The organism is Caballeronia sordidicola (genome assembly GCF_000729995.1).
In the GTDB taxonomy this organism is placed as follows: domain Bacteria; phylum Pseudomonadota; class Gammaproteobacteria; order Burkholderiales; family Burkholderiaceae; genus Caballeronia; species Caballeronia sordidicola_A.
In genome coordinates, this window is record NZ_JNFG01000020.1 from 401027 (window position 1) to 445609 (window position 44583).

At 59.0% G+C, this 44583-nt stretch carries 37 protein-coding genes and 2 pseudogenes (1 of these 39 running past the window's edge); 15 read left to right on the forward strand and 24 right to left on the reverse strand.

Translation table 11 applies throughout. From position 1 onward, the window contains the following. On the reverse strand, positions 1–604 hold the 5' portion of the coding sequence (gene maiA, locus FH08_RS0121100) for a maleylacetoacetate isomerase (protein WP_031360258.1). Its footprint begins 59 nt before the window's first position; 604 of the gene's 663 nt are visible here — the first part of the coding sequence; the start codon lies at positions 602–604; its stop codon lies beyond the left edge, outside the window. A 179-nt stretch (positions 605–783) separates the two neighbouring features. Then, positions 784–1059 carry a hypothetical protein gene (locus tag FH08_RS0121105; RefSeq protein ID WP_031360259.1) on the reverse strand — a complete coding sequence of 92 codons (276 nt, stop codon included), beginning with the start codon at positions 1057–1059 and terminating at the stop codon, positions 784–786. Positions 1060–1392: 333 nt separating this feature from the next. On the opposite strand from FH08_RS0121105, the pseudogene FH08_RS0121110 reads away from it, so the two are divergent. From FH08_RS0121110 to FH08_RS0121130, 5 genes and pseudogenes are all read left to right on the forward strand, one after another. Continuing rightward, a pseudogene (locus FH08_RS0121110) lies at positions 1393–1620 on the forward strand (phage integrase N-terminal SAM-like domain-containing protein); the annotation flags it as partial. 283 nt (positions 1621–1903) lie between these two features. After that, positions 1904–2284, forward strand: coding sequence for a PAAR domain-containing protein (locus FH08_RS50085; RefSeq protein WP_063771217.1), 381 nt, complete (start codon positions 1904–1906; stop codon positions 2282–2284). Then, on the forward strand, positions 2277–2834 hold the full coding sequence (locus FH08_RS51955; protein ID WP_051888400.1) for a PAAR domain-containing protein: 558 nt from the start codon (positions 2277–2279) through the stop codon (positions 2832–2834). Before FH08_RS50085 ends, FH08_RS51955 begins: the two co-directional genes overlap by 8 nt. A 2-nt stretch (positions 2835–2836) precedes the next feature. Continuing rightward, positions 2837–3562 carry a peptidoglycan recognition family protein gene (locus FH08_RS0121125; protein ID WP_035566730.1) on the forward strand — a complete coding sequence of 242 codons (726 nt, stop codon included), beginning with the start codon at positions 2837–2839 and terminating at the stop codon, positions 3560–3562. Beyond that, entirely contained in the window at positions 3559–3876 is a 318-nt protein-coding gene (locus tag FH08_RS0121130; RefSeq protein ID WP_031360264.1) for a hypothetical protein, read from the forward strand. Before FH08_RS0121125 ends, FH08_RS0121130 begins: the two co-directional genes overlap by 4 nt. 207 nt (positions 3877–4083) lie before the next feature. Here the strand turns inward: FH08_RS0121130 and FH08_RS0121135 are convergent, their stop codons facing one another. Continuing rightward, positions 4084–5553, reverse strand: a complete 1470-nt coding sequence (locus FH08_RS0121135) for an MATE family efflux transporter (RefSeq protein WP_031360265.1) — start codon at positions 5551–5553, stop codon at positions 4084–4086. Between the two features lie 350 nt (positions 5554–5903). Here FH08_RS0121135 and FH08_RS0121140 point away from each other — a divergent pair, with 350 nt between their 5' ends. Next, positions 5904–6314 carry a DUF3597 domain-containing protein gene (locus FH08_RS0121140; RefSeq protein ID WP_031360266.1) on the forward strand — a complete coding sequence of 137 codons (411 nt, stop codon included), beginning with the start codon at positions 5904–5906 and terminating at the stop codon, positions 6312–6314. A gap of 162 nt (positions 6315–6476) precedes the next feature. On the opposite strand, the gene FH08_RS0121145 is transcribed toward FH08_RS0121140, so the two are convergent. The 7 genes from FH08_RS0121145 to FH08_RS0121180 form a co-directional block, all read right to left on the reverse strand. Beyond that, positions 6477–7610 carry a carotenoid 1,2-hydratase gene (locus FH08_RS0121145; protein ID WP_035566733.1) on the reverse strand — a complete coding sequence of 378 codons (1134 nt, stop codon included), beginning with the start codon at positions 7608–7610 and terminating at the stop codon, positions 6477–6479. Continuing rightward, positions 7610–10168 carry an FtsX-like permease family protein gene (locus FH08_RS0121150; protein ID WP_035566794.1) on the reverse strand — a complete coding sequence of 853 codons (2559 nt, stop codon included), beginning with the start codon at positions 10166–10168 and terminating at the stop codon, positions 7610–7612. Before FH08_RS0121150 ends, FH08_RS0121145 begins: the two co-directional genes overlap by 1 nt. 8 nt (positions 10169–10176) lie before the next feature. After that, positions 10177–10884: an ABC transporter ATP-binding protein gene (locus FH08_RS0121155; RefSeq protein ID WP_031360269.1), complete on the reverse strand. Its 708-nt coding sequence runs from the start codon at positions 10882–10884 to the stop codon at positions 10177–10179. A 107-nt stretch (positions 10885–10991) separates the two neighbouring features. Then, the gene (locus FH08_RS0121160; protein ID WP_031360270.1) at positions 10992–11783 is read right to left on the reverse strand and encodes a class I SAM-dependent methyltransferase; all 792 of its coding nucleotides are present in this window, start codon (positions 11781–11783) and stop codon (positions 10992–10994) included. 171 nt (positions 11784–11954) lie between these two features. Next, a complete protein-coding gene (locus tag FH08_RS0121170) occupies positions 11955–14228 on the reverse strand; it encodes an LPS-assembly protein LptD (protein ID WP_031360271.1) in 2274 nt (757 codons plus the stop codon). 75 nt (positions 14229–14303) lie between these two features. Next, entirely contained in the window at positions 14304–16646 is a 2343-nt protein-coding gene (gene bamA / locus FH08_RS0121175; RefSeq protein ID WP_081889524.1) for an outer membrane protein assembly factor BamA, read from the reverse strand. A gap of 132 nt (positions 16647–16778) precedes the next feature. Next, positions 16779–17237 (reverse strand): hypothetical protein, encoded by a 459-nt coding sequence (locus tag FH08_RS0121180; RefSeq protein WP_051888403.1) that lies wholly within the window; start codon positions 17235–17237, stop codon positions 16779–16781. 1230 nt (positions 17238–18467) lie between these two features. Here FH08_RS0121180 and FH08_RS0121185 point away from each other — a divergent pair. Further along, on the forward strand, positions 18468–19604 hold the full coding sequence (locus FH08_RS0121185; protein WP_031360274.1) for a porin: 1137 nt from the start codon (positions 18468–18470) through the stop codon (positions 19602–19604). Positions 19605–19737: 133 nt separating this feature from the next. Here the strand turns inward: FH08_RS0121185 and FH08_RS0121190 are convergent, their stop codons facing one another. The 5 genes from FH08_RS0121190 to FH08_RS0121210 form a co-directional block, all read right to left on the reverse strand. Next, positions 19738–20043 carry an NIPSNAP family protein gene (locus FH08_RS0121190; RefSeq protein ID WP_031360275.1) on the reverse strand — a complete coding sequence of 102 codons (306 nt, stop codon included), beginning with the start codon at positions 20041–20043 and terminating at the stop codon, positions 19738–19740. Positions 20044–20109: 66 nt separating this feature from the next. After that, positions 20110–20937, reverse strand: coding sequence for an IclR family transcriptional regulator (locus FH08_RS0121195; protein WP_031360276.1), 828 nt, complete (start codon positions 20935–20937; stop codon positions 20110–20112). Positions 20938–21016: 79 nt separating this feature from the next. Then, entirely contained in the window at positions 21017–21745 is a 729-nt protein-coding gene (locus FH08_RS0121200; RefSeq protein ID WP_031360277.1) for an SDR family NAD(P)-dependent oxidoreductase, read from the reverse strand. A gap of 6 nt (positions 21746–21751) precedes the next feature. Continuing rightward, positions 21752–23062, reverse strand: a complete 1311-nt coding sequence (locus tag FH08_RS0121205) for an MFS transporter (protein WP_051888404.1) — start codon at positions 23060–23062, stop codon at positions 21752–21754. A 68-nt stretch (positions 23063–23130) separates the two neighbouring features. Then, positions 23131–23658 (reverse strand): 2,4'-dihydroxyacetophenone dioxygenase family protein, encoded by a 528-nt coding sequence (locus tag FH08_RS0121210; protein ID WP_031360279.1) that lies wholly within the window; start codon positions 23656–23658, stop codon positions 23131–23133. Between the two features lie 411 nt (positions 23659–24069). On the opposite strand from FH08_RS0121210, the gene FH08_RS0121215 reads away from it, so the two are divergent. Then, entirely contained in the window at positions 24070–25524 is a 1455-nt protein-coding gene (locus FH08_RS0121215; RefSeq protein ID WP_031360280.1) for an MFS transporter, read from the forward strand. A 34-nt stretch (positions 25525–25558) separates the two neighbouring features. Continuing rightward, complete coding sequence (locus FH08_RS0121220) at positions 25559–25999, forward strand: TIGR02594 family protein (RefSeq protein ID WP_031360281.1); 441 nt, start codon at positions 25559–25561, stop codon at positions 25997–25999. 50 nt (positions 26000–26049) lie between these two features. Here FH08_RS0121220 and FH08_RS0121225 read toward each other — a convergent pair whose 3' ends face one another. The 3 genes from FH08_RS0121225 to FH08_RS0121235 all read right to left on the reverse strand — a co-directional run bounded on the left by FH08_RS0121225 (position 26050) and on the right by FH08_RS0121235 (position 28527). After that, a complete protein-coding gene (locus FH08_RS0121225) occupies positions 26050–26442 on the reverse strand; it encodes a VOC family protein (protein WP_031360282.1) in 393 nt (130 codons plus the stop codon). 124 nt (positions 26443–26566) lie between these two features. Next, positions 26567–27211, reverse strand: a complete 645-nt coding sequence (locus FH08_RS0121230) for an MAPEG family protein (RefSeq protein WP_031360283.1) — start codon at positions 27209–27211, stop codon at positions 26567–26569. A gap of 146 nt (positions 27212–27357) precedes the next feature. Beyond that, positions 27358–28527, reverse strand: a complete 1170-nt coding sequence (locus FH08_RS0121235) for an alpha/beta hydrolase (protein WP_152602877.1) — start codon at positions 28525–28527, stop codon at positions 27358–27360. Between the two features lie 495 nt (positions 28528–29022). Between FH08_RS0121235 and FH08_RS0121245 the strand changes: the two genes are divergently transcribed. The 3 genes from FH08_RS0121245 (at position 29023) to FH08_RS0121255 (ending at position 34555) form a co-directional block, all read left to right on the forward strand. Further along, positions 29023–30903, forward strand: a complete 1881-nt coding sequence (locus FH08_RS0121245; protein WP_031360285.1) for a DUF3857 domain-containing transglutaminase family protein — start codon at positions 29023–29025, stop codon at positions 30901–30903. A gap of 493 nt (positions 30904–31396) precedes the next feature. Next, positions 31397–33631 (forward strand): DUF6600 domain-containing protein, encoded by a 2235-nt coding sequence (locus tag FH08_RS0121250; RefSeq protein ID WP_051888406.1) that lies wholly within the window; start codon positions 31397–31399, stop codon positions 33629–33631. A 363-nt stretch (positions 33632–33994) separates the two neighbouring features. Continuing rightward, a complete protein-coding gene (locus FH08_RS0121255; RefSeq protein ID WP_031360287.1) occupies positions 33995–34555 on the forward strand; it encodes a DUF4337 domain-containing protein in 561 nt (186 codons plus the stop codon). A gap of 25 nt (positions 34556–34580) precedes the next feature. Here the strand turns inward: FH08_RS0121255 and FH08_RS0121260 are convergent, their stop codons facing one another. From FH08_RS0121260 to FH08_RS0121270, 3 genes are all read right to left on the reverse strand, one after another. Further along, positions 34581–35213 (reverse strand): histidine phosphatase family protein, encoded by a 633-nt coding sequence (locus tag FH08_RS0121260; RefSeq protein ID WP_031360288.1) that lies wholly within the window; start codon positions 35211–35213, stop codon positions 34581–34583. Between the two features lie 156 nt (positions 35214–35369). After that, a complete protein-coding gene (locus FH08_RS0121265) occupies positions 35370–36167 on the reverse strand; it encodes a polysaccharide deacetylase family protein (protein ID WP_031360289.1) in 798 nt (265 codons plus the stop codon). Positions 36168–36208: 41 nt separating this feature from the next. Beyond that, a complete protein-coding gene (locus FH08_RS0121270; protein WP_031360290.1) occupies positions 36209–37303 on the reverse strand; it encodes a glycosyltransferase family 4 protein in 1095 nt (364 codons plus the stop codon). A gap of 556 nt (positions 37304–37859) precedes the next feature. Here FH08_RS0121270 and FH08_RS0121275 point away from each other — a divergent pair. Together FH08_RS0121275 and FH08_RS0121280 are read left to right on the forward strand one after the other, a co-directional pair. Beyond that, the gene (locus tag FH08_RS0121275) at positions 37860–38729 is read left to right on the forward strand and encodes an alpha/beta hydrolase (protein WP_200878772.1); all 870 of its coding nucleotides are present in this window, start codon (positions 37860–37862) and stop codon (positions 38727–38729) included. 87 nt (positions 38730–38816) lie between these two features. After that, the gene (locus tag FH08_RS0121280; RefSeq protein WP_031360292.1) at positions 38817–39419 is read left to right on the forward strand and encodes a GNAT family N-acetyltransferase; all 603 of its coding nucleotides are present in this window, start codon (positions 38817–38819) and stop codon (positions 39417–39419) included. 256 nt (positions 39420–39675) lie between these two features. On the opposite strand, the gene ald is transcribed toward FH08_RS0121280, so the two are convergent. After that, entirely contained in the window at positions 39676–40791 is a 1116-nt protein-coding gene (gene ald, locus FH08_RS0121285; RefSeq protein WP_031360293.1) for an alanine dehydrogenase, read from the reverse strand. 546 nt (positions 40792–41337) lie between these two features. Then, the gene (locus FH08_RS0121290) at positions 41338–42138 is read right to left on the reverse strand and encodes a hypothetical protein (protein WP_051888407.1); all 801 of its coding nucleotides are present in this window, start codon (positions 42136–42138) and stop codon (positions 41338–41340) included. 440 nt (positions 42139–42578) lie between these two features. Here FH08_RS0121290 and FH08_RS0121295 point away from each other — a divergent pair, with 440 nt between their 5' ends. Next, a complete protein-coding gene (locus tag FH08_RS0121295) occupies positions 42579–43352 on the forward strand; it encodes a YkgJ family cysteine cluster protein (protein ID WP_031360295.1) in 774 nt (257 codons plus the stop codon). 67 nt (positions 43353–43419) lie between these two features. On the opposite strand, the pseudogene FH08_RS0121300 reads toward FH08_RS0121295, so the two are convergent. Then, positions 43420–43647: pseudogene (locus FH08_RS0121300) on the reverse strand (ectoine/hydroxyectoine ABC transporter ATP-binding protein EhuA); the annotation flags it as partial. Positions 43648–44583 lie beyond the last annotated feature (936 nt).

The window sequence follows — 44583 nt, forward strand, 5'->3', positions numbered from 1 at the left end:
CACACGCGGCCATGATCCGGTCGATAGTCGGCACATCAGGGATCGCGATCTTGAACACGCGCGCCACTGCAACAATACTTGCGAGGCAGATATCCGCCATGGTGGGTTCATCGCCGTGACAGAATTTGCCCGTTTCCGGCGCGCCCGCAAGACGCTCTTCGATTGCGGCAAGACCCGCGACGAGCCAGCGGATTTGCCAAGCGCGCCACGCGGCATCGTCGAATCCGCCCGTTGTCTGAAGATACTTTTTCACGCGCGGCACGACCAGCGGATGAGTATCGGCAGCGCACATGGATGCAATCGAGCGTACTCGTGCGCGACTGTATAAATCGCTTGGCAACAAGGGCGGCGAGGGCTGCAGTTCGTCGAGGAATTCGAGGATGGCCAGCGATTGTGTCAGCGGTTCGTGCCCTTCTTCTACCAGCGCCGGAATGGACCCTAGCGGGCTAATTTTTAGGAATTCGGCGCTGCGTTGCTCACCCGCGTCAAGATCGATGTTTTGTTCGTGCGCGCTCAGGCCCTTCAAATTAAGGGCGACACGCACGCGAAACGCGGCGGACGAACGCCAGAACGCGAAGAGTTCGAATTGCGCTTGCTCTGACATGCGGATCTTCCTTCGTAGTGGACGGTAGCGGCGACGTTGGCTAAGTCGTCGGCTCTCAACTATGCATGAAAGTGCTTTAGCTTGTGTTGAAAGCTAGGAAGATCCACAAACGCCGATGCCCGGCGAACCTGAGTTCGCCGGGCATCGGTTTCCTGCCAAATCTTAATCTTCAGCTTTTATCAGTTATGTGAGGAAAGCGAACTTGCGTCGTTACCTTGGGCGCGATCACCGGATTGCGTGGTCGTGCTGCGCACGCCGCCGTAAGCGCTTGCGCCCGCGTTGCTCGTCGCGCTTTCCGCTGCGATGGTTTGCGCGCTTTGGCCGCGTTGCGAAGAGGGTGCGCCAACCAGCGGGTTGTACGACGGTGCCGGGCCATAACCGCTGCTGGCGAACGCGGGTGCTGCAAAGGCGGCGGACACAGCGACTAACAACGATGCAATAGGGGTCTTGTTCATGATGGGCTCCGATGCGTATCAATGACTTCATTTCATGGGCTACGCAGCGGTCTTGCTGATTGGTGCGCTGCGTCGATGGGATGCAGTATATGCGCGCACTATCGAAATATTGTACCGATAGAGGGGAATAGTGAATCCGCACGAAATGAACAATTGGAGGTGGTGGGTAATTGCTGAATTCGCTAAGAAAATAGGGCGTGATATTGGTTTCAAACTAAATCGCACGCGCGGTATGCACTCCGTTTAATCGTGGTGGTTCTTCAAGGAAACCGGCTCGGTTTCCTATGTTGAGCAATGAGGCAATCCGCCTCGTAACTCGACAAGCGACGAGCCATGACCAATCCCAGCCGCAGTATCAGTCCGCTACGCCAGCGCATGATGGACGAGATGCGCATGGGCCGCCTCGAGCCCAGAACGCGAGCCAACTATCTCCGCGTGGTGCGACAGTTCACCGTGTTTCTCGGACGCTTGCCTGACACTGCCACCGTCGAGGACTTACGACGCTATCAATTGCATCTGGTTGACCGGGGCGTTTCGCCGATTTCCGTCAACGCGGCAATCGTGCAGGCTTCCAAACTTGGCCCTCGTGTCTCGACGGCGCTCGAAGCTACGCGCAACTGAACACTTTTAAAATTTCAACCGGTGACAACTCGCGAGTCTGCGCGTCCGCATTGCGAATGTATCGGGGAGTGCCGTGAGGTTGCGATGGGTAACCTTCTGTTTGACCGATCGCTTGACGTTTGTCAACACACGTCAATTTTTGACAGAAAGCTTGAGGGAAGACGGTTACGCTAGGGAGGCCAACATCGCAAACGTGACGTCCATTCACATAGGAGACTTAAGCATGCTGAAACAGCAGAACAACGAGACCACATACCTGTTCGTCACTATCGGCTCTTGCACCAAGCTTGGGGGCCGAGTTACACGGGTAACAACCACGGCAGAGTATGAAGGGAAGGCCCTGGCTCGCGTTGGCGATATCGTTACCTATGATGATGGCAGCGAAGCTACCATCATTGACGGCGCTGGGTTTGCCGCCACATGGGATGACAAGCCGTTCGCGCTGGTTGGTTCCCGCCTAAGTAATGGCGACACGATCACAGAAACTTTGCTGGACGGCTGGGGTATCACGGTTCGCGACGGCGAAACGATTCCTGGTCTGTTTGATCCTGCCTACACGCTGCCCCCAATCGCTAAGACGGACGGAGGCAGCAATCATGCGTAAGGCGGCGGTACGGCACGGCGATCCGACGACAACGCGCGGGTTTGTTCTTGCTTACTCGTCAACAATCCACGACGACGGGAAACAGGTTGCGCTGAGCGGCGACGAAGCAACTTGCGGCAATTGCAAGGGCTTATTCAAGATATTCGGCACCGGAGCGGGCATGTCCGAAAAGGGGCGCGTCGTGGTTATTGACGGCGATCAAGTGCTGTGCCCTTGCAAGAAGAACAGGGTAATTGTTGGCAGCAATCCGGGGATTTTTCTTAAGACCACCGACGGCTCGGCGCGCGCGAGCAGTGTTGCCGCCACAACATCGCCATCGCAACCCGTGGATGAGGCGAAGTATTCCCGTTGGTGCTTAGTGCGGGACGGTGTTACTGGCGAGCCAGTCGCTAATCGGAGTTTTGTTGCCGATGTTGGAGGCCGAAGCCAACACGGAAAGACGGACGGGCAAGGCTACGCGAAGATCGAGACCAACGGTGAGCAGTCGTTCAACATCCATGTCATCTTTTCGTCGCCGAAGCGCGTCCTGAAACCTCGTCAAGGAAATTAGTCGTGACAGCAGACTACAACATAGAGCATTGGACTTCGGCTTGTACGATGGTTGGCAGCAGCAAAGACGATGCTGTCCCAATCAAGGTTCACGATCGGGCCGCAACGCGACAAGCAATCATCAACCACGTAAGACAAAACGGCATGAACTTCGTGGAGCGCTCGGACTGGGCTGCGCACAAGAACCGCTCCGAGCGGATGCACGACGACTGGAACTACACCAAGATCGCCATCCATCACGCCGGACGTAGCTTCACGTGCGGCCCTGCTGCGCTTCAGATGCAGGAAATCCAAGACATGCAGATGGGAAAGAGCACAGCGGCGAGCGACGATATCGGCTATCACTATGCGCTTGACTGTTTCGGCAATGTCTTCGAAGGCCGGGATATCCGGTTCAAGGGCGAGAACGTGCACAACTACAACACGGGGGTCATCGGTGTTGTGTTGCTAGAGAACCTCGCCGCCCCCGACGAGGGCCGCGATGGCGTCGCGATGGTCCGTAAGCTTTTCGATGCAATAGGTTTCAGCGAGCGACCGCTCCTACCGGAGCAGCAAAAGCAATCGCTCGAAGCATTCATCGCGATTTTGCGAGAGTTCTTTTTTATTAATACGCTTGGGGGTCACCGCGAGTTTCCTGGCCAACTGGGGGAGGGCAAGATTTGCCCGGGCAATGTTGGCTCGGCGGTCGTAAAAGAACTGCGGAAATTGACTGGTCTAAGTGCGCCATGAATGTGCCTTGGAAATGGCTCGGGGCGATAGCTGGTGCAGCCGTCGTTTTCTTGATGATTGCCTACACGGGCTATGTCAATTCATATTTAGATCACGAGACGCAGACCACGTTCTTCCTGAAACGATATCCGACGTTGCAGGCGAAGTTCTACGACCCGTTCGCAAATGAGGGGGATGACGAGCCGATCGACCAGTTGTCGCCGACCGATCGTGCGCACTTTTCCGACTACTGCAAATATCGGTTTGGGATTGTGGATCGCGACACGAGGGCGCTGCAGCAGTGCAAAGCGAAGATTCCGGGATATTTGCGGTAGGTGTGTACTGTGGGCCTGTAGTCGACGTGGTCGGTTTCCTCCGTTGGGCCTTGTAGGACGCCTGCCCGCTGGCGCTTGGGCGAGTTGACGCGTCGACGGATCAGGGCATCCGTCCGCAACCCTAAACAACGGGAAAAGCTGAATCAGGCTTGAACGCAAAGAGAAGGTGCTAAGCAGCGGCTTAGTTGGCTAGCGCACCTTAAGGCCCTAACCGCCCTCCACCGGCATCTCCTTCAACTCCACATCCGGCGCCATCGTATTCCCTGCGGCAGCACCCGGAACATTGACGGATGATTGCTCAAGCTGGTTGCTGCCCCTGCTTGCCAGCGCGGCGCAATCGCCCATTGGCAAACGCTTAACCACGGCGTACGCCACCAACATGGCCGCCGTGCCGAAGATCGCGTTCCCGGCCGCCTGTCCAATCATCACACCCACAGGTCCATGCCGCATTCCGGCCGCGACGAACGGCACCGTGCCGATAGTCGCGCGCCCCCAGTTGAACAGGGTCGACAACAATGGCCGATCAAGATTGTTGAAGGTCGCGTTCGCGACGAACTGGCAGCCGACGAACGCATAACTCGCCACCAGCCACGAACAGAACGCCGTGATGATGACGGCGGTGTCGCCGCGCGCCGAGAACGCGCGGATCAAGCCACCCTGAGCTAGCGCCAGCACGACCCACGCAACCGCGACCGTCAACAACACGAACACCAGGCTGTTGCGAACAGTTTCCCGAATCCGGTCCGCGCGTCCCGCGCCAAGATTCTGCGCGATGATCGGACCGACCGCGCCGGTCAGCGCATAGATCACCGCGAAGGCCACGGGCGTGATGCGGTCGATGGTGGCTTGCCCCGCCACGGCGGCAGCACCGAAACGCGCCATTGCATGGGTGACGTATGCGCTGGCAACGGGTGTGGCGAGGTTGGTCAGCACGGCGGGCAGCGCCACTTTCATGACCGGCTGGCTGTTGGACCACAAGCGTTCAACGCGGACGCGGGCAATGAGATCGTTGACCCGGGTTGCACCATAGAGGCCGACAAGCGCGAGCGCAACGCGCGCAATATCGTTTGATATGGCCGCACCCGTCAGCCCGAGATGAAAACCGAAGATCAGGACCGGATCGAGGACCGCGGTTACGACCGCTGCCGTCAGCGTGACGGTCATCGCTCGGCGGGCATCGCCGACAGAACGCATCAGTGCCGCCGTGCACATGCCGATAGCGAGGAACACGTAGGTGGGCGCGGTGATCAGCAGGAAGCTGTGGGTCAGAACGCGCGTTTCGCCGGCCGCGCCGAGGGCGTTGAGAATTGGGTCGAGGAACAGGAGCGTGGCGGCGCTCAAGATGAGTGTGATGAGGATCATCAGCACGAGACTCGCCGATGCTACCTGCCTCGCTTTGGCCCGTTGGCCCGCACCAAGAAGCCGCGCAACCGTTGCGCTGACGCCTATGGTCATGCCGATGGAAATGGCGGTGTGGAAGAAGTTAACGGTCCCGGCGAATCCGACTGCCGCGGCAACCGACGTGTCGCCAAGCAGCGACACGTAGAAGAGATTCGCCAGATCGACCGCGAAAATGGCCATCAATCCAATCGCCCCGGTTCCTGCCATGACCACGACGTGGCGCAGGGTCGAGCCGTGTACGAAGCGAGCGGAGTCATGGTGGCGTTTTGTTGTCATGGTCGAGCATGGGTAGTGGAAGGTGGACCGGTGGACTGATGGACAAATCATCGCATGAATGATCTTTGTTTCCGCGGCTGCAAGGATGATTGTCCGACAGCACTCATTTAGGAGAAACGAATGCAGTGTTATACGCGTGTTGTGGGAACAGTATCCTGCGCACGTTGCGGCTTCTCCATGTCAGGGCATTTTCAAGATGATCGATCGCCTACAATGTTTCTGGCCGCCGTGGCCGGACTCGCGACATGGCATTGAATGTGTCGGGAACGTGTCTTGCACGGCGGCTCCATGAAGCAGCGAACGCGCTGCTTCACAACGTTGTTGACTACGTCGACCAAGGGACAAACATCATGAGCATTTTTGGCACGATCCTGAGCAAGATCTTCCCTTCAAGCCATCCTGCTATTACAGCGCCCGCACCGGTTGCCGATCCGGCCGCGCCCCCCGCGGCAGACGCAAGCGCAGCACCCGACGCCGCTGCAGCGCCGGCTGCGGCCGCTGAACCGGTGGATGTCGAAGCGGTCCTCACCGACATGCAGGCTAATACGTCGGAGCAATTGAACTGGAGGACATCGATCGTCGATCTGATGAAATTGCTCGGTCTCGACAGCAGCCTCGGCGCTCGCAAGGAACTGGCCGGCGAGCTGCACTACTCGGGCGACACCGACGATTCCGCATCGATGAACATCTGGCTGCACAAAGCCGTGATGGAACAGCTCGCGGCCAATGGCGGCAAGGTGCCGGACAGCTTGAAGGGCTAAGCTTCGCGTCGCCCTTGTGGCGACGGCTGGCACGCGTTGGCGCTTGCGCGGGTATGGCAAGACGGCAGGCGTGCCAGCATGATTTCGCAACTGTTAAATCTGGGTGGCGTCATGCCCTTGTCACATTGTTTTGAATGACACTGCGCCATGAAATAGGCGTGGTTATCGCTCAAGCTTCAACGCCTTCCCATATCCCGTTAGTTCCAGAAAAGCGTGGCCTAGCGTTTTACCGTCACGACTCACCAATACCGCTCCCTCCCAATACACTGCACCAGTCGACTGGCTGGAGTCGAGCTCCTGATCGTCCATCAATGGATCGAGCTGCCACGTAAGCGCGCCGGTCCTGACCGTCTCCGATACCGGATAAGACGTGCCGGTGCGCGGCGAGCGCCAGGTCCTGCGCGGCGTGAAGTCGACCTGGTCCCCATCGAATGCGCTCACATGCCCGTTTGCATCGCGAAGCGCTGCGTGTGACCAGACGGTCCCGCCGTTTTGTCCTCGCACCTTGAAAGCCATCAGCGCCGATCCGTCCGACAAATTGGCGCCTAGCCAGTCCCATCCCGTGGCATCGCTGCTAAGCACCGTGCTTGACCATTCGTGATCCAGCCACGCCGAGCCGGTGACTGCCGCGCTCAGGCCGCCCTTGCCGTTCGCGTTAGAAGCGTTGGACGCGCGCGTGACCTTGCCGCTCACACGCAGTTGCGGTTCGCTGTAGTAGTAGCTCGCTTGCGTGGCGAGCGGACCTTTTCTCGAGTAACCGTTGTCGCCTTGCAGCAGCGGTGCCTGAGTCGGCGTAAGCGACAGGTTCAGCGTGAAATCCGCGGCATTTACTGTGACGATGTAATGACCATCGGCGGCACGCACGAGATGCCAGGCGTCGAGCTTGACGTCGGTGTTATCGGTCTTCGCATAAGCTAGATCGAAGCCCTGACGCGCGATCTTCTGATCGTGCACAAGTCGTCCCAATGAAGGATCGCCAAGCGCCGCATGAGCAATGATTAACTGCGACGGCGCGAACGCACCCGGGTCCGCGGGATCGTGCCCGGTCGCCGAGCGAAAGAACGTGATCTGGAAACCGAGCGGCTTGCCATCCGGTTGATTGAGCCAACCCGTTGCATACCACCACTCGGTGCGAAAGGCCGGATGTGCGCCTGTGTCTTGCGGGAAAATCAGCGGATGATCCGGCCTGACCGTGGCGAACTCCACGGCTATGGAGGGTGTGCTTGCTATGCAGCAAGCGCAGGCCATTACGACCCATCGCCACGCCTGATTTAAAGAGCTTGGAAGGCGACGCATCACCAGTCCTCCTTGACCGCTCGCACGGCATCGAGAGAAACCGCCTTGCGTCCTGCAACCACGGCTGTTGCACATGACGAGATCAGCATGACAAGGGCCACCGTGCTCAATACATGCCATGGAATATGCATCGACATGCTCCAGTGGAACGACTGTGGATTAACCACAAACACCAGGATCAGGCTGATCGCCCACCCAAGGATTGATCCCACCGCAATACCAAGCGCAGTCAGCATGCCCGCCTCCGCCGCGAGGATCGCGAGCACCTGACGACGCGTCACGCCGACGTGCCGCAACATGCCGAACTCGCGCGCCCGAGCGAGTGTCTGCGCCGAGAACGTTGCGGCCACACCGAACAGCCCGATCACAATGGCCACCGCTTCCAGCAGGTAGGTCACCGCGAAGCTACGGTCGAAAATGGTCAGCGTGCGCGCGCGGATGTCGCCGGGTTCGGCGAACTCCATCGCGGCGCCGAAGGGCAGTTTGCGCAGGCGAGCTATGACGCCTTCCACGCTTGCGCTTCGGTCCACAGTGATGGCGGCGTCGGTGGCGCCTGCGTCGCCCGTGAGGCGACGATAGTCTGCCAGCCGCAACTGAATCGCCCCCGTTTGCCGCGCGTAATCGCGCCACACGCCGGCTACGACAAACGTCCCGCCCTGTGTGCCAATAGACAACTTGAGCCTTTGCCCCAGCCTGTATCGATACAGGTCGACCATCGCTTCCGAGACCCATATCGGCGTCTCGCCGTCCCGTAGGGCGGACGCTGGAAGTACAGGGCCGGTCATCTGCATGGCTGCGCCCGGATCGGTTGCATCGATGTCACGCGCGAGCAGCGTCACCGCGGGACGGGCAGGGTCAAGCGTGAGATGCGACGTGCGATTGAACGCGGCATGCCTGATGCCGGGCGTTGCGGCAATTGCCATTTGTTGGCCGGGGCTCAGGCTCGCGGTGTTGCCATTGGCCGCGACTCGAACATACAAGTCCGCCGACAGGAGGTGGCTCAGCCATTCATCGACGGATACACGGAAACTCGCAACCATGATCGCCATCGCGACAATCAGCGCAAAACTCGACAGAACGCCGCCCATGGCGATCGATGCCTGCCCGGGTGCATTGGCGAGGCGGGCGAGCGCCAGCGTCGTGACGGCGCGCATACGGCGTTTGGCATGCCATCGGCTCAGGCCGGTGAACACAATCGCCGTGCATCGCGGCATCAACGCGATACCGCCGACTAGAAGCAATGCAACGGCTAGATAACCGAGGATAGGGACATCGAATAACGGCGGCAGGAGCGCCAGTATTCCTGCGAGCGCGAGGCAAATCACTGCTGGCCAGGGCGACGACAGCCGCGCCAGCGCGCCTTCTTCGCTGCCCGCTTTGAGCGCCGCCGCCGGCCGTGCGCGCGCCGCTTCGAGCGCAGGGACGAGACTGCCGAGCACGGACACGCCGATACCCAACGCGAGAAATATGGCGCTTGCAAGAGGCTCGAAACTGACATGAGGCTGCACGCCCGGGAAGTAGCCGCCGCCGAGGTCGCTGCCGAAGAAACGCAGCGCGATGCTCGACAGCGCGTAACCCAGTGCGAGGCCGAGCATGGAACCGGCTACACCGAGGAGCGCCCCTTCCATCAAAATCTGCCGTAGAAGCTGGTCGCGCGTATAGCCCAATACGCGAAGCATCGCGAACTGCGCGCGACGTCGGACGACTGCCAGCGCTTGCGTCGAAAACACCAGGAAAGCGCCGGTGAAAAGCGCTACCAGCGCGAGCACGTTCATGTTGATGCGATAAGCGCGCGAGAGACGGTCGGTACGGCTTTCATCGTCGCGTGTTTCGGCGACGACCAGTTGATTGCCAAGCCGCTCTTGCAACTCGCGTTTGAAGTGTTCCCGATCGACGCCGCGCTGCAGTTGCAAATCGACGCGCGAGAGTTTTCCTTCAAATCCGAAACGCCACTGCGCGGCGGCGATATCCATCACCGCGACGCGTTGTCCAGGCCGCGTCCTGACCAACCCGCCGGCCACTCGAAAACGGACAATGGACGTACCGCTAAGCAGCGCAACGTGGTCGCCGGGCGCCGCGTGAAGCCACTGTTGCGCAGCGGGTGAGAGGAAGATGGCGTCATCGGAGAGGCTATCGAGCGGACGCTGAGCAGACGGCACGCCGATCAGTTCCGGCGTGATGCGGCTCGCCCTGAAGACGTCTATGCCAAGCACTTTCAACGCAGCGGTCTGGCCGGGCACGGTCACGTCCAGATCCAGCACGGGACTGGCTAGTGCTACGCCGGGTGTTGTAGCGAGACGCGGATACCAGTGTTCATCGAAGGTGGGCTGTGCGCCGCGGACCTGCAAGTCGGCCTCGCCGGAAAGACTCTTGGCGGCGGCGGAAAATTCGTTGAATGCCGCACTGTTGATGAGCTGCACGGCATATCCGAGCGCGACGCCCAGCGCAATGGTTGCGATGGCCACAATCGCCCGAGCCGGATGACTACGCCATTCCGCGCCGAGCAGCCAGCGCGCGAGTAGCCGGCCGCCTGCAATACGCTGCGAGGGTTGTGTCACGCGCTCGCTCACAGACTTTCACCAGCTGACCGCGTCGGGTTCCCGGCATGCAACCCATGCTCGCTCAGGATGAGTATCCGGTCCGCGCTGGCCGCTGCCGCCATGGAGTGCGTGACCATGATTGCTGCGGCGCCGTTCGCCTTGATCTCCGCACGGAACAACGAGAGCACCTCGTGCGCGGTCTCGGGATCCAGGTTGCCGGTTGGTTCGTCAGCCAGGATCAATGTGGGCCGATGCACAAGCGCGCGAGCGATCGCTACACGCTGCAACTCCCCGCCCGATAGCTGCCGTGGGAAATCGTCGCCACGGCCACCCAGCCCAACGGCTTCCAGCAAGTCGAGCGCGCGGGCCGGTGGCGTGTCGTTGAGCAATAGCGGCAGCGCGACATTTTGAACCAGCGTGAGATGCGGCAGCACGTGAAATGCCTGGAAGACGAAGCCGAGCTTTTGCCGCCGAAGGCGAGTGGCGGCGTTATCGTCGAGACTCGAAATTACTGTACCGTCGATCAGCACTTCGCCGCTGTCGGCCTGATCGAGGCCCGCGATCAGGTTCAAGAGCGTCGACTTGCCCACACCCGAATCGCCCATGATCGCGACGAACTCCCCGGGATCAAGCGAAAAGTCGAGGTTTGCCAGTAACACGCGGCCTGCGCCGTACGCCTTGCTCAAACCGCGACATTCGAGTGCGGGCGGAACGCCATTGTTGCGAAGAGTCATGAAGATCGGGTCGTCAGTGAGGTGTGGACTGGCTTGCAGTCCTCCACTGTGACAGAGAAGCGCCGTACGCGTGCGGGGCACCGCCACGACGGACCACTGACCGTCTTCTAGCGTGCGAGCTTCTCGACGTAAAACGCCGCCGTCTCGTAAGGAACCGTGACGACGTCCTTACCCGCGAGCAGCGGTTCACTCGCGATCAGCGCCTTGACCTCGCTATCGATCTTCTCGCGCTCGTCGACGCCCAGCGCCGCAACAAAGCTGGTGGAGCGCACCCGGTTCAGGATCACGTCTTCCGGCGACCCGGTGTGCCCGACGCTGAAATGGTGTTCATTGAGCGGGCCGAAACCGTCGAACGGGAACGCGGCTCGCCACGCGCCTGTGTAATAACGCGGCGTATCGCTTTCCACCCGATTTACGATCGCGTCGAGCCGGGCGACCCACGGTACATTGGCATCCCGCAGATTCCAGATCAGGCCGAGCTTACCGCCCGGTTTCAAGACCCGGAGTATGTCCGCAAGCGCGGCGCGGGTTGAGAACCAGTGGAATGATTGCGCGCACACCACGGCATCAACCGATGCGTCAGGAAGCGGGATCGAATCGGCCGTGCCAGCGTAAGTCTCCACTTGCGGAAGCGCCGCGGACAGCTTGCCAAGCATGGCGGCGACGGGTTCGACTGCGATCACCTTTGCGCCCGTGCTGATCAGGCGCGGTGTGAATTTTCCGGTGCCCGCGCCGAGATCCACGACGCTCGTTCCGGCGCGAAGCCCGAGCTGATCACGCAACCAGGCCGCGATCTCGGGCGGATAGTCGGGCCGGCCGCGCACGTACGTGTCTGCTGTTTCTGTTGTCGCGTAGCCGTCTGCTGCGGCGTGGTGCACGCCATGTAATGCCTTGTTCATCAAGTGCTCCTGCTTGCTGGATTCATCTCGTTCGAAGCGTTTTTAAGGCGATGTCGCGAAAGGATAAGCAATCGCGCCGAGCTTTGCCACGCACGCCGGCAGCAATTTTAAACCCTTCACAGCATTGGAATCATCGCCGACGCGCATTGACAAGCGGACCACGGCCCGTTGTCATTCGTAATTCGAGAACCGCGACTCAGGTTCAGGCGGCGAAGGCAACGGCGTATAGCCCGGAATGCTCGCTTTAAATTGCTCGGACAGCCCGTTGTCGATCTTCGTGAGCCCCTTAAGCTGAAGCTGCAACAGGACACGAGTGGCGCTGCTGGCCGCGGTCGTGGTGGTGGACACGTTCGTATATTTTTGCACCGCGAGGCTGAGCGACCAGCAATCAGCGTCGTACTGAACGCCAAGCAATCCTGCCACCAGACGATGAGCGACCATGTCGTAATTGGCCTGTCCGACAGCATAGAGCTTGCGGCTCAGCGGCCATTGACCGGACGCCACGATCTGGTTTTCCGCCTCGTTGTCCAGGTCTTCATCGGCGCGGGTATAGCGGTAAGCAAGACTAAGCACTTCGCGATCTCCCGGTTTCCAGGTGAAGCCGGAGGTACCCTGGTCCAACTGGTCGTGCTGCTCGTCGTACTGGACCGCTTGCTCGGTCGTAAGACCCGGGCCTATCTTGAGCGATGCCCCAACGATGACGTCGCTGCCGCGAATATCCGTCACAGACGCGCCCGAATCCAGCGTCACTTGCGGATTGGTGAAATAGTATTGTTGGGCCACCACGAAGCGAGCCCGCTCATCTCCTGTCGCCTGATTGATGAACCGGGTCGTCAAGGCGGCCGTGACACGGTTCAGGTCTGCTACCCTGTCGCCGCCAACGAAGGTGTTGTCGGTGAAGATCTGGGCGAGTCCAAAGTCCTCCTCGCCTGTGTCGAAGACAGGTGCGAACGTCTGGTTGCGGTAAGGCGTGTAAACGTAATAAAGCCGCGGTTCCAGCGTCTGGATATAGTCCGTTCCGAACAGGCGAATGCTGCGTTCGAATACAAGCCCCGAGTCCAGGCTGAGTGTGGGCACATTGAATGAAAAGCTCTTCGGCTGTCCCGTTGGCGCGGTGCTTCCGATCGTAGACAGGTCGTAGGCCACGTAGTGCCACTGAACCTTTGGCGTGATGAACCATCCCGGACCGGACAGCGGATAGCTGACGTACGGATTGAACGTGAAGCGGCTGCCCTCCGTGGAGTCGGCCGTGGAAATGGTGAAGCGCGTGGCGTCGGCTTCGGCGCCGAAATCAAATCCGCCCATGTTGTACTGATTGTATTTAACGTCCACTTCCGGCGCACGATTGTAGGGCGGCGCGGTGCTGAATGATTGCCAGCGCTGCACCCGCGCCAGCACTGACCACGGCCCGTTGTTGTAAGTCACGCCCGCTTCCTGCTGGAAGATGTCCTGCCCATTGACTAACGATGCGGTATTCGAATTCAGGTCCGTCGTGACGTTGACGTCCGACACTTGCGAATAGTTAACGTACGCAGCCAGGCCGCCGCCAAAGTTCTGGTTGTGCTGGATGTTGATCGAATACCGGTTGGTCTTGGTGAGCGCGTCGTCGGGCAGATAGGCAATAGTCACCGAGCCCGAATACGTCGGCGACAAATAGCGGTAATTCGTTGTCAGCATCGCGCCGCGTTTGGACATGTAGCGCGGCGTCACCGTCAAGTCGTAGTTCGGCGCGATGTTGAAATAGTACGGGACGGTGAGGTCGAATCCATTCGTCGAACTCAGCGAGAACGTTGGCGGCAGAAAGCCGCTCTGGCGAGCGCTGGACAAGGGGAACGACAACCACGGACTCGCGAAGATGGGCACGCCCTGAAAGAACAGCACGCCATTGTGGGCAATGCCTTCGTTCGACCCCTGGTCCATGTCGAAACTTGCCGCCTTGAGGTACCAGGCAGGGTCGGTTTCGCACTGGCACGCGGTATAGGTGCCGTGATGCACGACTGAACGCTCGTTATCGATCAGGTCGATACTGTCGGCGCTCCCCGAGCCGCCCGGCAGATTGAAGTGATAGGTCGGCGTGGTCATGGTGCCCTCGTTGGCCTCGACCTGCAAATGCGCTTCGGGGCCGACAAAGACGTCGTAGTTGTCGACTACGCGAACATGGCCGTACGCATCGACCACATTACGGTCGATGTCGTAGTGAACGGCGTCGCCTCTGACAATGGTAGCGTCGCGCCGAAGCTCTCCATGGCCCTTGAGCGACATGTCGCGGTCCTCGTCGCCGTCTGCTGAATCGCCGATGCCGAATACGGCCGGGGACGTGTTTGCCGGCACTGGATGCTCCGTCACCTCAGGTGCGAATCGAAGACCCCAGGGTGGGTCGATCGATTCCACCTGTGCTGCGGCGCCGCTTAGTTGCGCGCGCGCCGGCGAAGGTGCGAGGGACATGACGATCGCCGCCGCGACGGCGACGTGACGCATGCGTGGCGTGACCCCGATGGGTGTTTCTGCTGACCGCACGGGTTAGAACGACGTGCCAATCTGGAACTGGAACTTCTGGTATTGGTCTCCGGCGTGCCGCACGATCGGCAAACCGAAGTCCAGCTTGAGCGGCCCGATCGGGGAGATCCATTCAAGTCCCGCACCATAGCTGTAGCGCAGGCCATTGGCCCCCACACTGTTGCCCTCGTCACCCCAGACGTTGCCGCCATCGACAAAGGTAAACACGCGCAGAGTCCGGTCGTACCCCGTGCCGGGCAGCGGGAAGGTCATTTCTATATTGCCGACGATCATCTTCGAGCCGCCGATCGGGTCGTTGGTCGTGGCGTCGCGTGGTCCGAGCGAACCGGACTCGTACCCCCGCACCGAGCCAATACCGCCGCCATAGTAGTTCTTGAAGATCGGATAAGCATCGCCGCTTATGCCGTGGCCATAGCCAGCCTGGAAATTCATGCCGAAAATGAAACCTCGGGCGGGCGTGTAATAGTATTGAGCCTGAACATCTGATTTGTAGTACTGGGTATTTCCCGCTGGTGTTCCCAACTCTCCGTTGGCCTGGAGAAAATAGCCTTTGCTTGGTATGAGCGCGCTATCGCGTGCGTCGTGCGACCAGCCCACCGTCACCGGAACGTTGTTCACCACGCGACCGAACTCGGCTACGTAGTCCAGGTAGCTTTGCGGCGTCGACGAGTCCGTGTTGAACCGGTCCTGCTCGAAACCGGCGCCAAAATAAACTACGTCCGATTCGGAAAACGGTATGCCAAACTTCATATCAGCACCGATCGATGTAATTCGAAAGCTCGTGTCGCTGAAATTGTAAAGCGGGTACGTGGTCCTGTAATACATGTCGGTAATGCGCTTGATTCCGTCGATCGTAAAGTAGGGATCGGTTTGCGTTAACGACAAGGTCCGGTAGGTCTGCGCTGTATTGACGTTGAGAGCCAGTGTGGTCCCTGAGCCGAACACGTTGTCCTGCGACACTCCGGCAGACAGCACGACCTTGTCGCTTGAGTCATAGCCGGCGCCTAGTGTGATCGCGCCCGTTGGTTTCTCTTCCACTTTCACGTTTACGTCGACCTCGTCGGTAGTGCCCGGAACCGGCACCGTGGTGACGTCGGTGTTCGTAAAGTAGCCCAGCCGATCAATCCGCTCCTTCGAGAGCTTCAGGCGGCTGCTGTCGAACCATGAGCTTTCAATCTGACGCATTTCACGACGTATCACTTCGTCGCGCGTCCGGGTGTTGCCTTCAATGTTCACGCGGCGTACGTACACGCGGCGCCCTGGATCGACCTGCAACGTCAATGCGACCGTATGATGGACCTGGTCAATCTCCGGCTGGGCATTGACCTGCGCGAACGCGTAGCCATACTCCCCGAGCTTGTCGACCAGTCCCTGGGTGGTGGCTTGTAATTTCGCGGCCGAGAAACGCTCGCCCGCGCGGATCGACATCAGCTTTTGCAGTTCGGCGTTGCGATCGAGCAGGTTGCCGCCAAGCCGGATACTCGAAATGGTGTACGGCTCGCCCTCGTGAATAGTGATGGTCAGGTACATGTCCTTCTTGTCGGGCGAGATTGATACTTGCGTGGAGTCGATGTTGAACTCCAGATATCCGCGGTCCAGGTAATACGAGCGCACCTTTTCCAGATCCCCCGTTAGCTTGTCCTTCCCGTAGAGGTCGTTCTTCGTGTACCAGGAGAACCAGTTAGGGGTCGACAACTGCATTTCGTCGAGCAGCGTCGACGAGCTGGCAATCTGATTGCCCATGAAGTTGATCTGGCGAATTTTCGCGCTGGGACCTTCCGCCACCGAGAACAGAATGGATACCCGGTTGCGGTCGATCGGCGTGACCGTAGTGGTCACCTCGGCGGCGTAATAACCGCGCGTCAGGTATTGGCGTTTCAGTTCCTGTTCGGCTTTACTGACCAGGGCTTTGTCGTAAGTGCTGCCTTGCGACAGGCCGACTGAATGCAGCGCTTTGGTGAGATTGTCTTTGTCGAACTCGTGAATACCGGCAAAGTCGATTGACGAGACGGCCGCACGTTCCTGTACTTTCACCACGACCACGTTACCTTGCGTCTCGACCTGAACGTCGTCGAAGAAGCCGGTTGCATAGAGGGCACGAATGGTTTCCGACGCTTTGTCGTCCGAGAAGACGTCGCCTCGCTTGAGCGGGACATAGGCGAAGACCGAGCTGGGCTCAATACGCTTCAGGCCGTCGATCTGTATGTCCTTGATGACAAAGCTGCTGGTCGCCGCATAAACGGAAGGAGCCAGGAACACGTTCAATGCGATGGCAACGGCTGAGTGAGCGGTGCGTAACGTGCGTAACGTGCTTAGGGTTCGGAAGGTTCGGAAGTTGAATTTCATTTGATGTGATTGACGAGCATATCGGCCCGAATGTGTTGCCCTGGTATCCGCGTCGTATCGGACGTGATCGGTGCCGTGCCTGGCCTGGACTTGCGTATTCCGGCCGCTCAGGAACTGCGCTGCGCTAGCCGGTTATTGCAAGGGACCGCTTGCGTGGGCCGGGATCTGAACCAGTCGTGCTGCCGATATAAGTGCGTCGACCATGGGAGGGATCTGCTCCCGGGGAAGACAAAAGGAAACGTCGGCACCGCCTTGCAGCCGGAATGTAAGGACCAGGCTTTTGCCGTTGTCGATCGCGCCAAGCTCCCATCCTTCGCAGCCCATCGCAAAGTTGACGTGCGGCGTTCGCTGAAGCATTCGCTCGGACTGCATGATCGCGGCTGGCAGTACAGCGAGCAGTTCGCGAAATACCGAGTAATGGAACGTCAGGGTTGACCGGTCGCTATGCACCACCATATGTTGGCCGTCGGGTTCCAGCTCAATGCGCTCGATGGAAGCAACCCGCAGCGACTCTGGCAGGTCGTTCCTTTCGATCCCTTCCGACCGGACCGGGCTGCGCTGGAGATCGATCTTTTCTTTCACCAATGGCATATTTTGTAATCCTTATTTATTGTGTAAGGTTTGAATGGGCGGGCAGCGGCCTTGTGACAGGCTGGCTACCTTGCGGTTCCGTTACGGGAGGATTCGAAAACAAGTAGGAACCCGGTTCCTTATCTTCAAGCAAACGTTGGAGATTCTCCGGCGTTAGCGGGCGGTGCTTCGCCGCAAGGAGGCAGCGCTGGTGGCGCCATCACTGAAGAAAGCGGCGCGTTTCCGGTCCGCTGACATGGCAACGAGAATTTCCGAAAACAACGGCGTTGAACTAGCTCGCAGAACCGCTGCAAGAACTTGTGCGGAAAGAATGTGTTTCATCATGGTTACTACCCTCGCGTGCAAAGTCGCTAGACGAGTCATTAAAGTAGCTCGCTATATGACGAGGTGCGTTACGGCTTCATTACCGCGTTTCTCACCGGAAATAGGGGGTACATCGGCTGATCGGCGGGAATGCATGGAAGGGCGCGATACGTTGGCTGGCCGTTCAGGCTTGTGGCGAAAGCCTCCGATCAAGTTTGCCGCATTCTCAAGCGGCTCTTTCTCACAAGAGAAAGGAGCTTAAGAGAGGTGCTCATGACGGATACAGAGTGCGTGCCTGGATATACAGTGAAATGCTTGGTGAGGAATTAGAGCAGCTCGGCTCAATTTAACTCAGCTACTCAAGCGATGGGCCCAACGTCTTCAGGACGATCCGTTGCTTATGTTTCATGTCGGTTTAACTTTAGAACGACTATGCTGTTGCACGCTACGAACGTCAGCGCAGATCAACGCAGCGATGACGTTTTCTTCCCTTGCATATAGCGCCGCCTGGCCGCGTTTTATGCGTCACCAAATTGTTCCAGAATGTTCCACTTCATGACCGTAGAGTACGCGTCGGCCTATTGATCATGCCCTGCGTCTCGCGGGCCATTGCACAGTGGCACCCGCACACGCCTTTCCAGAGAACGCTTGGCCGGTTTACAGCATCCACTCCGGCGCCCCTGTTGGACGCAAACCATTGCGTTACGGTTTCGGCCTCATGCAACGCTTGGTAACGATGCTTGTTGTCCGCTTCCAACAGCCCGCACAAAGCGCTGCTGTTTAATGGTGCCGGTCTGATCGACGCACGGCGACGTCGATCAGTACGCGCAGCGATGCACGTTTATCTGACGAGATCGCGGTGTTTGCAAGCCCTGGCAGTGGGCCAAGCAGACAGCGTTGCTCAATCGTATTTTCGGAGAATTTGAAATGAAGAAATCCCTTCTTGCTCTCGGTGTCTTCGGCACCTTCGCCGGAGCGGCACACGCTCAGAACAGCGTGACCCTCTATGGCCTGATCGACGCGGGCATCACCTACACAAACAACCAGGGCGGCAGCAAAAACGTCCAGGCAACCAGCGGCCAGGTCAACGGCAGCCGTTGGGGCCTGCGTGGCTCCGAAGACCTGGGCGGTGGTCTCAAGGCCATCTTCACGTTGGAAAATGGTTTTAATATCGACAGCGGCAAGCTAGGCCAGAACGGCCTGGAGTTCGGACGTCAGGCGTTCGTCGGTTTGTCGAGTGACCAGGCAGGCGCCATCACTCTTGGCCGCCAGTACGACTCGATGGTCGACTATGTCGGACCGCTCGCGTTGACGGGCACGCAGTTTGGCGGCACACAGGCTGCTCACCCGTTCGACAACGACAACCTCGACAACTCGTTTCGCGTCAACAACTCGGTCAAGTACCAGAGCGTCAACTACGGCGGCTTCAAGTTCGGCGGCCTGTATGGCTTCTCCAACGACGCAGGCGGGTTCTCTGACAACCGTGCATACAGCATTGGCGCGTCATATAACTATGGTCCTTTGACCGCAGCGGCCAGCTACATGCAGCTCAACAGCGCGGGCTCAACTTTGAACTCGTCGGGCGCGGTAACTGCCGATGCGACATTCGCAGCGGGGCGTCAACGCACCTACGGCGGAGGCGTCAACTACGCGTTCGGCGCAGCAAATGTCGGCTTCGTGTTCTCGCAGACCCAGTTGAACAATTTGACGGGTATTGGTGCGTCGGCCTCCGGTACGACAAGCGGCATCACCCTGGCGGGCGGCAGCGCACGCTTCACCAACTATGAAGTGAATGGCCGCTACAACTTCACGCCTGCATGGACGCTGTCGGGTGCCTACACCTTCACCAACGCAAGCCTGGACGGGGTAAGCCCGAAATACAACCAGGTCACCCTGCAGACGGCGTACGCGCTGTCCAAGCGCACGGACGTCTATCTGCAAGGCGTGTATCAGCACGTGAACGGTACGGGTGATTCGGGCTTGACCGCCGATATCAACGGGTTGACTGCCTCGTCGACGAATAGCCAGGTCGCTGCAACCATTGGCTTGCGTACCCGCTTCTAAGTGAACTGCTAAGCGAATGAACGCGGCCCTTGACGCGACGCGTATGAGGGTCGCTACCTTGCGCGGTACGCTTAGCGGGAAACTCTGATAAGCCGGGGAAGTCTTCCCGGCTCTTTTTATTTTCAGTCCGCGGTTAACTGAAGACGGGACGAAAGAAGCTGCGCTCGTAGCTGACAATACACCGCGTTTCTTCCGCATATTTGAATGCTGCCTGGCATTCCGGGTCAAGCTGCGATTGCTGACGGTAGCCCTCATACGTTGACAGGTTCGGAAACGAGAACAGCGCCAGTGCAACATTGTTCGCGCCTTCCGACGGCAGGAAATAGCCGTGATGTTGGCCACCGAATTTCTCGACCAAGGGAATCCACAGCTTTCCGTAGGCTTCAAATTCCTTAAGTTTCGACGGGTCGATAATATAGCGAAGGTAGCAGGTGATCATGATGTGTCCGTTTAGGGAGAGAGGTTCGATCGAATAATATCGTGTCAGTCGACACGAATCTTTTCCCTAGCGCGATCCAGGGCCGACCCCTCCGGCGATCGCGCGGCAAGCGTCCTTCAACGGCGCAATGTAGGTTTCCAGCGGCGTCGCGCTTTTCCTATAGAGGGGAATGCTGACACTGATGCATGCGATCGGCTCGCCATTTGCTCCCAGGATCGCGCTGCCGTAGCAAAAAATCTGCTCCTCGTTTTCTTCTCGATCTTCCGCATAACCGCGGGCCTGGGTCGCATCGAGCTCGACATTGAGTGCGGTGCGTTCAATGATCGTATTCGGCGTAAAGCGCTCGAAGTGCAGGGCGGCGAGCAGCGCGTCGCGATCCGGGCGCTTGAGCAAAGACAGATAGGCTTTGCCGACGGAACTTGAATACAGCGTGACACGTGTGCCTATTCGCGATGCCATGCGCACGGCGTGCGGACTTTCGAGCTTCTCGATGTACACCATTTCTGAGCCGCTGCGCACTGCCAGGTGAACGGTTTCCTGGGTCAGGTCGCGCAAGGTCTGGAGTGCTTCGCTGGCGGCCACGCGCAGGTCGGAGCGTTCCCAGCTCCGGCTTGCTAGCGATAACAAACGGGGCCCAAGCGAATAACTGCCGCCGCGTGGTGTTTCGACCACCAGGCCTTCAGCGATCAAAGCACCGACGATGCGGTAAACCGTTGGTCTTGGATAGTTGGACGCGGCCGTAAGCTGGGCGATGCCGGGGGGCGCCGGTGCGTCGGCGATGCACTGAAGTACCACCAGGAACTTCGAGAACGCGGCGGTGCCGGTCGGCTTGGCATCGTTTGTCAGAGGCGGCGCTTTGGAGCGGCCGACCGCGGGCTTAAGTGGTTTTGGCATGGCGTCCCCAAGGAACTTGGCGGTGTGCCGGTGGTTTTGAAAAGTAGTGATTGAGGCGCGAAGATTAAAATAGAGCGCTCTACGCAACCAAATATCCCCCATCGACGGGGACTACTGCCCCCGTCATGAAAGCCGCTGCCGGCGAGCAAAGGAACGCCACCACTTGCGCGACGTCGTTGGGCTGGCCCCATCGTTTCATTGGCGTGCGATCGAGGATTGCCTGCGAACGATCGTCGCTATCCTGTAGCGCCTGTGTAAGCGGCGTAGCAATCCAGCCGGGCGCGACCGCATTGACGCGAATGTTGTCGGCGGCATAAGCAATGGCCAGCGACTTGGTCAATTGCACTACGCCGCCCTTGCTGGCGCTGTAAGCGGGTACAAGGCCCCCGCCGAAAAAGCTCAGCATCGACGCCGTGTTGACAATCGATCCCTTGCTAGCCTTCAATCGCTCGCGAGCCGCAGCACAGACACGCATTGTCCCGCTGAGATTGACTGCGATCACGCGCTCGAATACGTCGATAGCCAGTTCGTCGCCGCGCCGGATCATGCCCGCGCAATTGACGAGCATATCAATGGAGTCGGCCCGCGCTATGAGCGACGCTACGCTCGCGGCATTGCTGACGTCGAGTTCGACGACTTCGATGGCGAAGCCTAGCGCCTCGCGTTGGGCATCGGTCGGCGCGATGCCCGCAGCGAGGACACGCGCGCCGAGCGCGGCGAAGCATTGAGCGATGCCGGCGCCAATGCCCTGTGTGCCGCCGGTCACAACGGCGGTTTTACCTGCGAAAAGATCAGTCTGGAAAGTCATGGCCGGTCAGCGAAGGTCGGACAGGGGAACGGTTGAAACAACGGTCTCGCTATCCTCTATTTTCGTCCGCACTACGAATATATAAACCAGCGCTGCGGCGAATGCGATGGCTGCGCTTATCAGGAACGCGTTGACGAAGGAGTGCGTTTTATCCACGACGATGCCCGTGATGAATGGAGCAAACGAACCGCCGAAATATCCGCCGAAGTTTTGAATGCTGCCGAGCGAGGCCACCATATGACGAGGCGCTGCGACGGTCGCCAGCGCCCAGCACGCGCCGCTTGCCATGTTCACGAAATACATGGCGGCAGAAAGATAGATCATCGCAAGCGTCAGGTTCGGGGTGAACGCCGCCGGTACCGTGAAAAGCGCAGCGCCCAGCAAGCCGACGCAGATTGGCCACTTACGGCTTCTGATGGGCGCCATGCCGCGCGCCATGAGGCCATCGGCGATGAATCCGCTGGACAGCATTCCAAGCGTGCCGAAGAGGTAGGGAATCGACACGAGCCAGCCGGTATGCGCGATTGTCAGGTGGCGTTCATGCTCGAGGTACGCCGGTAGCCAGGTGAGATAAAGCCATACCATGTAGATCACGCCCATGTTGCCGAAGATCATGCCCCATGTGGTCGATTTGCGGAATAACCCGCGCCATTCATGCATGGTCATGCGGCGTTCGGCGCGTTGCTCCGGTTCGCCTTCGGTCAGGTACGCAACTTCTTGAGAGTCCAGGGAGATGTTGCGGCGATCACGATAAACGAGGTACCAGCCAATCGACACCGCGATGCCGAGCACGCCCATGACGATGAACATCGTGCGCCAGCCGAAGGCCAGCAAGAGTACGGTAAGCACGGGCGGTGCAAGAGCGGGTCCAATAGTGGATGAAGTGATGAAGATACCTGTCGGCCGGCCGCGTTCGTGCACGCCGAACCATTCGCTGACCACCTTTGCACCGGCGGGGAAATTCGGGGCTTCGCCGAGACCCAGCGCGACCCGCGCGACCAGGAACTGCGACAGGCTCGTCACAAGGCCACCGCACAATTGCGCGGCTGACCACAAGAACATGCCTAGGCCGAGCATCACGCGCGCGCCGAAACGATCAAGCAAAATGCCGATGGGTAACTGCGAAAACGCATAGGCGAATGAGAAGGCGGACAGCAGCAAGCCCATCTGCGATGCGGACAGCCCAAGCTCCTGGCTAACCGAATGATTCGCTATGGAAAGCGTGCTCCGGTCGAGATAATTCACGATTCCGGCGAGTGTCAGGAACGTGATCGCAACCACCTGAATGCGCTTGAGGCGCGGTGATTTCTGCAACATGGTGTCTCCTCCGGTGCTCGTTGAGAGTCTGCGTGGAAGGTGCTTCGGGTGTCAGGTGTTGCTCCCGCTTAACGGATGAACTGGTCGACGAAATCTTCTCCCAGGCCTACCGAAGAAAAATGCTTGCGGCACATGTCGACCTTGGTGAAAACGTCTTCGTAGCCGGTGTAATTGCCATACGGATCGCAATAGAACATCACGCCGTTGACCTGGAAGTAGGTGATCATTTCCTCCACGTCTTCAGGCACATAGAGCGTGTGCGTTTCGCCCGGCGGCTCGAAAACATAGCTGCCCTCCGTCGCTTCCCAATCGTGTTCCAGATAACGCCAGCGTCCCTTGAGGACCATGCCGTGCACCGCTTGCGGATGCCGGTGCCGGCTTAGCACGCCGGATTTGCGCACGCGCAGCAGATTCATCCAGTACCCGGTCGAGACATTCAGGCACAGCGGGCGGAACCAGACGTTCTCGGCTTGAGGGACCCAAAGGCGCTCGTCTTTGGGGATCGCCGATTCGACCACAATCTCCTTAGCTGCTTCTTTTGGGAATGGAAGCTGATACGGCGTCATTGCATCCGCCGCGGGATTAGCACTTGCCATGAGCTAGCTCCTTGTCCATATTGTGGATAGTTTTATCGTTTTATGGACACACTATTCTTCATGCGGACCGTCTCTGTCAAGGCGCGGTGATCGTGCGGCGCGTCATGAATTTTCTGGTGCGCACGACGCTGCAGAGACGCTCTGCCGTTAAGCTTTCCACATTGAAAGGCTGAATTTGACTCGATGCCGGCTAGCGGATCGCGGCGCATGGCCCATTACATAGCGCTAAGTGTTACGCGATAATGCCAGCTGGGTTAGGACGCATACAACCGCATATCTGGCACTAAGCAAATGCGGCAGGCGCTTGGGAAAGGCTATGCGTAGTTGCTGGATCTATGAAGCTGCAATAACGTCACTCTCAACTATCGCGCGTTGCTCAAAGCGACGTCGCCGCTCAACCTGGAATTCTTCATGAGCAGCAGTTCGTTGCCAACATCCTCTGCCGCTCGCTGGCTGCCTTACATAGTCGCGGGAACGTTCTTCATGGAGTATCTGGATACCACCGTCATCGCGACAGCGTTGCCGCAGATGGCCCGTTCGTTCGGTGTCGGCCCGAACGCGCTAAGCATAGGAATGACCGCCTATATGCTCGCACTGGCGATCTTTATTCCGGTAAGCGGTTGGGTCGCGGATCGAGTCGGTTCACGGACGGTGTTCTTTAGCGCGATCGTCGTGTTCGTGATTGCTTCGGTGTTATGCGGCTTGTCGAACTCGGTTGCCGAGTTTACCGCGGCGCGTTTACTGCAAGGCGCCGGAGGCGCGATGATGGTGCCGGTCGGGCGGCTGATTGTAGTCCGCAGTACGGAGAAAAGCCGTCTCATGCAGGCTATCTCCACCATCACATGGCCTGCCATTGCCGCACCAGTGGTCGGCCCACCCGTTGGCGGTTTCATCACCACGTACGCGTCATGGCGCTGGATTTTCCTCTTGAATGTTCCGTTCGGAATCTGTGCGCTGGTAGCGGTCGCCATGCTTGTTCCGAACTTGCGCGGCGCCGAGCGCAAGCCGCTGGATATGGTGGGCCTCGCGCTTAGCGGCGCCGCCCTGACCGCCATTCTTTACGGTGCGGAACTTGCCAGCCAGCCCGACAGCAATGCATGGGTCGCAGGGGCAGTAGTCCTGGCCGGCCTCGTGATTGGCTTCGCCGCGGTTCGCTACGCGGCGGGTCATCCGCATCCGCTGATCGATTTTTCGACGCTGAAGATTCCGACTTATTCAGTAACCGTCCTCACTGGTTCGCTGACGCGTATCGGCATTGGCGCCGTGCCGTATTTAATGCCGTTGCTGTTCCAGATCGGTTTTGGTCTTTCTGCTTTCAAGTCGGGCCTGTTGCTGCTTGCCAGTGCGCTTGGCAACCTCGGCATGAAAGCGCTGACCACGCGGATTCTGCGGCGTTTCGGCTTCAGGTATGTCTCGATTGTCGCCGTAGCGACAGCGGGCATATTTACGATCATATGCGGCCTCCTTACGCCGTTGTCGCCGCTTGCTTGTGTCCTGATCGTGGTATTCGTCTATGGCGTGGCGCGGTCCATGCAGTTTTCCTTGCTGGCAACCCTCGCTTACGCCGACGTGGGGGCCCCGCAAATGAGCGCCGCGAGCACGTTATGGAGTGCGGCTGCACAGATGACCATAGGACTAGGCATTGCATTCGGCGCAGTGGCTTTGCGGGCCGCCGCGCTACTTAACGGTGAGACCGCTAGTGTGCAAGGCATGCATTTCACCCTCGACGATTTCCGGCTTGCGTTCCTGTTCGCCGGCTTACTGACGCTGCTCTCCGTATGGGGCTACTTCAAGGTTGCTCGCGACGCCGGGCAGAGTGTAGGCGGTGGATCGATGAGGCAGAATGTGTCACAGAGAAGCAATTAGAACGTGAATGGGCCCGTTGAGAATGGTCGAAGGTATGAGTGAGCCAATAGATGAACCCGCATGGTTGTCCCTCGCATTCGCTGAGCGTGGGGTCCGGCGCTTCGGGCCGGGAGAGAGTAATCCGCGTATTGTCGAATACAACGCGCACACGAATCTGGCGGGCTATGACGACAAAATCTCGTGGTGCTCGTCGTTTTTGAACTGGTGTCTTGCGAAGACAGGTCAGCGTGGCACGGGGTCCGCGCTTGCGCGTTCCTGGCTTGAGTGGGGCCGGGCCCTCGACAGCCCTGTTTATGGGTGCGTCGTTGTCTTGTCCCGTGACGATCCCGCTAGCTGGAAGGGGCACGTCAGCTTTTATCTTCGCCACGACGCCGACACCATTTACCTCTTCGGCGGCAATCAGCTTGGCGAAGTACGCGAGCTTGACTATCCGCTAGCGTCGGTGCTGGGCTATCGGTGGCCAGAGTCTGTCTGAGATTTTCCGCACGATCTGCCTTGCAAAACGTGCGCGGATCAACATCGTGCTCACGCGGGATCGTGGCAGCAAACGCAGATCTTGTTTCCGTCCGGGTCACGAAAGTACGCACCGTAGTAATGCGGGTGATAGTGCGTCCGCAAGCCAGGCGGCCCATCGCAGATACCTCCGTTCGCGAGGGCGATGGCGTGGCAGCGATCGACGGTATCGCGGTCGTGGGCAAGAAAGGCAGTCATCTGTCCGTTGCCGGCGCTGGCAGTGTTGCCATCGAATGGCGGTCCGATCAGGAACAATGGGCGCGGCGCATCGGCCGCAACCCAGCCGGCCCAGGATTTGTCGTCGTCGCGGAATTTCAATGGCAGCCCCAGCGCTTCCATGATCGGCGAGTAGAAACGGAAAGCACGGGAAAAGTCGGTGACACCTACATGGATGTGTGAAAACATCTGGCCGTTCCTTAACGGTGGGTGACAAGCGGATGAGCGATCATGATCTCGCCGACACTGTCCCATGGCAAGCCGTAGCACGAGTTCGTCGAGTGCGGCTTTGCCTGGTCGCCGCTGCACTTCTTCAAGCACTAAGTGGTTTTGTTGCTCGCACGAGAACAGCTTCCAGGCAGCCAAAAATGATCAAAGGAGCGATAGCGCCTGCTGGTCCCGCAATCTCATAGCCAATCCTCGCACAAACATAAAGGAGGACCAGCATGCTCTGCATCATGCCGGGAGCTCCTATTGCGCGATGCTGTGACCCATAGTGATATCCAATCCAGAAAGCGAAACGTGTGGCGATCCAGACCACGGTGGTTGCGACAACCGCGCGCATCGAGTGTCCGTCGTCGCAGTAGAAAGCCAGCGCGAAAAGTCCGGGGACAAACAGGACCAGTTGCTCGAGTGTGTTTTGTAGATAGCGCAGGTTGATCGTCAGGCGACGCGTTTCATAACCCGACAGTGGATCGATTGCCGGCGAGCGCAAGCGTTCATGCGCAACCGCTTCAATGCCCGTGAGGAAGCAGAGGAGGATTGCGATGCTGCAGCACTTGAGAGCAAACACGAGCCGGGCGAGCGGCTCCGCCATGCCGCCAAGCGGCGGCAGGAAGTAGTAAACGCCAAGCCACAAAGCAATGGTGACAGGGAACGCGATTGCGATTTCCGCGATCAGGGTTGATTGGTGCCGGCGAATAACGCCGGCACCTTCAGATTCAAGGGCTTTCTTCATGGTTGTCTCCCTGAGGCCGGGCCGCTGAAGTGAGCATAAGGGCTTTTGACGGCCCGTCAACGCGGTGGAACCCGCGGTGAGCGATGTCGAGTCCCGCAGGACGCGGGCGTTTCAACGCTAAGCCTTCATTGAGCTGGCGATGCCTGTCACGGATTGGATGCACACGGGAATTCGGGGCTGTCGGAAAAGAGCACCGGTAAGCTGCAGCTATTCACCAGAACGTGTTTCGAATCGTGATCCGCGCCCGGCACGAGCACAAGACTTTGATGCAAATCCGTTGGATGCCGCATGCGCATGTAGTTCATATAGGAAACGCTGCGGCTAAGGCGGTCGGTCCCTTGCAGCTCACCCGCGCAAGACTGGTCCAGTTCACTGTGATTCGGGTCGTTGTCTGCGGTTCCTGCGAGGTAGACAACATCGCGCCCGGCGTATGCTGCCTCAATGGCTTGCGCGGATTGGCCGCTTGCATAAGGCGGCGCGTTATCCAGGCCATAACGCCACTGCGTGGCGCCAGGGCAGGTAGCCGGATCGACCGCTTTGAAGCCGCCTGAGGCGGATGGCCGGAGGTTGTCGAAATAAAGAAAACTACTGGGTTCCACCACCACATAACGGGTGTGTATTCCCAGCGCGGTCAACGCTTGCTCGCCGTGTCCAACGGCTGCGTATCGTTGCACGAGTTGCGCGCCCGCCGAGTGGCCCACGAGTACAACGGTGCGCAAGTCCGGGTATCGCGTACGGTCTGCAAAGTGGTCGAGTAGACGATCAAGTATTTCGAATCCGCTGACGGGTACGGGCGATAACGCCGGCCAGCCACGCGACCAGTCATGCATCTTCCAGCGCAACACGGTGGCAGGCAAGCCTCGGGCAGCGATGTCTTGCGGGACCAGGAACTGAGGGCCGACGATCAAGGTTGTTCCGGTCACGGCCGCCATCCTCGCTGCCTCAACGGTTGAGGACCAGTTTGATTTCGCGTTGCGGCTTTCCCCATGCACGATGATGACAACTCGCTCCGTACCCGCAGCGTTGGCGTTCAGCGGAATGGTTGAGTACACCGGAATGGTGCCCTTGCCGGATGTTGTTTCAATATCGAACTGCTGGTCGGGCGTAGCTCGGACAGGCTTGCCTGGACCCGTCTTGCTGTCTGGATCGTAGGCAGTCGGTATTGTTGATCCGAGGTGTTCGGCTGGGCTTTGCATGTCAGGAATAAGCGCGGAGTTTTTCGCGGGCGCGTTTATGGCTTGAGCACTAACGTTGTGGGGGATCGTCAGGCCGAATGCGACGCTGCATAGCAAGGTGAATAGAATCGCTAGTCTCATGCAGTTCCCTGAGCGTTAAACAAAGCTTGCACATCATAGATTGAGCCGATGCATACTGAGTCCCCAGCATGCAGATATTAGAATGAGCAATCATGCGTGCAATTGAAAGGGTTGAAAGGGGGCGGCGCTTCAATCCGCTTGCCCGTTTGCAAGAACATCTTGGCAAGCACGTCGCATTAAACGTAAAAGGATCGAGAAATCCGTCGCTGTAAGAGACGTTCGTAAGATCCGAGCCTCGCTTGAGCAGGACGGCATAAAAATAACGAGAGAACGGAGCCTTCTGTATGGATTGGACGCAGGCGGAAGCCTTGGTCGACCGTCTTGTTGCGCAGTGGCAGTCGGGCAATGGACCGGGCGGCGGCATGACGCGGTTCCAGCGCGAACAGTGACTCCGCGATGATTCCTCCACACTCACGAGCAAGCCCTTATGGCCTCTCCGTAATATTGCAATCCCATCACGGCGACGAATAACTTTCATTAAAAATCATCGATCCCATGACAATAAAACATTGCCGCAACGCTGCATTGCAATCGAAGTGGATAGCGCAGTTCTTCGTTTCACTGACACTGCTTTCGCCGTGGCTCGCGCCATGTCACGCTGCTGACGTTGAAGTCACTCAGGTACAGCGGGTAGTGACAGTCGATGAGGCGGGTCGTGCGACCACGCACACGACACTGAAGATCAACCTGTCGAGCGACATCGCTCTACAGAACTTTTCGCAATTTCCGATTGATTACAACGCAGAGCTTCAGTCGGTGTCGGTCGACGCGGCCGAGACAATCCACGCGGACGGAACGCATGTGGTCGCCGACTTGAAAAGCGCGGTGTTCGACCGAGCGGCGCCGGTCACGATCACTGCACCTCAATTCAGCGCGGCGCATCTGCGCATTGTCGCTTTCCCGGCGGTCACCAAGGGCGACACGGTGTTGCTGTCCTACACCGTAACCGACCTCGACACACTCTACCCCGGCAAATTCACGGACCTCGAGGCGTATCCGCCGACCAGCGATTTCCGTGATGTCAGCGTCACGCTCGACACGCCCGCCGACATGCTCGTGAATATTGATGCGCCGGGCATGCAAGCGCAGCAAGACACGGTGCAAGGTGGCCGGCATGTGCGCATATACCGCTATCACACACCGGGCAGTGGTCCTGTCGCGCCGCAAGCCAACGCGCTGACCTGGACCGACATCGGCCCGTATTTCCTCGCCACGAACTTCCGCGACTACGCCGAAATAGGGCAGGCGTATCACGCGCGTTCAGGCGAGCAAGACGTGCCGTCGGCGGCAGTTCAGACACTCGCCGACAGCCTCACGGAAGGTGTGATCGACCGGCGTGAACAGGCGGCGCGCCTGTACGACTGGGTGAGCCGTAACGTTCGTTATGTCGGCGTATACATTGGCGCCGGCCCGGTTGTGCCGCGCAGCGCCGACGTTGTCCTGAGCGGGCGCTATGGCGACTGCAAGGACCACGTCACGTTGTTCGCCGCGCTGCTCAAGGCGAAGCACATTGAAAGCCACAGCGTGCTTGTCAATTCCGGCAATGGGTATCGCTTGCCGAATGCGCCCGATTTTGCAGTGTTCAGCCACGCTATTACCTGGCTGCCCGAGTTCAAGGTGTTCGCCGATACAACCGCAGGCTTCGCGCCGTTCGGAACGCTGACGTTCGACACGAGCGACAAGCCCGCACTCGATACCGCCAACGGAGTCATCCTCCACACGCCGCCGCAGAACGAGACGAATAGCCGTTCTTCGGTCGACTACGCGTTGAATATCGACGATGACGGCGATGCCTACGTCACGGCCCACGCTAAACTGAGCGGGCAGGTGAGCATTGGTGTGCGCCGTACTTTCTCGCAACAGCCGCGGACGCGGATCGAATACGACATGCTGAGGCGCGTCGGATTGACGGGTGCGTTGCATGTGACGCCGGCCGATCCGGACGAGCTCGAGGTACCGTTCACGTTGTCATTGAGTGGCAAGCTTGACCAGCTCGCGATCATGCCCGGGCCAGCGGCATTCTCAGTGCCGCGCATGCCGAGCTTCGACTCTATCCAGGGCTTTGCCGAGACTGTGCTTCGGCAGATGAACAGTCCGCTGGACGGCACCTGCAGCGGGACGGGGCTGAGAGAGCACTACGTCGTGGAGATTCCCGACAAAGCCAAAATCCTCGCGATTCCATCGGGTATATCCATGGATAGCGGCGAGATTTCGTACCACTCGAGTTACCGGCAGCACGACAACACGGTGGAAATTGACCGGGTGCTGGAACGCCGGCTGACAAGCAACGTTTGCAGCGGCGCCAAGCTGGCGGAGTGGGCCGGTATTGCGAGCGCTATTTCCAAGGACCTGAAGCGACAGGTGCTGTACAAATAGACGCAAACGCTCGCCACCCGCATCAGGTGGCGTAGTTATGCATCTGCGGTAGTGGTTTTTCTGACTCGTCGAGTTACAAAGGCGCGTGTCTAAACAAGCCGACTAAAGATGCGCGCCAGTCAATAAGTGCGCCTGCAAACCTTTCAATTCAACTTGGCCGAAATATTCGCAAGGATCTCAAAACGTAAAATACTCAACGAGCTTTTGCATAAAAGGCCTAACGCTAGGAAAGCATTAGGCCGGCGATCGACCTATTGCGCATGCTGTCCTTACAAATATTAATAAAGCGACTTAGCAATCCAGCTTATTTGGGATCAACAGCCTTGGAGTCTTAAGTTCGCTATGCATTCTTTGTAAATGTCATGCATCGTTTGCAACGGAATGTATGTAATGTGAAGTGTGTCATCCACGGGTACCAAACCTGCGTTAGACAGTGCGTGTCTTAGGTCGATGCTAACCTGACAAACTGAAAACTACCGGAGGTTTTGCACCCATGAAAGTAAGCTTGCGCCGCACCCATGCTGCTGTACTTTCTGCCATTGCATTGTTAGCGGTGGTCCCCATGCCAGGATGGGCTCAATCCGTTCCGTCCCCCACAGCATCGGCGGCATCTGCAATTGATCCGCCGGGCCGTGTCGCCCGTCTTAACTACTTCGACGGCAGCGTGACCCTGGAACCCGCCGGTGCAACCGACTGGTCTTACGCCGAATTGAATCGTCCGCTTACCACCGGCGATCAGTTGTGGGTAGACAGCGGTGCGCGAGGCGAACTGCATGCTGGTTCGACTGCGCTGCGGCTAAGTCAGCAGACGGCCTTGAGCATTGTCGATATAGACGACAAGAACTTGCAGTTGAAGGTCACGCAAGGCACGCTCTCCACGCGCGTGAGAGCATTGCCCCCTGGACAGACTGTTGAAATAGACACGCCGAATGTCGCGATGCAGGCGTCGAGTCCGGGCGAATTTCGGGTAGACGTCGCGCCCGACGGTAACTCGACCACCGTGACGCTGCGTAGCGGCACTGCTAATCTTTATGGCGACGGTGGTGTATTTCAGATGACCGCGGGCCAGCAGGTCACCTTCATTGGCGTGAATCTCCAGCAACAGGCAGGCGGACCGGCGCCCGGTCCGGACGCGTTCGATCAATGGGTCATCAGCCGTGATCGTTTGGAAGATGGTTCGGCCTCCGCACGATATGTATCGCGAGAGATTCCCGGTTACGAAGACCTGGATGCGAACGGCACGTGGCGCAGCGATCCGAATTACGGCGAAGTGTGGGTTCCGACCGTTGCGGCAACTGCGCAATGGGCGCCGTATCACCAAGGCCATTGGACGTGGATTGCGCCGTGGGGCTGGACCTGGATAGACGACGCTCCCTGGGGCTTCGCGCCGTTCCACTACGGCCGCTGGGCGTATCTGGGCAATGCGTGGGCGTGGGTGCCGGGACCGGTGGTCGTCGCGCAGCCGGTGTATGCGCCGGCGCTGGTGGCGTTTGTTGGCGGAGGAGGCGGAGGCGGTTCGCACTGGGGCGTCGACCTGGCTGTTGGCGGCGCCGTGGGCGTGGGAGTTGCCTGGTTTGCGTTGGGCCCGCACGAACCGTGGCACCCGGGCGCGGGTTATAGCCCGAGCTATTACAACCGAGTCAACAACGTGAACATCACGAATGTGCACAACACGACCATCGTCAACAACATCACGAACGTTCACAATACCTATATCAACCAGCGCGTGCCGGGTGCTATTACAGCCGTGCCGGCCGACACGTTCGTGCATGGTCAGCAGGTAGCGCAGGCATCGCGCAGGCTGACGCCGCAACAAATTGGCGGCGCGCAGATCGGGGCGGGTACACCCGGTATCGCACCGGTACGAGGAAGCTTCACGGGCGGTTTGCGCACCGCTTCTGCAGGCGCGCCCGCAATGGCTATGCAACGTCAAGTCGTTGCTACCCGCGCACCGGTTGTTCCTGCGGCGTACCGTGACACGCTTGCACAACACTTCGCCAGCAGTGGCGGGCGCGTCGCGGGCGCGGGCGAGCCGATCGTGCGCACTACCGTACCCGCAAGCTTCACGCGTCCGTTGAACCGGGGTGGGTCTGCGGCGCCCTCGCCGCAAGGTTATCGTCTGGTGAACCGGGAGCAGGCACGTCCTGTCGGAGCGCAGGGCGCGCCGGCCAGGAACCTCGAAGCGAATGCTCCGCGCGAAGTAGCGCAGCCAACGCAGGCTGCGCATCCCGCCGGACCCGTGCAGCAGCGTGCGCCTTTAGCCGCTGAAAATGGAGCGCCACGGCCGGCGGTAGAAAATCACGAGCCAGCGGTTCAGGTCCAGCGTGCGGTTCAGAACGAGCCGCAAGCGCCACGTCAAGAGCAAGCCATGCACGCGCCGCCGGCGCCACAGCAAGAGCAAGCCATGCACGCGCCGCAAGCGCCACGGCAAGAGCAAGCCATGCATGAGCCGCAAGCGCCACGGCAAGAGCAAGCCATGCACGCGCCGAACGCTCAGCAACAGCATGCCGCGCCGGAAGCCGCACCGCGTCCGCAGGAGCATGAAGTGCAGCATGCTCCTCCGGTCGAGCCGCCGGTATCTCATGCAGAAAGGCCGCAGCCTGCTCGTCCGCCGGTCCAGCAGGAAGCCCATCGGGAAGAGCAGCCGCATCCGCGTCCCGAAGCGCATTCCGAACCGCATCCGCCGGCGGCCAAGGGTGGTGAGCATCACGACGAGCAACCGAAGTGAGCTTGTGATTGGCCGATGGTTTGGCGGCCGGTCTTGTTCGCCTCAGCGAACATGACCGGCTGCTCGCCACAGCATTCATGTTGAGCCCGGGCGGGCGCCAATTGCGGCCCGCGTCGTGGTCCCGGACACGCCTTTGGTTGATATCCCGACCGCGCGCTAGCCGCTAAATACATAGATGACACCAGGCGCGAATCTATAAGCCTAGTTTCTGGCCCCTGGCGCTAACGTATTTTTGTCGCGCGGCCTGGCGCTGCGATAATCCACGACTTCCCTTGGCGGGACACGCGTCCTTGCCTTGCGGGACCCGGCACTAAACTCCCATTGCCACACAAATAACCAGTCTCAACGGCGGAAACCTGATCCATGTCGAATGAAAGCGCCCCCCACGAGCACGCAGTTGAACATGCAGCGCATTCGGGCGATCCGTTGTCCCGCTGGGTTGCTGTATTTACCGCCATTCTTGCTGCGCTCTCGGGTCTCTTGCACTATGAGGAAGGCGTCTTGCAAACGCAGGCCCTGCTGTTCAAGAACGACGCTGTACTGCTGCAAAGCAAAACCAGCGATCAATGGAACCTGTATCAGGCGCAATCCAGCAAGGGGCATTTGATGGAGCTTGCCGCTGAATTGTCCGGTCCGGACAAGCAAGCGTATTACCGCGATCAGATCGCCAAATACGAGGTTCGAAAGAAAGAGATCCAGGCCAAGGCGCACGACATGGAAAAGCAGGTGGAAGAAGCCAACCTGCAATCCGAGCGCAAGGAACATCCGCAACACATGTTCGGTCAGGCGCTCGCGTTGATCGGTGTCGCCATTTCGCTTGCGGCAATTACGTCGCTCACAGGCAGTCGCAAGCTGTTTGTTGTCGCCGGGCTGGCGGGTATCGCAGGGATCGGCGTGTCGATTCTCGGGTTCCTGAATATCTGAGCAGCATGTCTGAACAGTTATTTGGCTAGGTGCCCGGACACGTCACGGAGCGATGGTTCAGGCCTTCATGTTCAACGCTAAAGGCCGCGTTGACCTTGTCAGCGCTTTGCGTAATACGCAGGACGTAAATGCTGTCGTAATCCGCGCTCGCCCAATGGGGCACGCTCGCCGCGTCGCCGCCGGCATCGCTGACAATCTTGCGGGCAAGCGCCTCTATAATCTTATGTTCCCAAGCGACTACCACCAGGCTGCTTTTGTATTGGGGAGCCAGCAGAGCTGCATGCAAGTCGTCGGTCCTGGAAAATCCAATCGATGCGTTCACCGGCAGACCAAAATAGATTGCAGTGGGTTCGATCGTTGCTAGCGGACGGACATAGTCGTACTTGGTGCCGCTATCGTTCTTTTCCTTCGCTGGATCGGGCGCAAAAATGAAGTCCGGCTTGCCGTATTTGCTTTCGATGACCCGAGGCAACGCGAGCGCGCGATTCAGGCCCTCGCAACTTAGCTGACCGAGGCCGGCGGCGGGTTTCTCACCGTGCCGAACCATGACTATCGTTTCAACTTGATCGCTAGCGGCGCAGGCCGGTACCGACCCAAGCGCCGCGATAGCGAACACCAGCGATAAAACGCCTGACGGCGGGCAGCGGTAATTTTTCATGAGGGGGCGGCCACGTTGCGTGTGAGCCGCGATTCTAGCAATTTCCGGCTTGCAGCCATCAAGCGATGAGGGACGTGCTTCAAGGAGAAACATGGTACGAAATTGCGTGGTCACTCACTTGAAGCAAACCGTCGCACGAAGCAAGGGATCAATCCATCACCGCTTCACCGCAAGATAAGCGCGGCTCAGGGTCGGCCGGCTATGCACCCACAACCTTGATGCAAGCCAAGACGGCGGCCGGTCCCGCACCTCCAGCCGGTAAATCGATCGTTCGTCGGCTTCTTTAGCCCCGCGAATGTTGGGGCCCATCTCGCACGTGTAGAAGTGTCTAAAACCCGTCTCTCGGGCGACTTGCCGGTAATCGTCGTCGTAGAAGCCTTGAGGCCAGCACAGGTGGTCAGAGGCTTCACCCATGCGAGTCTCGAGGGCCGCACGCGCCGCGAGGAGGTCGTGCCTCAACGCCGCACATTTCTCTTCGCGGCTGCGCGCAACCTTATCCCAGCGTACATGGCTGTGCGTGTGGCTGTGAAATTCGAACGTCCCCGCGCGACGCATTGCATCGATCTCGGACCATCGCAGAATGGCGCGATCAGCTTCGCCCTTCTCGATAGCCAGGTCGCCTTCACGATGACCAAGCAGCTCGGGAAGTTCCCCGCCGGAGTGCGCGTGAACGCGTGGCGCGCCGTCGCCGGGCCAGCTCGTAACCAGGAAGCACAGGGCAGTAAAACCATACCGCTGCAGCACAGGATGGGCGTGCACCCAGTTGTCGAGGTAACCGTCATCGAAGGTCAGCACGACCGACTTCGCCGGCAACGATCCGCCGGCCAGATAAGCGCTCAACTGCGCTGCCCCAACGGTTCGGTAACCCGCTTGCGCGAGATAGGCCATCTGAGCCGCAAAGCGATCGGGTGAGACCGTAATCATTCCCGGTGATGTACTGATGTGGTGATACATCAGCACGGGCACCGCATGCGCTTGCGCTTTCCCTTTCCCTCTCACGCGTTGAGCCGCCGTTCGCTGATACCGCGCTCGTAGAAGTCGATGGTCTCGTCAGCCATGCCGTCGACCGTGAAGCTGGCATCGGTCAGGAGGCGCCCTGCAACGCCGAGTTGCACGCGCAGCCTCGGGTTATCGATCAGGCGGGCGATGGCCGCTCGCAGCGCTTCAATGTCGTGCGGCGGCACCAGCAGGCCGTTCACGCCGTGCGTGATCAGCTCCGGCACGCCATCGACATCCGTACCGATGACCGGCAACCCTGCTGCCATAGCCTCAATATAGGACTGCCCCAATGCTTCCTGATGCGTTGGCAGCACGAAGAAGTCGCAGCCCCGCAGCACATTTGGAATGTCCGTGCGAAAGCCGAGCAGATGGACACGATCGCTAATCGCGAAACCGTCGACGATACCCTTGATCTTGTCGAACCACGGCCCGTCCCCGGCCATCACAACGTGCAGGTTCGGACGTTCCGCGAGCATGGGCCGCACCGCATCGATCAGATCCTCGTGGCCTTTTTTATCGCGCACGATTGCAACCATGCCGGCGATGATCGCGTCTGCTCCGAGCCCGAGTTCACTGCGCAACGTGGAATGCGAAAGGGCCGGGGGTTTGACGATGCCGTCGTAGATGGTTTCAACGCGGCTCTTCGATACACCCGCTGAAATCAGGTACTCGCGCACATGACGGCTCACTGCAATGACGCGATGTGGAATCCACGTGTAGGTGGCAAGCGAACTGATGGGCAACGCGAGGTGGCGCGTGCGAACCACGAGCGGCGTACCGGTAAGCCGTCCCGCAGTGCCTGCAACAATACTGTCGTGGCCGCTATGCGTGTTAAGGACATCGAAATTCCGGCGTGTCAGCAGTGCCTTGATCGTCAGCATGGACGCGACATCCGCACCGCCTTTCATCCTCGCGTGGTGGACGGTGAAACCTTCCTCCTTCGCGCGCACTCCGAGGCGGGCATCGACAGGGCAGACGACTTCCACAGCGTGACCGCGGGAGCGCAATACGATCATTTCCTTGAGCGTCCTGTGTTCCTGGCCACCCCAACCCCCGGACGACTCGCTATGTAGTATGCGCAATGCTTTCATCTGTTCGCTGCTCCCGGGCAGTACGTAAACATTCTGTTGCGGTCGTAATATATCGTAATAATCCGTAAAAAACCGACTCAATTTTAAAAATTTACGATATCGATGTTGGGGTTACAAAACCTTACCCAGCCTGTGCATTCAGCGGATTGAAAGCCGGAGAAATGCAAACGTTTGCGAGACGTAAGGATGGTCTCTTTTGTGTTGATCGTTAGCGATCAGCCTCTTGAATGCGGGGGAATCAGCGAGCGAATTCGTTCGGACTAGGAACGGAATCTTGCTACTGAAGCAGGCCAGACAAAGAGCCGGATGCAGCTCACAGAACTTGGCGTTTGCGAGAGGGGTTGCCGCTGAGGTGGACACAAGGTAAACGGATAAGACGCCCGCTGATCAGGCGAAATCCTAGCCTGAGAAAGCATATGTATTGCGTATGGCAACAGCCGATAGAATATATTTTACATTCCGTTCAACGCTTTGTACTCTGTGCGCTTTTCCGGCCGCTCAAGTCGGCACACCGGGGAAATTCACTTGGGGCGTCTTTGCCTGACAGGAGCGTTGAATGTTTCAACCTTGGCCGCATCACCCTCTATTGCGCATGTTGCTTGCAGCCATTTGCTGCGTTTCCGGCACCCACGCGTTCGGACGCGAAATAGCGCTGCATCATTCCTCGCCGGACAGTGTTCGGGCTGTGGAGGTATCGTCGGCGGGTGAGGGCGTTGTAGAAGACCTGCCTCTGCAAGGCGGAGGTTTCCAGCGTGTTTTGTACGCCCCTGCCACGCGCGAAACAAAGGGCATCATCGTGATGTTCCCGGGTGGCACGGGCGAGATCGACATCGAGAAGAGCGGCCACGTCAAGAACGCGAAGAATTTTGTCGTTCGATCGGACGATTTCTGGCGTGACCGGGGTTATGGCGTTGTCCTGGTCGATGCGCTGGATCACCAGTCCATGCGAGGGCAGCGAAGTGGCGCCGCGTACGCAGAGGTAACGAAAAAGATCATTGAGTTTGCACATGGACAAGCGAATGTCCCTGTATGGGTGCTTGGCACCAGCCAGGGATCCATTGCTGCCATGAACGCCGCATCGCATGCCGGTGGAACTCCTCTTGCCGGTTTGATCCTGACCGAGTCCGTGTCCATTCTCGGCGGCTCACACGAAACAGTTTTCGATGCACATCCTGCCGATGTCCGCGTGCCTTCACTTGTTGTCGCTAACGTGGATGACCGATGCAAGGTCGCGCCGCCCTCCATGGCGCAGTCAATCGCGCAATCGATTCGCCACGCCCCAACAACAGTCCTGACTGTTAGCGGCGGCACGCAGCGTACCCAGGATGATTGCGGCTCCCTGACCCCGCATGGCTACTATGGAATAGAAGAGAAGGTAGTCGATGGCACTGTGGACTGGATGCAGAAGACGCAAAAGCGGCCTTGATTAAGGGGTTTCGTGATTGCTCCAAACCGGAATCTGTTGTCCGGGTTTGACTTATGATTGAGGTCCATAAAAGCAAAATTGCCGGCCATGATTCCTGACCCTTTGCATGCTACCCAGCCCACGCTGACCGGTCCCACCATCGAGCTTCGTCCTTTGCAGTCATCGCATCAGGAGGCATTGGTGCACGCTGCGTCCGATGGTGAATTGTGGACCATGAAAGTGACGGTCGTTCCCGGTCCCGAGACGGCAGGGCAATACATTGCCACTGCGCTGGCAGGTCAGCAGGCCGGAACGGTGATGCCGTTTGTTATCGTCAAGCGAGAGACCGGACAAGTGGTGGGCAGCACCCGGTTCTGGAAGATCGATCGCGTTAATAGAAAGCTCGAAATCGGCCACTCCTGGCTGAGTGCCTCGGTGCAACGCTCGGGTGTCAATACTGAAGCAAAGTACCTTCTTTTGACCCACGCATTCGAAGCCATGAACGCTGTGCGCGTCCAATTTACGACGGACGAGCTGAACGAAAAATCCCGGGCGGCGATCTTGCGCATTGGAGCGAAACAGGAAGGCATTGTCCGGCACGAGCGCATCATGCCCGACGGCCGCAAACGCAACTCGGTGCGGTTCAGCATCATTGATTCCGAGTGGGCGGAGGTAAAGGCGTTACTGCAGCAGAAGATGCGCTTGAAATAAAATCGAACCGGCAAAATATCAGCGCTCATGCGGTGCAGAAACACTTACTGAAGTCCCGCAATACATCGTCTCGAGCAATGCGACGGTTGCCAAGGCCAAGGCTACGGTTTCGGTCGGATACACGGGTCAGTAACGCAAGATGCAATCACGCTTGACGGGCCGCTGGACTGCGTAGCCCGTCAGCAAAAAGCCAATGTCTAGCGGTTGAACGCCAGGCATTGGCTTTTATGGACCCGGTTCTGGGTTCAGTTCAGGCTCAGGTAAGCAAGCTCTCCGCGGGCACGTAGGTATAACCGAGGGCGCGTGCAACGGCCTTGTAAGTGACGTGTCCCTCGCATACGTTCAAGCCGGCCCGCAGATGTGGATCGTCCGACAACGCGCGCCGCCAGCCCTTGTCCGCGATTGCCAGCGCGTGCCCGATCGTCGCGTTCGTGAGCGCAAACGTCGAGGTTCGCGCCACCGCGCCCGGCATGTTGGCCACGCAGTAATGCACGACATTGTCTACGACGAAAGTCGGATCGGTATGGGTCGTGGGCCGGGACGTCTCGAAGCAACCACCCTGGTCGATGGCGACATCGACAACAACAGCGCCCGGCTTCATATGCGAAATCATGTCGCGGGTCACGAGCTTCGGTGCGGCAGCACCGGGGATAAGCACGCCGCCGATCAGGAGGTCGGCGGCGTGCGCCGACTCTTCGATTGTCTGCACGTTCGAGCATAGCGTGGTGACGCGGTTGCCGTAGATCACGTCCAGTGCCCGCAGACGTTCGAGGTTCTTATCGATTATCGTCACGCGGGCGCCCATGCCCACTGCAATCTGCAACGCGTTGGTACCGACCACGCCTGCACCAATGATCACCACTTGTGCAGGTGCCACGCCGGGAACACCGCCGAGCAGCAACGCCATCCCTCCCTTCGATTTCTCCAGATGCGCCGCGCCTGCCTGGATCGACATGCGGCCGGCGACTTCGCTCATGGGAGCGAGCAATGGTAAGCCGCCCCCAGGGCCGGTGATGGTCTCGTAAGCAATGCAGACTGCCTTGGAGTCGATCAGGGCTCGTGTCTGCTCCGGGTCGGGCGCGAGATGCAGGTACGTATAGAGAATTTGCCCCGCGCGCAGCATTGCGCATTCGGCAGGTTGGGGCTCCTTTACCTTGATGATCATCTCCGCACGCGTGAAGACCTCCTGCGCTGTGTCGACCACAGCGGCGCCCGCAGCCTTGTAGGCATCATCCGATAAACCGATCTCCGCGCCCGCCGCGGTCTGGACGACAACTTCGTGCCCGTGAGACACCAGCTCGCGAACGCCCGCGGGCGTCAGCCCGACCCGATATTCATGGTTCTTGATTTCTTTCGGCAGACCGATAAGCATGATGCACTCTCCTCCAGGGAAGTCCGGTACCGGCGTCCGCGGCCGTGGACGCCCAAGCGAACCCTTGTACGCGGATACCAGGCAATCCGCAGCCGCCAAGGGTGATACTACTGCAAGCCAGGGCGGTCGCCGCCGCGCATTGACGGTGGCTGACGGTGCCCTCTGCCAGATTATTTTGGGGTGTGTCGAGCTGTATGTTTTGCCGTTGGCTGTGCGTAGCTCATTGCCTTCCTCCGGAATCATGGGCAGCGGCAACACGAGCGCCACTGCTGATTCAAGATACCGCACAGTGTGATCGCAATCCGATGTCCCAGGACGATGAAAGTGCCGGGGTTTTCCATGAGACGGCCGAGGGCCTTCGCAAATGCGCCCGTAGTCAAGCGCATTAACGATAAGACGTGCATGACTGGTTTTTTTTGCGGATTCCGGCTCTGCGAAGTGTCTGGAATACCCGCCAAGCGGTCGTTAAGCCTAATGCGTTGTTCCAGGACATTCGGGGCGGCGAGATTGCAGTCGACGGTGGCTTGGGACAGATTTAATGCCGCATCACTCTCGCGGCGCCGGCACGGACAGCACCTCGCCCGCGCGTGCGTGCTGTGCGTGCGCGAGGCGTTTGGTGGTCCATTGCACGGCCATTGCCAGGACGGCGGCTTCGACGAATGCCAGGGAAGCCGATTGTCTGGGAAGCGTGAAGATAAGGCAGAGGCAGAACGCGGCGAATGAGAACCGGCCGAGTACCATGCCTCGCAAAAGCGACACGACGAAGTCAGGGCCGTGCGCCCGATGAGACGAGACGGAAAGCACGATCCCCAGTAGCGGGAACACGGCAAGAAGTCCGCTCCATTTGGGCCCAAGCGCAGACGATAGCGTGGTGACCGCGACCGTTAGCGCAGCGCCCGCAATCATGCGTCCGATGAGGTCGTTGCTGCTAAGCGGTGCAACCCTCGCAACGGCATTGCTGCGAGGAAGAAACGTCTGTCCAAACGCGACGGCAATAAGCGCGGCCGCGATCGCCCAGGCCGGGGATGCCGGCATTGAAGCCAGCGCAATTGCTGCTACGAGCCAGCTTGCCAGTCCAGCCGTCAGGGCGAGGGGCCAGGACCGCGATCGGCAGGTCCATGCATAAGCGAAGTTGAATGCCTCGGAGGCGAGTACGGCGGACAGGGACAGGGTAGCCGCATGCGCTCCGAAAACCGGTCCGTGATCCAGGACCAGCAGGAACAGGATAGGCCCGGCAACAAAGGGCAATCCGGCGAGCCAGCCTGCGATGGTGGGCCCCCACCATTTACCCGACATGGAAACGACCAGGAGAAAGAATGGGACCAGCGTCAGCTTTAGCGCGAGCATCGCAAGCCAGGTGGATTTAAAACCGGATCGTACATGAATTCCCAATTCGCACCCTCGAACATCAACAACAGACAAAGGCGGTTGAAGAGAATAGTTTCTTGTGGATAGGCGATCAATCTCGCATGTTGGGCGCGCAAGATGCCAAGTCATCCGGCCGGCCATGACCCGCTCGCCGTGCCGAAGTATTTCCTGAGCCGCTAAAGAGAATAGAATTTGCCCGGGCGGAGCTTGGCTTATCGCACAAGCCCCGCATCAATCGACCAAGGTACACAATCGATCATTCATTGCGTGGTCGCAGAAGATTCGTGCAGGAGAACCCGGGGCATGTAACCCGTTGTCTAAAGTCGCCGAAGTAACATACAGGTCGCCCTTTTATCTTCCGGCACCGCGACAGCGCTTGACGACAATTACAGATGCCTTTCGAGGAGAAGCGTCACCAGATGGATATCAATTTCGAATGCACGATGTGCGGCAAATGCTGCCACGACCTCAAGCTGCCTTTGAGCATCGACGAAGCGCTCATATGGCTTGAGCGCGGCGGCGAGGTCCAGTTTCTCTGTGAAGCCGTGCCCTGGCCTGATGAGCCGCCTGCCGACAACCTGCAGGCGCAGCATAAGCGGCGCCGGTCGTTCGCCGCTGCCAGCGGCGAGTTGCCCGTGCGGGTGGTCGTGGTCCTGGCGGCATCGTTCGAGGGTGCGTGTCCGCACCTGCAAGCGAACCTGAGTTGCGGCGTGTATGAGCAACGCCCGACTGTCTGCCGGATCTATCCTGCGGAGATCAATCCGTTCATCGAGTTGAAGCCCGAGCAGAAGGAATGTCCGCCGGAAGCGTGGAGCTCGGACAAGCCGCTTCTGATGAGCGCACATCGCGTGGTCGATCCCGAGACGTTCGCGTTGATTGCCCAATCGCGTGCGGCAGACGTCAGCGACGCCCCGGCGAAGGCGCGCGCATGCGCCGATCTGGACATCGATGCGGCAGCGCTGGCCAACGAGGGGTTGGTGGTGCACTCCCCGCCTGGCGAGCTCGCCATAGCGGCGTTGAAACGTGCTCGTGAGCACCGTGACGCAGATGAGGACGTGCCGCAGTGGAAGGTCGTGTCGAACCGTCGCGAAACGGTGGACACGCTCACGTCCATCGGAGCAACAGGCGTCCATTACGTCAAAGCCGACGCGCCTGCGTTCGATTATCTCGGGTTCTTTCCCGCCTCAGCGTGATCCTCGATCGATCCTCCGGCCAATCGATCAGGATTGAGCCGGCCTCAGTGGGTTTGCCGACCTCACGCTAGGTCGCCTCCCGGACAGCACGCAGGCACTGCTGCGTGCGCTCATGTTGCGGTGCTCCGAAGAACTGCTTCGGCGCCTGCTCAATGATCTTGCCTTGCGAAAAGAAACACACGCGGTCCGCGGATTCTTTCGCAACTCCCATCTGGTGAGTCACGATCAGCATGGCGAGATCATGCTTGCGGCCCAGCCTCCGAATCACGTTCAGCACTTCACTCCATAACTCGGGATACATCGTCACGAAGGTCGTGAAGAGCATGTCGGACAGCGTTCCGGACTGGGAATAGACATGGGGTTGGTCGCTCGCGCCGGTGGACGGGGTGCTAGATTTTGAGGTTTGTGGGTGGGGTTGGTGGTGGGGTGTCAGGTTCCTGCGTTAGCGGTCGGGGTCAGTGCCGGGTTGCTGCTTTCAGCGTTAGTGGTCTGCTTGAGTTGGCTATTTTCTTTATCACTGTTAGCCACTGCGCGTGGCGGCGCGTCATTTCTTTGTCCAAAGCGACAAAGAAACGAAGCAAAGAAAACGCTTTCAGAACGAGGGCTCGTAAGTTGACCTAGCGTGCAGTTTCCGCGTTTTTGGTACCCCAAAAGCACGGTGCTCGCCAGAACCACCGATGTGTGAAACCCTCCTTCTCGCGAATTCTTACACGCACACGCTTCGCCCCGTACGCTCTCGGGCAAGCACTATTGCCAAGGAACCCGCACCGCTCACGTCCATTTGGTGCCGCGGCTCTTCGCGGGTTAGCTGCTTGGTCGGCATGATTGACGCGGTTGTTTTCGTTGGTAGGGCCTCGTGTATCCGGGTGGCCTTGTTTCAAGGCGGGTTGGCGACGTAGTTCGGCATGCGTACAAATTCGTAGATGGTTGTCCGCGGATAGCGCGGGGTGAACCTTTGGCAGGTTCAGTCACTGGTGGCGAAGCGTGTGGGTATCCGTGTTCGGAGAAAGAGGGTTTCACACATCCGTGGTTCTGGCGAGCACCGTGCTTTTGGGGTGCCAAAAACGTGGGAATTGCACGCTAGGTCAACTTACGAGCCCGCGTTTTGAAAGCGTTTTCTTTGCTTCGTTTCTTTGTCGCTTTGTAACTAGTCAGCAGCTAAAGGCGAGGGAACGTGTCCAGCGAAGCTGAGAGCGAGCGCGGCCATGAGCGGGCGACGTTGTTTGCGCAG

Bases quoted from the DNA above. Each gene is read 5' to 3' on its own strand.
- FH08_RS50085 (WP_063771217.1), top strand. From the start codon at position 1,904: ATGCTGAAACAGCAGAACAACGAGACCACATACCTGTTCGTCACTATC.
- FH08_RS0121265 (WP_031360289.1), bottom strand. From the start codon at position 36,167: ATGTATCACCACATCAGTACATCACCGGGAATGATTACGGTCTCACCC.
- FH08_RS0121160 (WP_031360270.1), bottom strand. From the start codon at position 11,783: ATGAACAAGGCATTACATGGCGTGCACCACGCCGCAGCAGACGGCTAC.
- FH08_RS0121195 (WP_031360276.1), bottom strand. From the start codon at position 20,937: ATGCCAAAACCACTTAAGCCCGCGGTCGGCCGCTCCAAAGCGCCGCCT.
- FH08_RS0121270 (WP_031360290.1), bottom strand. From the start codon at position 37,303: ATGAAAGCATTGCGCATACTACATAGCGAGTCGTCCGGGGGTTGGGGT.
- ald (WP_031360293.1), bottom strand. From the start codon at position 40,791: ATGCTTATCGGTCTGCCGAAAGAAATCAAGAACCATGAATATCGGGTC.
- FH08_RS0121130 (WP_031360264.1), top strand. From the start codon at position 3,559: ATGAATGTGCCTTGGAAATGGCTCGGGGCGATAGCTGGTGCAGCCGTC.
- FH08_RS0121200 (WP_031360277.1), bottom strand. From the start codon at position 21,745: ATGACTTTCCAGACTGATCTTTTCGCAGGTAAAACCGCCGTTGTGACC.
- FH08_RS0121250 (WP_051888406.1), top strand. From the start codon at position 31,397: ATGAAAGTAAGCTTGCGCCGCACCCATGCTGCTGTACTTTCTGCCATT.
- FH08_RS0121185 (WP_031360274.1), top strand. From the start codon at position 18,468: ATGAAGAAATCCCTTCTTGCTCTCGGTGTCTTCGGCACCTTCGCCGGA.
- bamA (WP_081889524.1), bottom strand. From the start codon at position 16,646: ATGAAATTCAACTTCCGAACCTTCCGAACCCTAAGCACGTTACGCACG.
- FH08_RS0121235 (WP_152602877.1), bottom strand. From the start codon at position 28,527: ATGAGACTAGCGATTCTATTCACCTTGCTATGCAGCGTCGCATTCGGC.
- FH08_RS0121135 (WP_031360265.1), bottom strand. From the start codon at position 5,553: ATGACAACAAAACGCCACCATGACTCCGCTCGCTTCGTACACGGCTCG.
- FH08_RS0121260 (WP_031360288.1), bottom strand. From the start codon at position 35,213: ATGAAAAATTACCGCTGCCCGCCGTCAGGCGTTTTATCGCTGGTGTTC.
- FH08_RS0121295 (WP_031360295.1), top strand. From the start codon at position 42,579: ATGGATATCAATTTCGAATGCACGATGTGCGGCAAATGCTGCCACGAC.
- FH08_RS0121155 (WP_031360269.1), bottom strand. From the start codon at position 10,884: ATGACTCTTCGCAACAATGGCGTTCCGCCCGCACTCGAATGTCGCGGT.
- FH08_RS0121180 (WP_051888403.1), bottom strand. From the start codon at position 17,237: ATGCCATTGGTGAAAGAAAAGATCGATCTCCAGCGCAGCCCGGTCCGG.
- FH08_RS0121245 (WP_031360285.1), top strand. From the start codon at position 29,023: ATGACAATAAAACATTGCCGCAACGCTGCATTGCAATCGAAGTGGATA.
- FH08_RS0121220 (WP_031360281.1), top strand. From the start codon at position 25,559: ATGAGTGAGCCAATAGATGAACCCGCATGGTTGTCCCTCGCATTCGCT.
- FH08_RS0121140 (WP_031360266.1), top strand. From the start codon at position 5,904: ATGAGCATTTTTGGCACGATCCTGAGCAAGATCTTCCCTTCAAGCCAT.
- FH08_RS51955 (WP_051888400.1), top strand. From the start codon at position 2,277: ATGCGTAAGGCGGCGGTACGGCACGGCGATCCGACGACAACGCGCGGG.
- FH08_RS0121105 (WP_031360259.1), bottom strand. From the start codon at position 1,059: ATGAACAAGACCCCTATTGCATCGTTGTTAGTCGCTGTGTCCGCCGCC.
- FH08_RS0121275 (WP_200878772.1), top strand. From the start codon at position 37,860: ATGTTTCAACCTTGGCCGCATCACCCTCTATTGCGCATGTTGCTTGCA.
- FH08_RS0121225 (WP_031360282.1), bottom strand. From the start codon at position 26,442: ATGTTTTCACACATCCATGTAGGTGTCACCGACTTTTCCCGTGCTTTC.
- FH08_RS0121215 (WP_031360280.1), top strand. From the start codon at position 24,070: ATGAGCAGCAGTTCGTTGCCAACATCCTCTGCCGCTCGCTGGCTGCCT.
- FH08_RS0121210 (WP_031360279.1), bottom strand. From the start codon at position 23,658: ATGGCAAGTGCTAATCCCGCGGCGGATGCAATGACGCCGTATCAGCTT.
- FH08_RS0121145 (WP_035566733.1), bottom strand. From the start codon at position 7,610: ATGCGTCGCCTTCCAAGCTCTTTAAATCAGGCGTGGCGATGGGTCGTA.
- FH08_RS0121170 (WP_031360271.1), bottom strand. From the start codon at position 14,228: ATGTCCCTCGCACCTTCGCCGGCGCGCGCGCAACTAAGCGGCGCCGCA.
- FH08_RS0121230 (WP_031360283.1), bottom strand. From the start codon at position 27,211: ATGAAGAAAGCCCTTGAATCTGAAGGTGCCGGCGTTATTCGCCGGCAC.
- FH08_RS0121190 (WP_031360275.1), bottom strand. From the start codon at position 20,043: ATGATCACCTGCTACCTTCGCTATATTATCGACCCGTCGAAACTTAAG.
- FH08_RS0121280 (WP_031360292.1), top strand. From the start codon at position 38,817: ATGATTCCTGACCCTTTGCATGCTACCCAGCCCACGCTGACCGGTCCC.
- FH08_RS0121205 (WP_051888404.1), bottom strand. From the start codon at position 23,062: ATGTTGCAGAAATCACCGCGCCTCAAGCGCATTCAGGTGGTTGCGATC.
- FH08_RS0121255 (WP_031360287.1), top strand. From the start codon at position 33,995: ATGTCGAATGAAAGCGCCCCCCACGAGCACGCAGTTGAACATGCAGCG.
- FH08_RS0121290 (WP_051888407.1), bottom strand. From the start codon at position 42,138: ATGCTCGCGCTAAAGCTGACGCTGGTCCCATTCTTTCTCCTGGTCGTT.